Here is a 57671-nt window from a genome sequence, read left to right as displayed (position 1 = left end):
GTTTTGGCGGGTTATAATATTTACCACACCACCTAAGGCTTCGCTGCCGTACAAACTGCTCGAAGCTCCTTTGATGATCTCTATACGTTCGATGTTTGAAATGCTTATGCGCGAGAGATCGAAGTTGCCATTGTTTCTGCCGGCCATGGGCTGACCATCTATCAATACCGTTATATGTTCTGCACTAAAGCCCTGCATTTGTAAACCAACCGCACGGTTACCCGAGCCCAGATCGCTTACGACAGCCAAGCCGGTTTGTTCGCGCAATACTTCATCGAGCCGGCGGCTGCCCATCATAGCTATTTTTTGCCTGCTTACAAGGGTTACCGGCATGGCTATTTGTTTTACATCTATAACATTGTCGGCCTTGGCGCCAGGGCGCTCTTTCACCACCGTAACTTCTGTAAGGTTTTTGTGTTGTATGCTATCGCCTGTTTGGCCTTTCAGGCTATAACATACTGTAACTAACAGCGTGATCTGTATTATTATATTAAAAGACAATGCGTGTTGGCGTTTAATCGGTAAAGATGTGCAAAGGTCTAACGGTACACCAACCATATAGGGAAAAAGAGCTACCCAGCAGGGAATTTATATATAGTATAAGGCGTACCGGTAGCGATATTTCCGCATAACGAAAATCAATTTCCCGTTTGCAAAAAGGAGTTAGTGTTTTTGTCATAAACTTGTAAACTTATTGTTTTGTCAAACAAATGGATAAAAAGATCAATACTTCAACTGCGCCCTTATTTTGTTCTTTTGATATTTACAAGGCCAAAGAGGGGTTGAAAGAGAGCAGAAGGGAAATTCGCAAACAGGGGCATGAAGGTATACTACATGAAATGTTGACGCGCGATGGCATCAGCCTCGGGTATTATAATATTGCGTCCAGCGAAGAGGGGCAGGTGGTTATCAATAACCAAAAGTCGTTTATTCAATGCAGTTTTACCATTAGCGGCAACAAACGATATAGTGTTGATGGCGGTAAAAAGCAGGTGGCTTCTTTTGCACATCATGAATACAACTATCTTTTCTTCAACAAACAGGAAATCTATTTAAACTGGCAGCCCGGCGAAAGACTGGAGACCTTTGAATTGGGATTGAGTCCTGAACTTTTCCTGAACTACCTGCCGGCAACACATCCTTATTACAGTGCGTTTGAGAAAAGCGTTAGCAATGATATGGCCACACCTATGAGCAAGGTGAATATGCCGGTAACAGATTCTTTCAGCAATATTCTATATACAATCCTTCGCTGCCCGTTAGACGATAGATATAAGGAGTTATATGTGAAAAGTAAAACACTCGAACTGTTGGCATTTCAGTTGGAGCAGTACGATCAAATAACCGGAGCATCGGCGATGGCAGAACCGCCAAAGGGTTTAAAGAAAGCAGATGTTGACAAAATGCATCATGCACATAGCATCATCATGGAAAACCTCGATAGTCCCTGTTCGCTGATTGACCTGGCGCACCAGGTTGGCACCAATGAAGCTTACCTGAAAAAGCATTTTAAAGAAGTGTATGGTAACACCGTGTTTGGTTATTTGCAACAGGTGAAAATGGATAAAGCCCGCGAAATGCTGGCCGATGGTAAAACCGTAGCGGAAGTGGCTGCCTATGTTGGATATAAATATCCGGTACACTTTGCGCGCGCGTTCAAGAAGTATTTCGGCTATCAACCAAATAAAGTGAAACGCTGAACGGTTATTGTTCAGCGTTTCGCGGCATAATAAAATATCGCAAGCCAAATAAGTCCTTTTATCAAAAAGAAAAGGAACCCGCCAATGCCAATTCGCTTCAGCCATAATAATAGCTTAGACGAAGATGAGGTTTGGTTTCTCATTCGCTGATGATCTCATATGTTTTAAAATCACTCGAAACCGGTGGTTGTTTACCTTCAGCTTTTGCTTTGGCAATGTCGGCAAAACCTCTTTGATGCCCAATACGGAACGCTTCTGATTTTGTCCAGTCTTTAAAGGCATGCTCTGTTTCCCAATAGCTAACGATCAGGTATGAATCGCCATCAGTTGCCGGGCGTAATACGTGCATATTAATAAAGCCAGGCATGGTATCGATGGCATGCGCCCGTGAAGCAAATAATTCTTCAAAGCGGGTGCGGTAAGAAGGCTCACAGGAAATATAGTTGATCGCAACAAACTGTTTGGTCATATTCATGATGTTTATAGGGTAAAACTACAATTGTCACGTAGTTGTCATGCACCTGTGACGGAGAAAAACATACCCCAAACGGAATTTGTCTACGAACGAAATTTCCTTCTTAGGTATTCATTTCTCCTTATATGGTCGATGCTTGTTATGACCTTTGCTCTGCCAAATAACAAGGCGCTATAAACGCAAAATGAATTTCATGTATATAGTAAAAAGGAACATTACTTGTCTGGTGCTCACAGGTTTGTTGACGGTGTATGCATCGGCTTGTAAAAAGGATGCCGCCGCCGGAGAAGAAGGGCCGGATATAGATACCACTACTACTTCAACCGATACTGTTTTTTATAAGCTTATACGGGTGCAGAATTTTGCAGCCACTGCCATTGATGATGCCACCAATGCGCCGGCCACTTTGTATTATAGCCTGGAAAGTAAAAAAGAGATCTCCGGCACGTATGCCAAAACGCGTCAGTGGGATATTGCATTTGGCGGACTGTACAATAGTTTTCTTTCTGGCAATAATGGCGCAAATGGCGCTAATTACGGTTCGGGCGGTTCGGGTACAGGTGGGGTGCTTGTGTTGGAACAGGCATTTGATGCGGTAACAACCGTGCCCGGTGATGCCCAGTTCAAAACAGCGGCCAATGTAATAGGTACCGATGATGCCGGCGATTTCGGCGAGGGCATAGGCTGGTATCTATATGATTTTGGCGGCGTACGTGTACGCAACAATGAATATGAGAACCAGCACGTGGCATATGCCCTTAATGATACACTTCGCCTGGCCAATGGCTCCAAAATTAATCCAAGAACGGTAGTGGTAAAAACAGCCAAAGGCAATTATGCCAAAATAAAAATGATCAGTTGTTATAAAGACCTTTATAAACAATCGGAATGGCATCGTTCTGCCCCGCATATGTATTTCACCTTTGAATATGTAATAGTACCGGCCGGCAGCACCCGGTTCGAGATAAAAAAATAAGGTATAACCATGAAGAACATTGGAATTACAATAGCAGGTTTTATAGTTTTAGTATTAAGTACCAGCTCCTGTAAGAAAACGGTGGAGAATTGGAAAGATGTAAAGGCCGAGGCCGTAAAGGATACGGTGATCGCCAGGGAGAACAACCGCATAATATCCTATAAGGTACAATCGCCAACCGCAGAGGGTATTTATGCTGCAGTAAACGATAGCGACAATACCATCAACGTATACCTGCCATATTTCTATGCATTGAATTTTCTGGAGGTGGCTTCTATAGGGTTGCCAGCCGGAGCGGCTATTTCACCTTCAGTTGATGAGCTAGTGCCTGTTTTTTCCAATTCACCATTTACCTATACGGTAACAGCAGCCGATAAAACAACCCGTAAGTATTCAGTGAAGGTGATCGTGTTGCAGGAAAAGCTGCTGATCAATGAGCTGTCAACCGCCAGTGTTACCAGAACTTATGCGTTAAATTTTGGCGCCAACCCGGTGGTGGATGTATATTTTTCAATAACGGGAAGTAATATAGTGCCTTCGGCAGACTATACTACACTTCACCTGATGGATGCAGCCAGTGGTGGCAAGGAGGTTCTTACCTGCATCCTGAGCCCTTCGGAGGCGCCATTAACAACATTCATGTATTATTATTACCGGTACGATAAAAATGATGCAAGCACCTGGCGCATTAAGGCCAATACCGATTACTGGTTCGAGGTGCGTAGTTATAACCGGATCTATCGCATGACCTATCCGGTACGGTTCAGCGGCATCTAGTTTTTTTAAAAGATCACATAGTATACAATTACGCCTGTACTTTCTGCTCCTGGCAGTAAAGCAAGCCATTCTATATCCCAACAGATCATTAATTATTAAATCTTATTAATATTATGAGAAAGACGAAATCAAACATCTGGTTACAAATAGCATTCTGTTCATTGATATTCGCAAGCTGTCAAAAGTCGGTAGATACCACATCTGCTAATGGGAATGGACAAGCGCAATCAAATACCTTATCCAGCGCACGTGTTGCTATTGCTGATTGTTTGGCTACAGCCGATACTGTTAATGGCACCGGCAACGGCTATACTTACACAAACTGGACGCCCACTACAAAAGTGCTGGCAGGCGGGCCAACCCTTCAGTTTGAAGGACATTATGCTTCGTTTATTCGTCCTGCCACTGCCAGTTGGTATGTAGGTACTATCAGTAAAGATTCTACATGTGCCGATTGGGATGAGCTGATTGACGTAATAAGTGTTAAAAATGCTCCAGGTAATGTAACTACAACACCTGCTAACCCATACAACGTGATCGGTTATAGAAGCTCAACCTATGGATTAGGTTATTATGTATACGCCAGCACAGTACCTTCTGTTGACCGTTCAGTGGTTATTTGGAAGGATGCAAACAGCACTTCTGATTCTTATGTAAGTGACCCTGTCAATGCTACAGAAGCATATGTGCTGCAGGTACAAAGCATTGTTCCGGGTGGCGTTTTTCCGGCACTTACATCACAGGTTATTTATAAGTACCACAGAGTACTTTAATGCAATTATTTATTTTTAATTCAAACCGCACTTGATATAAAGGATATAAACTGTTTGTTTTTTGAAAGGGGTAGGGAGTAAGGCGTATTTGTAAAATTATTAGAAATGAACAATAGAAATTGTATAGCAACCATGAGCAGGATCATTATAGCAAGTATCATCTGGCTTGCGGTTGGTTTAGTTTCCTGTAAAAAAGAGTATGTTGATAAGGTAAACACCATTCCCGGTGATACCACGCATATCTCAGGAATGAATTACATAGAAACATTTGAAATAAAGGAGTACAGTGCCGACACCGTTATAAAAGCGAGTATTACCGCCGACAGTATTATTGTATACTGGCCGTCTTATTCGCGGGCATTGCCAGATAGCATTGCACCGGTGATCGCGCTGCCCGATTCGGCCACCGTTTCACCAGCCTCTGGAAAGAAGGTAGCCTTTAAAACCGGTGCTCTCTATACGGTTACTTCTGCAGCAGGCACTGTTAAGAAATATGTTCTAAAAGTAAGCCAGCTATCGGCTGTGCCCTGGTTCTCTTTTGGTTCGCCCAGCCTTACATTAGGTGCCTATTTTTCATTGTCCGGAGATCAGTTCTGGCAGGATACCAGTCAGACAAAAGTATACTTCGTGTCTGCAAAAACCGGCACTCCCTATCAGGCCGAATTGTTCCAGGTTGGCATTAGTGGTCCGCGTTTTATTATTCCATTAAGTATTCCGCCTAATGAGCTGTATGATATTAAAGTAGTGAATGGCCCTTTTACCATATACAATGCCATGGAATCAAGAAGGAATGCGGTTAACCTGATTTACCCAACGGCAGCAACGCTTAATGCAGCCGGCCTGCCATCGAAATTGGCCCGCGGTACCGAATTTACAGTAAGAGGCGCATTGTTGCAAAATGCTGCGTCGGCTTCCTTATATGCAGGTGGGGTGTATACGCCAATAGAGCTGGTAAGCAGTGCTATTGATAGGGTTGTGCTGAGAATTCCCCCCGGCATGGCAACAGGCGCTTATACCAGGGTGCGGGTAATTACTGCAGACGGCCTCTCGAAATTTATAACCGGCATATCAATAACCATTACAGAGTAGCTTTCTTTGGCGCATTTCTGTAAGGCGCATAACCAAAACGTTTTCTGAATGCACGGCTAAAACTTTGTGGTTCGCTATAACCAAGCATGTCGGCCACCTGCTTGCTTGAATAATTTTTATCATTTACAAATCGTAATGCTTTACGCATTCTTTCTTCATACCTATGATGTAAAACCGGATAGCCAAAGATCTCTTTAAAACCTTTCTCCAGTTTGTAAGCGCTTAACCCAAAGATGTCGGCCAGCTGTTTGAGTGTAATGGTTTGGGTGTATGTTTCCATGAACCCGGCTACCTGGTATATTTTGCCAATATCATATGGGTTCAGTTTCATGGTTCGGTTTGTTTTACAGTTTGCCAATCCGGCCAATGCCGACTTTATCAATTGATGGGTGGTGTTTGCTGTGGTGGCCCGATGCAGTTCATCGAGCCAGCGCAGCATTTCTATTGATGCAATGCCATTTCTGTTGCTATACAGTGCGGGTAAACGCCGTTCTATTTTGTCTATAAAATCTGTTAACTGCGGAAATTCGGTTTGCATGGAATGAAGATAGCTTTCGTCTAAGAGTATATCAATAAAGCTTACCGATGCCTGTGGGCCTAATGTAAACTCTGCCGAGTAATTGGGAATCTGTAACAGGTTATAATCGCGTTTATGGAATATTTGATTTCCCAGGTAAGGTAAATGAAAAATGTTTGATTCTTCCCAGCCTATGCGCAGGCATACCATTGCATCGCTCACCCATGTATATGTTTCCCTGTTCTTTGAGCTGAAATGATAAAACCGTATGGTATGGTATTCATTTTTTAGTTCCTGAAAGATAAAATTGTAATCGCGGTTGCTGTTGGTGGCTACCTGCCATGTTGCGCCGGGTTGTAGCAATAACGTATCCGATGGATGCAGATCTCCATTAAGGACAAGCTCTCCCCACCTGGGGGAGAATAGTTTATTATACATGACATTCAGGCTTTAATGAATGGATAAGGAGAACCAACACGCTTATCGGGCCTTAGCCTTGAATGTTTATTTATTTACAGTCTCACTCCTTCAGCACATTATTTTCCTGGTCTTTTTTCCACTGCACCGGGGTGAGCCCAAATTCATTTTTAAATGATTTTATTAAGGCGCTTTTGTCGCGAAAGCCGGTATCCTGGGCGATTGACTTCAAGGGCCTGTCTTCAAGCAACAGACCTTTTACTTTACTCCAAAGGTGGTGACACCGAAACCTGAATGCACCTTTATCGAAAAGTTGCTTAAATCCTGCTTTTAACTTTTTTTCTGGAACATCAACCAACTCGGCAAGTTCCGGGATCGTATAATGATGCTCTATTCTGTCGATAATGATCTGTGCAGCATCGCGGACCTTTTGAAGATCCTTCATGGATAGGTGAATCTGATACATGGAAAAGGTTTAATTGGTCTAAACTAATTTGCAGGGCTGGGGTTATAACAAGGAAATAGCTTGTATTCCCTTCGAATGGAATTTACAGTATCTGACAAACTTGACGTTATGAAATCGGAATTATTTTTAGTACCCAATCAGTGACAAATATTCGAAGTTTGGACAAAATATGATGCGCTTAGTGCAGGATTCCTATTGATTATTAATGAAATGGCTTATTAATTTGAATGCTATTTTCATTGTTTTCTATAGGCAAAGTATGTACCTTTATCGAGCTTCAAAATTTATTTTTACTGTTAGATTTCCTCTTTAATCTTTTCTGTTCCCTGATGATCCATTTGGTATTATGATTAGTTGACTGCTATAAAAATGCAAATGATGGTCAGTGTTACACGTTCTGATAGCCATGTGAAAGATGATATTACATTCCGTGCTGTTGTAATTCCCGATGATATAAAATGGCTGCAACAATTGACCGGCTTAGATGCCGGTTGCCTTATTTCTTTTTATGAAAGTATACAGGCTTCAAGTTTTATACAGTCTATGATGGCCTGGGATAATGACCAACCGATATTGCAGGTTGATATTTGCGAAGCACTGTTCGATGATTTGGGCGTCAGTGACATAATCAGCGATAGCGATTATACGCTTCGGTTTCAATTTGCACCCCATGCTCCCATTGCGGTTATACAGCAGGCGTTATATAGTTGTGTGGAGTATGTATTCTACGAGATGAAGGCCAAACGTATATTGATGCAGGTGCGTAAGGACAATAAGTTATTGCTTGATTGGGTGAAGGCGGCCCCATTTACTAATCTTGCTGTTGTAGCGACAAAACTTCCGTATGCCATTTACATGCTTACGAAATAGATGCCGGCCCGGCACTGGTACTTTTTGTTAAACTCATATAAAAAAAGGTTAGTAAGAAAATATATTCGCCAATGGTGTGCTCCATTTTTATCAGATACGTATTGGTGATGTTTAGCAGCAGGCCCAATAGAATGAAGGCATATACCCATTTATTCTTTGGCTTGTAAACCGAGGCCGCAACCAGTAAAGGAAATAGCCATTGTACAGTATAATACTGATGTCGCCAGACGGGCGAAAACAGATCACTTAACATATACAAAGAAAATGCAAATATGGCTACATTCGGTAATTCCAACATGCCATGCTTCTTAGAGGTAAAATAAAATAGCAGAACAAGCAGGATGATCGAACTGCCGCATATCAGGTTCAATACCGGCACCGGCATATTTGTATGAAAGAGATTCTTATATATGACGAACGCATTGCCATGCTCTGAGTACTGCTTATAAACAGCTAAATTTTGGATCTTTTTTATTTCAAAAACATTCCAGCCTTCATACGATTTTAAAACATTTTTTTTCGGAGTAACTACCAGCTTAGGTGATGCGAGTCCCTGGTGATATTCAATGGATGCTTCTATTGCCGAAAAATAGTCTTTCCAGAATAGCCTGTTTTTTTCGGGTGTAAAATAGATGATGGAAAGTAACACTATCGGAATAGCAAAGACGGTGAGATATTTACGCGAATAGCTTTTTATTATAAACAGGAAAGGTATAAAGAATATGGCCACATTGGGACGAATCAGTACCAGTACAATGGCCGTTAATCCTGCAATAAAAGCGGCTGGCAGGCTTTCACGTTTCGAAAGGCAATAATAAATCATCATTGCAGAAAAGGGGATCAGAATATAGGTTTGCCCTTGTGCGATGTGCACTTTCCATCCTTCAATGCATAAGAAAAACATCATAGCCAGGCTTACAGCTATTTTTTCACCATTGGTTTTCGATAAACGGTAAGCCAACAGGCATGTTATAAGCAGGGTTATATATTGAACGAAAAACCATATACGGGAAATGGGCCTTTGAGGATATTCGGCAAACAAATAAAATAGCGTATGCTGAAATGGAGATGAGGTTATATCCGAAACACCATTTACCGCATGAGTTATGCCATAGTAGCGCATGGGGATGTCGTTGGACCTATAGAAATAAGGGAGAATGCCATCTTTTTGCAAACGGGCGCCTACAACCCGGTTTCTGAGATCGTTGGTGCCCCCTTGTTCCAAAATCTGGTCCCTGCAGAAAACCGAAATTAATGTAATGAGCAAAAGAATACCTGCGATCAATGTTCCTTTATTAGATGAAATCATAGCAGCAGTGAAAAGTTTTTAGAATGGCCATTTGATCATCTTACAGCGACCACTTCCTACAGCACAAGAGGTTAATTATAGAAATTGTGATTGAAATGAATGCTGGATTTTATTGGTATGCGAGACCGGCACCGGTACTTTCAAATTTATTTTGCAAGTTTTATCGGATAACTTATTTCGCAGGGTTATATTTACCGGTCATATTTGGCGATCGTAATTTATTCGCCAAATATAGAGTTTTTAGGGCTTACTCTACAAGTCCATTCTCGATAGCCTTTTTTACCAAACCAGCCGTGTTTTTGGCATCGAGCTTTTGTAACAGACTGCTACGGTGATTGTCTACCGTATGCAGACTGATAAACAGTTTATCGGCGATCTCCTGGTTGGTAAACTCCTGGGTGATCAATTGCAGTACTTCTTTTTCGCGGCGGGTGAGCAGCGTGTTTTGCTTCTGGTTCTTACTCTTGAACATATCGTTCACCAGTTGCTGCTGTATAATAGGGCTCAGGAATTGTCCGCCATTGTATACCGTTTCAATGGCTTGTACAATGGTTTTATCATCGGAGTCTTTTAGTAAATAGCCCTGGCAGCCGATCTGCAGCATTTTCTTCACCTGTACAGTAACGTCGGAGCTGGTAAGTACAATGATCTTTATGGAAGGAAGTTTCTTCAGTAGTTGACGGGCAAGATCGGGCCCTTCCAGGTCGGGAAGGTTCATATCGAGCAGCATCACATCGGGTAAAGAAGTGCCTATCTGTTTTAGCATATCATTACCGGTGGCATACACGGCTACCACATTGATGCTTTCAAAATCATCCAGTATTTTTTTCAGTCCATTGGCAACAATCGGATGATCATCTGTAATAGCTACTTTTATCGTCATTGTTCAAAGCTGTTTTGTTTGGCTCCGGCCAGGTCCAGTTCAATATAAACGCTTGTTCCCTGTCCCGGTGTACTCACTGTATCAATTTGCCCGTTTAATAATTTTACGCGTTCGCGAATGGTCCTAAGGCCAATGCCTTCTTTAGGGCTTCCATCTTCTGGCATTCCGCGTCCATTGTCTTCAACCGTAATGCACAACTGCGTATCATGAAAGACGATTTGCACCAGCGCCTGCGTTGCGCGGGCATGTTTTAGAATGTTGTGCATCAGTTCCTGTATAATGCGGTAAGCGGTCAGTTCCACGTCGCCGGGCAGCCGCCGTACCTTGCCCCAAATCTCCGTATTTATTTGCAAACTATGGCCTTTGCGCACCCTTTCGCAAAACAGGGTCGATGCACGGGCCAGTCCTTCCTGTAACAAAATTTCCGGCATCAGGTTATGCGCTGTTTTTCGCAGGTCGGCTGAAGCTTCTTCCAACATTTGCGTAAGCTCGTTGAAATCATCGCTCGTTTGCACCGTTTTATATTTACGCACCATGGCGCTTACCCGCAGGCGTATAGCTGCCAGTGTTCCGCCAATACCGTCGTGCAACTCCCGGGCAATACGGCTTCGTTCTTTTTCTTCTCCGTTCACCATGGCCTGCAGGCTGGCAATCTGAAGATCCTGCCGCAGATTGCGGATCTTTTCGGCCTGTAAGGTTTGCTTGTGGTAATTGTTCCGGTAAATAAGTATACTGATGGCCAAAATTAAGACGAAACCGGCTGAGATGGCAATGATCCAGAAGTTTTTCGACCGAATGCGGCTTTCGTTCCGTTCAATGGCCAGTTCTTTTTGCGCAAGCTGTTTGTCTTTATCCGAGATACGGTATTTCACTTCCATATCATACATCATCTCCAGCTTTTGCGAAATTTGCAGGCTGTCGCGCAGCAGCGAATAATCCTTTCGATGCTCATTCGCTTTTTTATAAAGTCCTAAACCTTCATAAGCATCGGCCAGGGTTTTATGCGCATGGTCAATAAGGTGAATGATCTTAAGGCTGTTGGCCTTTTCAAGTGCCGGTTCAGTTACTGCAATGGCTTTTTTCCAGTTGTGTTGCATGCTGTATGCTTCGCCCTGAAAAATGCGTGCGAATATAAAGTACCGGTATTCGCTTCTTCTTTCCTCTGGTATTTCGTCAATGGCCTTTTGATAGTATTCCAATGCCCGCTCGGGTAACTTATCGTCCATATAAGTTAACCCAATATTGAGCAGGGTGGCGATGGTCATGGACGGAGAAGCTTTCAATGCTTTACCCAGTTCAAGATGGCGTTCGCAATAATACCGGGCCGAATCGTTCTGCCCAATATTATTATAATAACCGCCTTTGTGAAAATAGATCTTCATCAACAGGCTGCTATCGTTGTTGGCAAGGGCAGCACGTTCAATATTATTGATGCGGTGTACTATTTCCCGTATGTACAGGTCGTTGTGAATGTCTTCATGCACATTGAGCCAGAACTGAAGAATGCTGCATAACACGCCCAGCTGCATACGTGCACTAAGCAGTTTATTGTTCTCCAGTTCGCGCAGGGCTGCATAGCGATACCACGAACAGGAGTCGAGGCGGTTTTGATAATAATAAGTTTCTGATAGTGCGAGGTAAGTAGAAGCTATTAGTTCATGGCCGCGGATGTCGTCGGGGCACCAGGCCAGGGTTTGGCGGGCATAGCTCAGCGATTTTTGCTGGTGTTCTTTATTATTATAGCAACGGCTTAAACCAAAATAGGCTTTGGCCACACCCCAGTTATACTCAAGCGACAAACTTGCACGTGTTGCCTGGTTATATAAATATATAGCGCTGTCTATTGCCTGTTCGCGCAGGGCGTCGGCTCTTTTAATAAGTTTGTTAACTGCATTGGTATCGGGCAGGGGAGTGCCGGTAACCATTGATTGTAGTTTGTTTTCCTGGGCCGTAGCAATTCCCAAAAACAGCACATTCATACAGCAAGGCAGTAAGGTCAAGCACAAAAAACGAAGGCCGATGCTATACTTCCGCCGCATACATATTCAATTTTTAAAAAGGTGATATTTTCGGCTGGCAGGCAATGTATTTCAATGGGATAAGCCAGGCAATGTAAGCGTAAAGTGATTAGATAACGGAAAGTTAATACCATTTAGCGGGTTAAAGAAATAAAATAGTGCTTTCCCACTATTTTTCTTTTCGGTGTTTTGGTGTGGTGAGTTTACAATGATGTAAGAATAAATTCGTAGGCAAAAGCTAACTGATTTGAGAGTCATTTTGACATTTATTCTGGCATTCACCTGCCTTTTGTCACAAGGGCAGAACTTTACCAACAAGGGAAGGGAATTTTGGGTAGGCTATGGCCACAGCGATCTGTTTCAGGCAGGTAATATTCAGGATATGGTAGTGTACCTGAGTGCTGAGCAGCCGGCCAATGTTACAGTAAGCATACCTGGTACCAGTTGGACGAAGACCTACGCCATTCCTGCCAATACAGTATATGTTTCTGATATCATTCCAAAATCAGGGGCAGAAGATTGCCGGTTAAACGGTGAAGGGTTATATAAAAAAGCCGTTCACATTGAAAGCAATATTCCCATAGTGGCCTATGCGCATATGTATGGCAACAAAAGTTCCGGCGCCGCCATGTTATTGCCTGTTGAAACATATGGGTATACCTATAGTTCAATAAATGCGAGTCAGGAATATTCCGATGGTTGCTATTCGTGGTTTTATGTAATTGCCAGCGAAGACAATACACGTATACGTATTACGCCTACAGTAAAAACTATGGGTGGCCGTGCACAAAGGGTACCGTTTGATGTGAATTTGAAGAAGGGCGAAATTTACAATGTATTGGGCTATACCGCAACCGGTGGTACTGTAGGAAGTGACGTGTCGGGCAGTAAAGCCATCTCCATACCGGGTGCGGATGGAAAGTGTCATCCTATTACCATGTTTTCTGGAAGCAGCCGAACTTTTATTTGTCCTGAGATATGGGGAACCAGCGGTGGCGATGTGTTGATGCAGCAGGTGTTTCCGGTTACGGCATGGGGTGCACGCTATTTAGCTGCGCCTACGGTTGCTCAAAACGATCCCTCCAAATATAATGAGAACCGTTGGCGCGTGTATGTAAGCGACCCCACTACACAGGTATACGCCAATGGCAACCCTGTTTCGGGTTATTATAATGGCTATTATGATTACAGTTCCAAGGTTCCCCAATACATTACGGCCGACAAACCTATAATGGTGGCCCAACTGGTACCCTCACAGGGAGCCTGTAATAATGAAGGGTTAGGCGACCCCGAGATCATTTTCCTAAGCCCAATGGAACAGGCTATTAAAAACGTAGCTTTTTACAGTACCAATAAAGAGAATATCAATAACAATTTTGTATCGCTTACCATTCATGAAAACGGCATATCCTCACTAAAGATCGATGGTAGCAGTCCCGCAGTAAATCCGGTTGATCATCCTGGTTTGCCCGGTTATAAAGTTGTGGTACAGGAATTGGCAAACGCACCTGCACAACATACCATCACAAGCGATTCGGGTTTTAATGCCATTGCTTATGGACTTGGTTCCAATGAAAGTTATGGTTATAATGCCGGTTGTTATATAAACAACCTTACTTACCTGGCCGAGTTGCGTAATGAGTTGAGCGACCATCCGAATACATATACCTGTCTCAACACGCCATTTTACATTAACGTAAAAACCATGTACCCGCTTACAGGTATAGCCTGGCATTTTGGTGAAGTGCCGGGCATTACGCCGGGCAACAATGTAATATACACAAGCCCGGTGCTTGATGGAACGGAGATCGTTAATGGTAAAACGTACAACGTATATAAACAACCTATTCCGGCATCAGCTGCTGCTATTGGTACTTATTATATTCCTGTAACCATTCAGTCGCCCAATATTGATAATTGCAGCAATACCGAAAAGTTCATAGTTGAACTGGTGGTAAAAGCAGGCCCTACCGCCGATTTTACCACATTGCCCGTTTGCGCTACCGATACCACCTTCTTTAAGGGTGTTACTGCCGATGCAACGGTTGACAAATGGGTTTGGGATTTTGGTGATGAAACCGGCGGCACCGGAAAAGATACGCAACGAATTTACCTGGCCGGCGGTAATTACGAAGTTACCTTATTGGCCGGCAGAAGCGATGACGGTTGCGCTATTCCTGTAACAAAGAAATTTATCATACCAGGTATGCCTGCCGCCGCATTTGATATACCCGCAGTGGTTTGTATGCCTGGCGGTGAATCGAAGTTTGTGAACAAAACAACCATGCCCGGCACCAACCCTGCTCCCATGCAATATGCCTGGACGTTTGGCGATGGCAACTCATCAACCAGTGAAAGCCCGACTAATTTTTATGCCAGCAGCGGTACATACCCGGTAACGCTTATTGCATCAACAACTGCTGGTTGTAATGATACAACCAGTATTACGGTATCAACTTTTGCCAACCGGCCCAAAGCGGCTTTTGATGTAAGTGAAACTTCGGTATGCGTTGGAAAGCCATTTGTATTTACCGATAGAAGTACATTAACCGGCAATGCTGCTGCCGCCACCTTTAAATGGACGTTTGGCGATGGTACTGCCGGTTCTGGAGCTACTCCTTCCAAATTATATAAAAAAGACGGTTCCTATCCTGTGTCGATGTACGTTATCAGCAGCGAAGGCTGTAATTCCGATACCGTTACAAGCCAGGTTACGGTATATCCTATGCCTGTTGTAAATGCAGGACCCGATGTGATCACCGAGCCTAACAGGCCCATTCAATTAAAAGCTACGGTATCGCCGGTTACTGCAAACGTGTTGTGGACGCCGCCAACGGGTTTAAGTGACCCGCGCCAGCTACAACCCATGGCCACATTGCTCGAAAACCAGTGGTATGTAATTACAGCTACCGGTGATTTCGGTTGTACTGCTTCCGACACCATGTTGGTAAAAGTGTTCAAGGAGTTGAAGATACCCAATGCGTTTACTCCAAATGGTGACGGCAAGAACGATACCTGGCGTATTCCGGGGCTTGAAGAATACCGTAATGCCACTGTGCAGGTGTTCAACCGCTGGGGACAGGTAGTGTTCAAATCTGTTGGTTACGGCATTCCCTGGAATGGAGTAATGAATGGCAATCAACTACCAACCGGCGCTTACTATTATGTTATTAAACCGGGTGATAATGGTTATGGCGTGTTGAGTGGAATGGTGATGATAGTGAGGTAGTGCTTTACCACTGTTTTTTCATTCGGTTGTTAATATTGGGTTAACCTTTCTTTTGCTGTAATAATTTTAAACGGATTATAAAAGACCCGAAACGTGCCTTAAACGTTCGGCATTCTAAAACCAATTCTTCTGCTATGCGCATTTTGAAACGCCTGCAATCGTATTGTAGTTTATTTGTAATAAGGGCCTTGCTCATTTGTTGTGTGTGTGCACCTGCTATGGTACGGGCCCAGCTCGCCGGTGGAGTATATACCATCGATAACCGCCAACCAACTTCTGGTAAAAATTATAACTCATTTAATGCCGCCAATATTGCTATGTTGAATGGCATAACCGGTTCTGTTACGTTCAATGTAGCAGCTGGCAGCGGCCCTTACAATGAACAGGTAACTATAACCGATCAAATAGGAAGTTCGGCTACAAAGCTGGTTACATTCAATTGTAACGGTGTTACACTCAGGTTCCTGTCTACCAACGATCAGTCCCGTGCGGGTATTAAGTTAGAGGGTGCTGATTATGTAATAATCGACAACCTGAAAATTGAGGCGCTTGCCACCACCAGTACGGAGTTTGGATACGGCGTACAAATTAGTAACGATGCCGATCACAATATTATTCGTAACTGTACAATTAATGTCAATCTTAACACCGATGTGCCTCAGAATAACGAGGGTATAGTAATAAACGGTTCTAATGTTGTGGCCAGCACGCAAAGCAACAGTTATTGCGATAGCAATCAGATCATTAATAATTCGATCTCGGGTGGCAATACCGGGGTTACCATGTCAAGCAATCCTGTTAGTCCGCAAACCCCTGTAAATATGAAAGGTAACCAGGTGTTGAACAATAAGATCACCAACTACTGGTACGCCGGCATTTATTTATTATACAACGACGGTACCCTGTTACAGGGAAATGATATCAGCCGCCCGGCAATAGTAGCTCCGATCCAATACAGTTTTACAGGTATTTTGCTGCATGAAGGCAGTATCAATACGCATATCATTGGTAACCGTATACATAACCTTGTTATAGACGATCCCGCTGCCTCGGGAAGCTTCATACATGGAATTTCGGTTGCAACTTCTTTTGCTTCACCAGCTACCACCAACATAATAGCCAATAACCTCATTTATGACTTTGAAAGTACAGGTCAGCAAATAGGTATTAATTTAGATGGCGGCTCTTACATGAATGTTTATCACAATACAATTTCATTGGAGAATAAGGTGCATATGGGCAGCGGTGGAACATACGGTGTTTACACCAATACCTGGGCCGGCCTGAATGTGATGAATAACATTTTTACAATTAGCAGAACCACTACCGCAAGTAACTATGGCTTTTATTATAATAAGACCGTACCTTCTTTTAACAACTGTGATCGCAACCTTTATTACATCGCCGGCAGTACAGGTACTAATGCGGTAGGGCGTGTGGGAAGCAATAGCCAGATCACCCTTGCCAACTGGCGAACCGCAACAGGCAAAGACCTGTTATCTGTAAGTTCTGATCCTTTATACAGCGACCCGAATAATTTTGTGCTGATACCTACTGATAAAACCATCGACAACCTGGGACAATATGCAGGTATTCAAAATGATTTTGCTGGCGCCATTCGTAATAATGATCACCCCGATATTGGCGCATATGAGTTCTTAACGCCAACATGTACCGGCGCTGCTGTGGGTGGAACCACCACTATGTTGCCCGGTTCGCCCATTTGCGAGGGTACGCCTATGGCCATGAACCTTACGGGTAACTCTTTTGGGGTTGGACAAACCTATCAATGGCAAAGTTCATCAACCATAAATGGTACATATACCAATGTAGGAACAGTGCTGGCGCACCCGGCCACTAATATAACTGCGGCTGGTTCCCTGTATTATCGGGTGGCTGTTACCTGTGGCCCACAGGTTGACTATTCTGTTCCTGTGCAGGTAATTGTATCACCATCTTTGCCTGCTGCTACTTATACCATCAACAGTGCGCAGGCTACAGGCGGCACCAACTTCCAAACATTTAATGACGCCTTAAATGCCATTCGCTGTGGTATTCGTGGCCCTGTAGTGTTCAATGTGGTTGATAATGGAACGCCTTACCGCGAACAATTGAACATTACCAATATTAATGGGACCTCAGCAACCAATACCGTTACCTTCAAAGGTAATGGCGCTGCGCTGGCCCTGGCAGCAGGTACCACCACTGAGCGTGCCGTGATTAAGTTCAACGGCGCCGCGTATTTTATCTTTGATGGCCTTAAGGTAAATCCTGAAGCTACTGCCAGCGGTTATGGTATCGGTTTTCAATTTATAAATGGTGCGCATAATAATACCATTAAGAACTGTACTATTAATATGAGCACCACTTCGGGGCTTACCGATTTGGTTGGTATTTGTATGAGCCCTTCTGCAACCGCTTATACAAATACCAGTACCGGAAGCTTTTGCGATAGCAATATAGTTACTGGTAATACAATTATTGGGGGGCAATATGCTATAACCTGTACCTCTTCTGATAATTACCCCTCAGATGGCAACGTTATTACGAATAATGTCATAAAGGATATTCGCCAGTATGGTATATATATAGCGGGTGTACGTAACTGCCTGGTGGAAGGAAACGAGATCAGTCGCCCCACACGTACAACTAACATTCCCAGTGGTTCACAGTTCAATATGATATATATAGCCGGTAAAAGCAGGAACCTGCGTATTTCCAAAAACAAACTGCATGATCCTTTTGGTGCAGCTAAAACAAACACCAATCAGGTGAACGGTATTTTTATGAGCGCCTCTGCTACCAACCTTTTCGAACCGGTGATTGTGAGCAATAATTTAATGTATAATTTTCAAAGCAGCGGTCACCAGTATGGCATACTTCATTCAAGTGGTGATAGCGTGCTATATTATCACAACACCATTTCGCTGGAAGATGCTGCAGGTACTTCAACTGCATCAATCAACACCCGGGCTTTTAATGGCAGCAGCCCCGCCAATGGCCTTGTATTAAAGAATAATATTTTCGCTATTAAAAGAGGGGGTACTGGTATCAAACATGTTATTTACATGAATGCGTCCTCAACATTCACTTCCGATTATAACACGCTCGTTAATGCTTCTACTGCAGGTACCAAAAATTACCTGGGCCAGGTAAGTGGAATTGATATAAGTACAAAGAACGACTGGTTAGCCAATGCTTTGTGCGATTCTAATTCAATTTACGTACATCCAAACTGGGCAAATGCCGCTACCGGCGACTTTACGCCTACCGAGGTAACCATGGATAATCAGGGAACACCCGTAGGCATCACCACCGACATCTATAATAAAACCCGTCGCGTAACAAAACCCGATATTGGCGCTATAGAATTTAAAGTGTGCCTGCCGCTGGGCCCTGGTCCTAATGCCCGGGTTGATAATGAAACAAACACTGCGGTAACCTTTGCCTGGGATGCAGTTACCAACGCTACTGGTTATGTAGTATCAACCGATGGCGTGAATTATGTACAGCCTTCTTCAGGAACCACTGGCCTTACGCATACTGTTACCGGCCTGGTACCTGGCTCTGATGTTAAACTGTACATAGCTGCCATGGGTACTGCCGATGATTGTGATTCGGCTAAAGCAAATGTTACCGGCCATGCATTATGTGCTATACTCGGCGCTGCTCCTGTAGTTAAAGTTGATACCGCCACAGTAGCCATGGTACAATGGTCATGGACAGCCACACCCAATGCCGGTGGTTACAAAGTATCAACCGATGGAATCAATTTTGTAACGCCTTCAAGCGGTGCTGCCGGCCTTACCCATACTATAACCACGGGTCTGGTACCAAATAGTGATATTACCTTAACTGTACAGGCGCAGAACCTTTCTGAACTGTGTCCAAAACAAACCTCAACCCAGGTTAAAGCACACATCCCAGGCATTAAGTACTTTGTTCCAAACACTTTTACTCCTAATAGAAATGGAAGGAACGATTACTTCACTGTTCAGAGCTACGCCATCGGCACTATGCACCTGATGATCTTTAACCAATGGGGTGAGAAGATCTTCGAAACGAGCCAGCAGCAACCCGGATGGGATGGAATGTATAAAGGCAAACCGGCACCTGTTGGCGTGTATGTATATGTGCTTAACATGACGATGCAGGATGGTACAACCGTAAACAAAAAAGGAACCATTAATTTGATCCGCTAATCGTTGCTCATGGCAGCGAAACGCTAAACCATAAAACTGACTATTATGAGAAACCTTGCAATATTGGCTTTGGGACTGATGAGTGTGCTGAGTGGGATTGCCACGAAGGCTCAAACAGACCCGCACTACTCGCAGTATTACATATATCCGTTGTGGCTGAATCCAGGCTTAACGGGTGTTATGGATGGCGACTACCGCGTTACGGCTATCTATCGCCGTCAATGGGCGGATATTACCAGTCCGTACGTTACTCCCGGCGTATCGGCCGATTTTACCACCAGCAAGAATGTGAACCTGGGTGTGAACGTTATGAACCAGCAGGTGGGTGAAGGCGGATACAATTACCTCACGGCTAATTTGTCGATGGCATATTCGGGGGTACGCTTCGGGGTAGATGGTAACCAACGTATTTCTATGGGTATGTCATTGGGAATTATCAACCGCCGTTTCGACCAGTCGAAGTTTACCACCAGCAATCAGTTCGATCCTTCAACCGGTGAGTTCAACCCAAACATTCAGCCCGATGAAGTAATGAGCAAAACTTCGGGTACTTCGTTCGATGCAGGCGCCGGTATTATGTATTACGATGCAACGCCCGGTAAAAAGATGAACCTGTTTGCGGGCCTGAGCGCTTTTCATCTTACGCGCCCCGAAGACCCATTCATCACCGATGGCGTACCCGAACGTATGCCGGTACGGTATACCGCACATGGTGGCGCTATGTTCACTATTTCTGAAGTGTTAAGTATTACCCCCAACTTATTATACATGCGCCAGGGCAAAGCCAGCGAGAAAATGGTAGGTGCTTATGTGCAAAGCAAGATAAACGATGATGCCGATTTCTTACTGGGTGCTAACTACCGCTTTAAAGATGCGCTGGTGCCTTACGCCGGTGTATATTATAAGAATTTTGTTTTGGGCGTAAGCTATGATGTAGGTACTTCCGATCTTTCAAAGATCAGTGGCAAGTCGAATAGTTTTGAATTATCATTATCTATAATCGGCAGCAAAGCGGTTAAGGCTAAGCGAGTACCGTTTGTTTGTCCTGCTATGTAATAAGAAAAGCTGCAAGCTGTAAGCTATAAGCTGCAAGCCAAAGGCAGAAAGCGGAAAGTCGCAATTTGTTTTGAGTTTTGAAATTGGAATTTCACGTTTCACGTTTGCCGTTTCACGGTCTCAAATTGTAAAGTATGATCAAACACATCATTATCATATCAGGACTAGCAGTATCATTAACTGCTACCCAGGCGCAATATGTAAAGAATTACAAAAAGGCTGCCGATAAATTCTATAAACAGGGTGATTATAATTCCGCTGCGCAGTATTATGAAAAATCACTGGCCGGAAATAAAGAGGTACAAAACGGGTATGCACCTTATCAGGTAGAGAAAATAGCTGCTGGTTCAACCGCCAGGGCTGTAAACCCTAAAGTGGAATTGTTGCACAACCTGGCCGATTGTTATTTCAAACTGCAGGATTACAGTCATGCCGAAACGTACTATAAAGAAGTGATCGACCTCGATGCCACTGCTTACCCCAACGCGTTGTATGAATATGCTATTTGTTTGCGGGCAAACGGTAAATACAACCTGGCGGAGCAACAACTGGAGAAGTACCTGAAAACAAAACCTGCGGCCGACTATAAAGCCAAAGCAACCCAGGAGCTGGCCAATTGCAACTTCATTCAACAACAACTGCAACAGGGTACAGGCAATGTGAAAGTAGAAAAATTGAATACCCAGGTAAATAAAGAAGGCGCCAGCTATGCTGCCGCGTGGATGAATACAAGCACCCTGGTTTTTACAGCTACCCGTGGCGCTGTTGATGAGCACAGCAAAATGACCGAGTACAACAACGCATTATATACAACGGCGCAAAGCGGTGGTAGTTTTGCCGAAGCGCAAAAACTACCGGTTACTGGAAACATCGGCACCCACCAGGGCGTAGCCAGTTTTACACCCGATGGTAAGAAGATGTTCTTTACCGGTTGGAACACGGCAAAAGATGGTACAAAAACATTCGCCATTTATAGCACCGAACAAACCGCCAATGGCTGGTTGCCCGCGGTGTTGGTAGATGGTACTATAAATACAGAAGGCGCCGATGCGCGTCAGCCGCATGTAACGGCCGATGGAAAATATTTGTTATTCTCAAGCAACCGCAATGGCGGACAAGGCGGTTACGATATCTGGTATGCACCGTTAAAGGACGGCAAACCCGGTAAAGCCATGAATATGGGCGCGAGCGTTAACTCGAAAGAAGACGATGGCGCGCCCTTTTATTATGCCGCCGGCAATACATTGGTATTCGCTTCAAAAGGCCGTGTGGGCATGGGTGGTTTCGATCTGTTTGGTGCAAAGGGTACACCAGGTAGCAAATTTGAAGAAGCTGTGAACCTGGGTTACCCCGTAAATTCCGTAAAAAACGACAACTACTTTGTGAACCGGGGTAAGAACCTGCTGGAAGATGCTATCATAAGTACCGACCGCGGTTCATTATGCTGCCTTGAGTTATTTGCAGTTCATAAAAATTACAACCAATACTTTGCCGGACAGATCATCGATTGCGAAAGCAAAACGCCTGTGGCCGGTGTAACCATTACTGCTACCAATACGAACGGACAACCGGTTGCCAGGCAAACCACCAATGCCGAAGGTTATTATGTGCTGGAAACAGAGGCTGGTAAAGAAGTGAAACTGTTTGCAGGAAAAGAAGCATATAAGAACGAAGCGCTTGCCTCTGTGGCAGCCAGTTCAGATACCATCAATGTAGGTCAAAGTTGTTTAACAAAGATCCCCGATCCGTTCAAAGGACAGGAAACCCTGGTTACACACGATATCAGGTTTGGTTATAACGAAAAAGAAGTGGCGCCCGATTCATATGGATATATGAACGATATGGTGGCCTATCTGAAAGCCAATCCAAATGTGCGTTTAGAAATTTCGGCCCACACCGATGGTATTGGTTCTTCCAAATACAACCAGGAATTATCACAGGCGCGTGCCGATGCCTGCGTAGCATACCTGGTGAATGCCAGTATAGATGCCAACAGATTAATGGCAAAAGGCTACGGCGCTACCAAACCGTTGGAGAAAGAGAAGGATAAACGTGGTAAGGATATTCCTGCTGCGCGTGAGAAGAACAGACGTGTAGAATTTAAGATAGTTAAATAGTTAACGAGTTAGTTGATAATGTTGATATAGTTGATAACGTACCCCTAATTTGAAATAATGCCGCTCCGCTTTGACGGAGTGGCATTTTTGTCAGGAAAAAGTGAACATGACTATTAAAGAAAAGATAAAACAATTGGAGGCAGCACTGGTGGCATGCAGTGCTTCGGTTTTGCATTATTTAAATCCCGGGTTACCAACAGCGCAAATACTTGAAGTGCTTTCGGCAAATAATATCAATCCCTATCCGGGGTTAATAGCATTGTATGAGTGGCATAACGGTACGCCTTATTTCAGACAGGGTATAAGTAGTGTTTTTTTAAATGTTTTGCCATATTGCTTCTTTTATAGCCTGCAGGATATGGTGCGACTAAAAAGGGAGTTTTTAAGTTGGAAATATCTGGCTGCTAATTTGGGAGATATGAACGATTACTGGCCTTTATTGGGTTCACTTGAAGATGATATGTACCTGCTGAAAAATTCAACGGGTGAGATCTACTATATTTCACCGGCCGTTCAAATTTATGGCAACCTTGAATTTACTTCCATTGATAAAATGCTTGACTTTGCCATTGAATGTTATCAACAGAATATTTTTGTCATTGATCCAAAACGTGGATTAAGGACCGATTTTGATAAATATGAAGTGTTACGGTCAAAATACCTCAATAATTCAGTCAGGCAATAACTGTATAGCTTCTGCAATATGAACTGCATTTTGTAAAGATACTAAGTCGTAACATATGAGTAAGGCTTAAGTATCTTCTGATTTAATTTTCCAATCTTTTCAATCAGGGCTGCAATTTGGAAAATGGCTTTATGATTATAGTCGGCCATTTGTTCTTTGTATTCGGGATTGTTCACAATTTCAGTGACGGCGGCGGCAATGCCTTCGGGTGTTTTGGCTACAATACCGGTGCCGGTTTGTGTAAGCCATTCTTCATTGCCTTTTTGAAGCGGGCTCATGCCCTTGCTTTTTTGTGCTATCAGCGGTGTATTGGTGATCAGTGATTCGGTAATGGTCATAGCGCCGGGTTTACCAATAGCAAAATCGCTTAGGTGCAGGAACAGCATAGGCGTTTGTGGTAAATAACTGTAAATGGCGGTTGGAAATGGCAGCTTAAGGGCAGTGATCTGCCTGTACAATTTCTTGTTCTTACCGCACATAACGATCAGGTTAAGATTGGTGTGCTTTTTAGCCAGCGCGCGGGTAATGTCAAGCACATTTCCACTTCCCTGACCGCCAAATGATAGAAAACCAACAGGCCAGTCGGGGTTCAAGCCAATGGTGCGTAATTGTGCATCACGATCGGGCGGCGGCAGTTCATAAGCACTTTCTTCAACCGGCATACCGGCGATGCGAAAACGGTAGTGTTCTGAAATACCTGCTTTGGCAGCTTGTTTCTGTAAGGTATCGGTAGCATTGAGATAATACTGTTCTACTTTTGGGGTGAACCAATAGCGGCTGCGCACTTCTTCAAAATCAACCGGAATGGTAATACATTTCACACCGGGATTTACCTGCATGGCGCTGCCATACAACACGGGGTTGTACATGGGTGTAACGGAAATCACAATATCGGGTGGAAATGAATTCCAGTAACCGGCAATCTTTTGAATGCCTTTGGGCCCAACAAGGTCGTGGCACTTGATCGACAGGTTGATAAGTGCACGCAGGTTAATCACACGGTCGCGTTTCAGTTGCCGGTTAAAATACTTTATACCGGCGCGAACAACTTTACCAAACACACGATGATGGCCGAAGATGTCGGTGATATTGATCATTCGAACCTGACATAGGGGATTGCGGTTCTGCAATACTTTTTTTAAAGCAGCAGCGGCAGAGCGATTGCCTGAGGCTGCATCAAAATAAACGATGGCGATTCTACTACGGTTTTTCATACTATCTGCTTGCATAGAACTGTAGAATTTTTCATGTAAGGGCATCTACCGGCGGGGTAACCGGTAGAGGGGTATTGGGTTTGCAGTAAAAATAACAATTATACGTACGTATGCAACTTTTTACGATGAATTCTTCTAATTCGTGGATGAGTGAAATGCAACGGCAGGCAATAATTTTTATTACAGGTACCTGAAACTTTTCAGGAAATCATCTTTGTAATTTCTGCCAATAGGGATCTGGTGCGGGCCAATGACGATCTCTTCTTCGTTAAAGCTGTCGATATTCTTAATGTTAACAATAAAACCACGGTGTACACGCACCAGTGCCGGGTGTTTGAATTTATCTGCCAGGTATTGCAGGGATACCCGCAGCGCTATCTTTTTTGTGGTGGTCACCAGCTTAATGTAGTTGTTGTCGCTTTCGGCATACAACAGCTCGTCGATAGAGAATTTATTAAAGCGGTAATTGTGTTTAACAAAGAAATAATTGTTGAAGAAAAGCAAGGATTCCTTGCCGGAGTCTTCTTTTATTTCGCTGGCAGGTGCAGGATCGGTAGGTTTACCCAGCACGGCAAAATTGTGAATGGCTATTTGAATGCTGGTATGTAAACTGTCGTTATTGAATGGTTTTACCAGGTAAGCCGAAGGGTTTACCGCTTTGGCGCGGTTAATATATTCGCTTTGTGAAAATGCGGTAAGAAAGATCAACGGTACTTCCTGAATCTTTTTAAGGGCTGCAGCTGTTTCAATACCGTCTTTTTTACCCTTGATATTAATATCCATTAACACCAGGTCGGGCTTATGTTCAGTAAAAAGTGCCAGGGCATCGTCGCTGCTGGCGGCAATACCTACCACCTCATAGCCTTCTTTTTGCAAACGCATAGAAAGGTCCAGCGCTACAATGGTCTCATCTTCCACGATCATAATTTTTACTTGGTCGTTCATGCGTGTAACGGTTTTACAGGGAATGCAAAAATAAAAACTGAACCCGAATCGCAATTCAATTGCATTGAGCCTTCCAGTTGCATAGTGAGCGACTGTATTAACAGACGGCCAAAGGAAGCAGATTGTTTCCAGGCCTTCTCCGTAAGTTCAAGGCCATTATCGGCAATTGTTAGCTGCAGTTTTTGCGCTGTTTCCTTCAGGGTTATATATAAAGCGGGGTCGTTTATGTTTTTAAAAGCGTATTTAAACGCATTGGTCACTACCTCATTTAGTATAAGGCCTACAGGGATGGCTGTATCAGCTTCCAGTTCTTTAACATCTATCTGTAGTTGCAGGTTAAAGTTATGGGCTTTGTATCCATAGGCATGCATCAGATTTTCGGCCAGCTCGGTAATAAATTCCTGAATGTTCACCCGGCTGGTTGTTTTTGTTTGATATAGTTTCTGATGTATGAGGCTCATTGCTTCAATGCGATGCTGGCCTTCCATCAACGCTTTTTGCGCCATGGGATCGTCTATTTTGGCGCTTTGCAGGTTGAGTAAACTGCTTACGATCTGCAGGTTGTTCTTAACCCGGTGATGCAATTCTTTCATAAGGTAATTCAAATGCCCTTCCTGTTTTTTGATCTTTTTGTTCTGTTGCCAAACCCAAAACAAAAGAGCAAGGAAGATGCCCGATGCCGTAAGTGAAATGATCAGCAACTTTTTTCTAAGGCGGTTTTCTTCGGCAAGGTCTTTTATCTGTGCATCTTTTTTACCGGTTTCATAGCGGGCATCCAATTCCTGAACATGACCGCTGATTATCTCATCGTCGCGTACCTTTTTCAATTCATCGTACCGTTCCAGAGCAGCCGAGGCTGAGTCGAAATGTTGAACACTGAATTCAAGCAGTGCGCGGCTTAGGTAATAATCAATGAGGTTGTCTTTCCCCGGCGATGTGATGGTCATCAGCTTTTTCATACTATCGAGGTAGCGGCTGGCCAGTTGGTGCTGTGGTGTACCATGCCGCATATCGAGTTTTGCAATTACCGTATAAGCCAATCCTTTGGTAATTGGGGTTACGTCTACATTGCTTAAGTAAGGTTGCATATCGGCCACGGCCTCAAATGCTTTGGAATATTGTTTCAGCCCATTATAAGAATTGATGATCTGTATATAAGTGCGGGTAATGATATCTTTAAAATTACCGGCGTGTGCGGCCTCCAGGGTTTTTGCATGGTAAACCAGCGCACTGTCGTACTGTTTATTTGCATTGAAGATGTTCCCTATGTTCGAAGAGGTGGTGGCCATATCGTACAGGTTGTTCGACAATCGGGAATAAACCAGCGCTTTTTTATATACCTCAATGGCCTGCTGGTTTTTGTTGGTATTACGATATACATAACCCAGTTTTCGGTATAAAGCTGCCAGTACATCGGGTGGTAATTGCGTGCGTTCGCTGATCTTCAAACCCTTTAACGCATACTCCAGCGTTTGTTCATTGTTATCCCTTATAAGGTATACGGCGCTTTTGCCTGCATACACCATGGCCAGCGCGGTATCGTTGCCACTGTTTTCTGCAATGCTTTCAGCCTCATTGTATAACAGCATAGCTGTATCGGGGCTTTGCAGCAAAAAAACAAAAGCGGCCTCGGTAAGCGGTTTTACTTTTTGGGTGGGCGTAACAGCCTGTTTATATGCACGCAGCAGGCTATCGGTTTGAATACGCCATTTTTGTGCAAGGCAGCAGGGGGAAATGAATAAAATTAACAGAAACAGAACCAGGCTATTACTACGGCGGATCATTAAATAAAAATAGTAAGAGATTTTGAGATTATCAGATGATATTTTGTTTTTATATCATAGGTGTAGCATACTTTAAAACGGTGACACACCTATGATTAAAAATTGTTAGATTTACAATTCACAGGTAAGTAGCCGTAACGATTGTAACCAAAACGCTTATGAATATCTATTGCAGATATATACTATTTGCTATACTTCAACTATTCTTTTCCTGTAAAGGCTGGGCGTATAATGGCGCCGTAATTTCTCATTTAGGTATTCAACAGGGGTTATCGAACAACTCAGTACAATGTATTTACCAGGATCATAATGGCCTTATGTGGTTTGGCACCTACGACGGGTTGAACAGCTATGATGGCTATGGGTTTAGGGTATTCCGCAATAAGATCAACGATACTGGTTCCATTCCGCATAACTATATTTATACTATTCACGAAGACCGGAATAACAATATATGGGTTGGCACGGGGCAGGGCGTAGCCGTGTACAATCGCATCTTCGATCGATTTTCGCCGGTATACTTTCATCCTAACTATGCCCGCACCCAACGCGAAAAGATCACCTGTAGCATCAATACCATTAAATCAGACGCTACCGCAAATGTATATATGGGTACCAATGGTTGGGGATTGTTTTTAAAAGAGCACGATAAAGACGCTGCGGTGCAACTGCCAGTGCGCATAACAGGAAAAGAAACCTATTGGTATAATGTACAGGCCGTTTACGTAGACAAACCCGGAAAAGTATGGCTGTTTATTGAGAACCTGGGCTTGTGTTTTTATAGCGAGAGCCGGAAGGCTATTCAACCGGTCAATGATTCATTACGCTCTATAATTACCATGGAAGTGGATGATGCAGGCAGTATTTGGCTGGGCACCGACGAAGGATTGTACCAATATAATATTGCTGCCAACCAAATAGTTAAACATTATAAAGAAGCGGCCGGTGAGCTTAGTACAAACAAAGCCGTGAGCCTTTGCAGCGATACTCATAATAATTTATGGATAGGAACACAGGGTGGGGGCGTAAACGTGCTGAATAAACTTACCGGCAATTTTAATTATTTGTTGCCGGGTGAAAGCAAGGACCAGCTATCGAGTGAATCGGTATATAGTGTATTGGTTGATAAAGAAAGCCGGGTATGGATGGGAACGCTTAAAGGCGGAATTGATGTGCTTGACGCGCACAAAAGCCGTTTTCTGACAATTACGCATAATCCGTTCGACAGGAACAGTCTTATTAACAACTTTGTGTCTTCGTTTTATGAAGACAAAAACGGCGATCTGTGGATTGGTACCGATGGCGGGGGGCTAAGCATTTGGAACAGACAGGATAACCGGTTCACCAACTATTGCCACCAGGTAAACAATGCGCGCTCGTTAAGTAGTAACTCAGTCAGCAGTATAAGGCAGGACCATCTTGGTAATATCTGGATCGCAAGTTTTGGCGCCGGTATCAATCGCTTCAATAGTGTTACCGGTTCGTTTGATCATTATAAATGCACCAACGAAAAAGGCGAGGAAAATAAAAATGTTTGCCTGTTATACGAAGACCGCGATAAGAACTTTTGGGCAACCACATTTGGTAACGGAAAATTATACCGCCTAAACCGTTCGCAAAACCGCTTTGAACAATTTGATTCAAAACTGAACGATCTCATTGCAATTACAGAAGACCATACCGGCGCATTATGGGTAGGCAACTCCCACCAGTTGATACAGCTCGACAAGCAAAAGAAGCAACATATTTATTATGAAACAGGCAAACCGGTGCGGGCCATCTTTGAAGACAGCCATCATAACCTGTGGGTAGGTACCGAGGGCGGCGGTCTGTTGCTGTTCGATCGTAAAAAAGGGAATGTAGCTATCAGGTACTCAACTGCCGATGGCCTCACCAATAATTCGGTGCTGAATATACTTGAAGACAGCGATGGACACTTATGGATAAGCACATTTAACGGGGTATCCAGGTTCAACCCGGTGAAAAAGCAGTTCCGGAATTTTTATCAAAGCGATGGATTACAAAGCAATCAGTTCAGTTATAACGCTGCATTGCGACTGCAATCGGGTGAATTGGTATTCGGCGGCATCAATGGCATTAACGTGTTCAACCCACAACAGGTGATAACGCGGAGCTTTATGCCAGCGCTATTATTCTCTGCTATTTGGGTGAACAACAAACCGCTGGCAGAAGTGCCCCGTTTTGTATGGGCCGGCAGCAACTACATCAATCAATTACGGATACCTTATAATGAAGCCATCCTTTCTTTTCATTTTACTGCATTGGAATATTCTTCACCCGAAAAAGTGAATTACGCGTATTTTTTGCAGGGGTGGGATAAAGATTGGAACTATCCCGGTAACGTGCGCACGATCAATTATAATAATATCAGCGAAGGCACTTACTGGTTACGGGTAAAGTCAACCAATGCAGAAGGTATTTGGAATACGCAGGAAGCTACTTTAAAAATAATTGTGCTGCCACCCTGGTATCGTACCTGGTGGGCTTATGCATTATATTTTATAATAGCATCGTCGCTCATTTATGTTTACTACCAATATAAAGCCAGGCAAAGAAATCTGGAGTATGAGATAAAACTGGCGCACCTGAATGCCGAAAAGGAAAAAGAGATCAATGATAAACGCCATTCTTTTTTTACCAATATTTCGCATGAGTTTCGCACGCCGTTAACGCTTATCATAAACCCCATTAAGGACCTGATGCGCAAACAGGAGAGCACTAACACCGAAAAAGACCTGGGTATCGTTTACCGGAATGCGCGGCGCCTGCTAAGCCTGGTTGATCAGTTACTGATCTTTAGAAAAGCCGATGTGGAAGCCGATAAAATGACCTTTGCCAAACATAACTTTTATAATCTGTGTAATGAAGTGTATTTATGTTTTGTGCAACAGGCGCGCTTGAACCACCTGAATTATGTTTTCAATTGCGACAATGCCAACATTGAGTTGTATGTTGACCGGGAGAAGATGGAGATCGTGCTGTATAATCTAATTTCAAACGCTATAAAGTTTACCCCACCGGGCGGCACTATAAATTTTACCGTTAAGGAACTTGACAATACCGTTGAATTGCAGGTGCAGGATACGGGTTGCGGCATTCCTGAAGAGGCAACGGCCCGCCTGTTTGAAAAGTTCTACCAGGCCCCTTCTTCCCGCGCCCCATTGAAACCGGGTTTTGGCATTGGGTTATACCTGGTGCGTCATTTTATAGAGGCACATAAAGGCTTCGTTAGTTTTCAAACTACAGAAGGCGCTGGCACCACTTTCAGTATTATTTTGCAAAAAGGAAAAGTGCACCTCGCCAATGAAACTATTTTAGACGAAGCGCAAAAAGAACCGGTGATACTGGAAGAATTGCTGGCGGAACCAGCCGAGGAGCTACAAACCAATGACATTACAGAAAACAAACCCGAAGTATCGGTTACCGACCGGGCCAGTGTGCTGATCGCTGATGATGACAAAGCCATAAGACAATATCTACAGCAGATGCTGAAAGACAAATATGATGTTATGGAGGCGGAGAACGGGCAGGAAGCATTGACCATGGTTCAAACGAAATTCCCCGACCTGGTAATTAGCGATATTCGTATGGACGGTATGGATGGCATAGAACTGTGCCGGAAAATAAAGAAGGACGCTGCTCTGAACCATATTCCCGTGGTGCTGCTTACTGCCTCTCGCGGCCCGGAGACTGAATTGCAAAGTATAGAAGAAGGCGCCGACCTGTATATTACCAAACCGTTCGATAAAGACCTGCTGCTGGCCAAAGTGGAGAATATTTTCAAAACGCGTAGTGAGTTGCGGAATTATTTCTTTAATGAGATCACCTTAAAGCAAAACAGTTTAAAGGTGAGTGCCGAGTACCGGGAGTTCCTCCAAAATTGTATCGCCATTGTTGAGCGGCATCTTACCGACGAAAAGTTCACCATAAAAGTGCTGGTAAAGGAAATGGGTATGAGCCATTCGAACCTGTATAAAAAGATCAGGCTGCTCAGTGGCCAGTCGATCACGAATTTTATTCGTTTTATAAGGCTGCGGAAAGCGGCGGAGTTGATGTTAAAAGGGGAATGCAATGTGAACCAGGCCGCCTTTGAAGTGGGCATCAGCGATATCAAATACTTCAGGACCCAATTCAATAAACTTTTTGGCATGAATCCTTCGGAGTACATCAAGAAGTACCGGAATTCATTTAACAATCAATTTCATGTAAAAAGGGAGGGTTGATAAGTTGACGAGGAGTTGAAAAGTTGACACGTTAACAGGTTGACAAGGAAATACAGACAGGCCTTTCGGCATACCGGAAGGCCTTTTTATTGGTGAAACTTTTGCGCAACGAAGCCTTGGCAACTTGAGACTCGAGACTCCAAACTGAATAACTCAATAACAGCGAATGCCAAAAAAAGAACGCCAGGTAGCCCTCACCTGTGAACTATGAACTATGAACATTGAACTTTTTACCAATTACACCCCCATTTATTACAATTTCCCCCCTACATAACATGGTAGAATGCAGATATTTTAGTGCCTGTAATCCAACGTATTAACCAAAACGAAAGCCTAATTAAAAACTGCTATATGAGAATGAATGCACATTCCCGGTTCAGGCGCTTAATTACTTTTCTGCTAGCAGGCTTCCTGAGTTGTTCAGGTGTTTGCCTGGCGCAGGACCCTATTAAAGTGCAGGGGACCATTACCGGTAAAAATGGTGAGGCGTTGCCCAAAGCCACCATATCGATCTTAAATTCAAACCAATCGACGGTAAGCGACAACCTGGGGCGCTTTACAATAACCGTTCCTTCGGGTGCTACTTTACAATTCACTTATGTTGGCTATTTCAACAAGTTGCAAAAAGTAAGCTCGGCAACTTTGTTGAATATTCAACTGGATGAAAATCCCAATTACCAGCAAATGGGCGATGTGGTGATTGTGGGTTATGGTAAACAAAAATCGCCAACCGTTACCGGCGCCGTTGGGGTTATTTCGGGCAAGGACCTTATTCAAACGCCGGTAGCGAATATCTCAAATATGCTTATTGGCCGCACGGCCGGCATCAGCGGCGTGCAGGCTACCGGTGAGCCGGGTTTGAACAACACCACCATTCGCATCAGGGGTATTGCCACACTAAATGGTCAGGACCCGCTGATTGTAATAGATGGTATTCAACAACCGGCCGAGCAGCCGTTCCTGATACTGAACGCTATGGATGCCAATGAAATTGAAAGCATAAGTGTATTAAAAGATGCATCGGCTACAGCGGTATATGGTATTCGTGGCGCAAATGGCGTAATTATCGTTACCACAAAAAGAGGGCGTACCAATAAACCCCAGTTCAGTTTTTCGGCCAACCAGGGTTTTACCAAAGCCGCTGCTTTATTTCAAACCCTGAACTCGTACCAGTTTGCCTTGCTGCGTAACGAAGCCATTCGCAATGCACAGGCCGCCGGTGACCGCAGTTACGATAATATTCTTTTCTCCGATGATGAAATATGGAAGTTCCAAAACAACCGCGACTATACGCCGGCAGAAGTAGATGCTATGGGCACTCTTTCTGCCGACCAAAAGGAAGCCCTGAAGAATAGTCCGGCCTTATATTATACCAGTCATAATTATTATAAAGAACAGTTTGGTGGCGTAGGCCGGCAACAACAATACAATCTCAATGTATCAGGCGGTACCGACAGGGTGAAATACTTTACCTCGTTGGGCTATTTTCAACAGGATGGTATTTTATCAAACACCGATTATGGCGGCGCTAACAACAATCCCCGTTACAAGCGTTATAATTTCCGCTCCAACTTCGATATAGATGTTGCAAAGAATTTTCAGTTAAGTGTTAACCTGGGTGGCCAGTCGAGTATAGGTAAGGCGCCGGGTGCAGGCACCACAACGAGCGATTTTGCCAACAGGTACCAGGCAATTATTCAAAACATTTTAGAGAATAGTCCTTTTACCGGCCCGGGTATTGTAGATGGCAAACTGGTAACCGGTTTTATTGGTTTAGGCGGCGACCCTACCAACCCGTTAGGCTTGAAAGGTGGAACGGGTTATACGCCACTGGCGCAACTGTTAACCTCTGGTATGCGCACCATGTATACCACTACGCTCAACAGTGTAGTAACCTTGCGGCATACCATGGGTTATTTAACGCATGGGTTAGAATCGCATGTGACCGTGGCCTATGACGACAGCTATACAAAAGGCTATTCACAAACAAACCCTATACCGCAATACAGCGCCATGCGCGATCCAAAGAATCCCGGTAATATAATATTCATCGGCGGGCAGGTGACGCCTTCAAGCACTTCAGATAACGTGGGTAATAGTTCATGGCGTAAGTTGTATATAGAAGCGGCCATTAATTATAACCGCAGCTTTGGCGGCCATAATGTATCGGCCCTCGTACTGGGTAATGCACAACGGTATACAGCTGCTAATGGCGCCGGTAATGCACAGGCGTATAATACCCCCTCGGGTTTAATGGGTTTGGTGGGGCGTGCCACCTATAATTATAATGAGCGGTATCTGGTTGAATTTAATATGGGTATTAATGGTACCGAGAACTTCGCCCCCGAACAACGCTTTGGTTATTTCCCTGCGGTGTCGGCCGGCTGGATCTTATCGAACGAAAAATTCTTTCCAAACAATAAATGGCTTACCTGGGTAAAGTTCAGGGGCTCGTATGGTGAGGTAGGGAATGACCAAATAGGCAGCAGGCGTTATTTGTATTTGCCCAATACCTGGTCAACGAATTCAGGTGGTTACTGGTTTGGCAACAGCAATGGATCAACAAGTAATCCATTTTTTGCCGGTGCAGAAGAATCTACATTGGGTAACCCAGATGTTACCTGGGAGCGGGCGCGGAAAACAAACCTTTCGGCCGAGCTGAAATTTATCAATAATAAACTCTCGGTAACAGGGTCGTTGTTCCAGGAAAAACGGAATAACATTTTGGTAACTTCAGGCGTAGTGCCTGCGAATTTTGGTGTTATACGCGACAAAACTCCGCCATTGAACCTGGGCCGCGTAAGCAATAAAGGTTTTGAAATAGAAGCCGGCTGGAACGATGAAATTGGCAAGGTGACCTATTTCATAAAAGGAAATTATTCATTTGCCCGTAATAAAATTGAGTACCAGGCAGAAGCGCCATTCCCTTATCCCTGGATGAACGTAACCGGTTTTTCAATTGGGCAGTATAAAGGTTTAATAGCCGACGGATTTTATAATACCCAGCGCGAATTGAACAACCGGCCATTTAATAAATATAGCGCCAATGCCCGCCTCGGCGATCTTAAATACCGCGATGTAACCGGTGATGGCATCATCGATGAAAAAGACCTCGTGCCTATTGGTTACAGCAACCTGCCACAGGTAGCTTATAACCTAAGCGTAGGCTTCTCTTATAAAGGGTTCGATATTTCAGCCCTGTTCATTGGAACAGCAAAAGGTTCTTTTCCACAATCTGGTTATATTCTTAGCTCACCATTTGCCAAGAACGTAGGCGAGGTGTTGCAATATGCATACGATGGCCGCTGGACGGCCGAGAAATTTGCCAATGGTGAGAAGATCAGTTACCCCGCCATTTCATTCAGCGGCGGCCAGGCAAACAATAACCCGTTAAGTACATTCTGGTTAAAGAACAATGACTTTAAACGCTTAAAGAACCTGGAGCTGGGTTACACTTTTCAACAGCAATCGTCCTTGTTGAAACGCACCAATATAAAGGGAATCCGCTTATATATGAACGGGAATAATTTACTTACCTGGGATGATGAAGTGCTTGATGGAATAGATCCCGAACAGGCCGATGTAGGTAAGAACAATATGGGTTACCTGTATCCACTCATACGCACTTTCAACGTGGGACTGAACATTCAATTCTAACAAACCAAACGAACTGCCATGCGATATAGATCGATACTACTAACAATACCGCTGATAGCAATGGCCATAGGCGCCTGTAAAAAAGAGTTCTTACAAATGCCGGTATCAAGCGCTACTACTGTTGATTCCGTTTTTACAACTACAGTAAAAGCACAAGGCGCCATTGCCAATGCATACCGTAACATACTGGGACAGGGTTTGCCATGGAAGAACTGGTGGAACGCCATGTTACAGGAAAACCTGTCGGGCGGTATGAACTACGGTTTTTCGTGGACGATGGCAAAAGACATTGTACTGAATGGTATGAGCGCCGCCGCCACAAATGAAGATATGGATGGGTATGCAAACAATTTTCCGCCCATTCGCCAGGCATACCTGGTAAAGGAGAACATCGATAAAGTAACAGATATGCCGGAAGGTGACAAGGCTGTTGTAAAGGCCGAAATGATGGCGTTGATAGCATACCGCTATGAACAAATGTTTATCATGTACGGGGGCGTGCCCATTGTGAACAGCAGTTTAAAAGCCTCTGACTCGTTGGCTATACCACGCAGTCCATTACAACAGGTACTGGATTCCATTGTATCATGGTGCGATGCGGCTGCGGCCGTATTACCATCTAAATGGCCCGATAACTGGACTGGTAGAATGACAAAAGCGGCTGCATTGGCAATACGTTCAAAAGCATTGTTACATGCGGCCCGTCCGCTCTTTAATACAGCAACCCCATACCTCGATATGGGTGAAACAAATAACCTGATATGTTTAGGCAGTGCAAATGCTAACCGGTGGACAACAGCCGCAAATGCTGCGGAAGCTGTTATTACAGAAGCCGAAGCAGGTGGCGGTGCATACATCATCAATACCGGGAACCCACTCGATGATTATTCAACCGCCACCTCTGTACCCTCCAACGCCGAAGTGTTGCTGGCCTTTAAGTTCAAGAACGATGTGTTGTTCGACGGCGGTAACTGGAACAATTTACCAATGAACGCTTTTTATAATTGCCGGGTATGGGAAGCGCAGGGGAATGTGCTTACTACCAACCAGCTTGAGAACTATTATAAAACAGACGGTACCAACCAAACCTGGCCGGGTGTAAGTACCACAGCAACGTTTAGCGATTATACAACAAGAATGAACCAAATGGAAGCGCGGTTCCGTTCAACTTTTCAACCCTGGGAAATGGATGCCTGGAACAATCCGGGTGATGCCAACTGGAAAAATGCCAGCACATTTGGCAATGGCCCCGGTTTTGGTTGTGCGCGTGTAGTTAAATTTTATGCCAAGGCCGGCGGCCGTGCCTGGTTTGAGTTTCCCATTTTTCGCCTGGCCGCAGCTTACCTAAGCGCTGCTGAGGCCTGGAACGAAACCGGGCAAACGACAAAAGCGCTCGACCGCCTTAATAAAATACACCAACGTGCTGGGCTGCCTGCGGTAACTGAAACAGATCAAACTAAACTACGCGCCATTATACAACGTGAATGGGCAATTGAGTTCTTTGATGAGAATTACCGGTTACACGATATAAAACACTGGAAGCTGTCCAACATTGGTAGCGGTATAATTGGCGGCCCCATTCGCTCAATGGCCTTTAACAACGGTGGTGGTGTAAAGCTCACCGGTAATACCAATTACACCGATAAAGTGATCTATACAGCGGTATGGTCGCCTAAACAATACCTGAACCCCTTTCCACAAACGGAGATCAATAAGGGCTATTTAATTCAGAACCCCGGGTATTAAAATGAGAAAGGCAATAATGAATATTGAATGTTCAATGTCGAATGTTGAAGTGGAAAACATCGATTAAACTTACTAATATGAAAAAAGTAATCCTATATATAATAACAGTCTGTCTATGGCGCCCGCTTAATGCACAGGAAGCAGCAGCGGCAAAAACAGATACTTCCGTAGTTGATCTTTCATTGACACAATACGAACCAGGGCCTTTTTTACAATTAAAAAAAGAAAGATCGGTAACGGCTACTTCCTCAGTAAGTGGTAATGTGTTATATAGAACACCGGTGCCCAATATTACCAATACCCTGTATGGCATGTTGCCCGGGCTAACTGTAATGCAGGGTTCAGGTGAACCGGGGTATGATGAAGCTACATTGTACATCAGGGGCCGGGCTTCTTTTGATAATTCGGCGCTGATTATATACATCGATGGATTTCAAACAACCGCTGCTTACTTCAATTACATTCCGCCTTCTGAAATAGAAAGCATCTCCATCTTAAAAGATCCGGTTGCGCTGGCCACCTTTGGCATGAAAGGCGCCAACGGCGTTTTGTGGGTGGTTACCAAAAGAGGGTATGCCGGCAAACCTAAAGTACAGGTGCAGTTATTAAGCGGTTTGCAACAACCCGTTCACATTTCAAAACCTTATGGCGCTTATGATTATGCCCGCTTATACAACCAGGCCATAAGTAACGACAATTATGCCCTGAATGGTTACCAGTTTAAGTACACGCCCTTTTATACCAACGACCAACTGGAAAGCTATCGCAATGGAACGGGTACCAATATTGACTGGTATGATGAGGCTTTGAAAAAGAATGGCCGTTATTCAGATGCAAACGTGTTGTTTACTGGTGGCGGCGCCGATACAAAATACGCCTTGCTGCTCGATTATATGCAACAGCGCGGCCTGTACGATGTGCCAACCAATGCAACTACTTCCAATGCGCAGATCCAACGCTTTAATGTGCGCACCAATCTCGATTTCAATTTCTTTAAAATATTTGAAGCAAAAGTTGATCTGGGTGGAAGAATAGAAGATAGGCGTAACCCAAACTTTTACGGGCCTGCATTATGGTCAATGATGGCCTATTATCCGGCAAATGTATACCCGATAAAAGACCCCGCAACGGGTAACTGGTCGGGCACCGCAAATTATCCCTGGAACCCGGTAGCCTCGTTAAATGCGGTAGGCTGGGCATCAACCCACGATCGTACGCTGCAGGCCAATTTCAACTTAAAACAAAAACTTGATTTTATAACCCCAGGTTTGTATTTGAACGAGGCGGTGTCGTTACTTACCTGGACGCGAACTTCGGCCAGTAAAACGGCCACCTATGCCCGTTTTTATAATGGCGTACAAACTACTACCGATAAAGCAACCGATATTACCGCCAATGGCGCTTTACCGGTTGGCCAGTACGATTGGAAACAGATAAATATTACCGCCGGCTATAACCGCACATTTGGGCGGCATGCCTTTACGGGCGCCATCAATTTTTTACAAAGCAATTATATAACCGATGCGGGCGCCAATAACCGGGGTTCTAATACAAACACTAACATCTTTTATCATTTTCAAACCGTTAGCGGCCGTTTGCATTATACCCTCAACGAACGGTACCTGGCAGAGCTGTCATTTGGCAGTACCGGTTCAGACAATTTTGCTCCATCCAATCGTTGGGGATTTTATCCTGCTGCAGGACTTGGCTGGATACTTTCAAAAGAGGCTTTCCTGGCTAACAATAAGCTGGTTACTTATTTGAAGCTGCGTGCAGGTGCGGGGCTTTCGGCTAATGATTACAGTACCCGTGGCCGTTACCTGTACCAGCAATACTTTACGCCCAATGGAACTTATTATACCGGAAACAGCAGCCTGACGTCCAATTCGGGCATCAGTCAGGCTTATACTGCCAATCCCAACATTTTTGCCGAAAAAAGTATGAAGTATAATGTTGGAATAGATGCTTCTTTGTTAAACAAACTTTCTGTTACAGTAGATGTGTTCCGTGATAGCCGAAGCGATATTGTAATACAGGATAATACCCTCATGGCGGTTTATGGTGGGGCATTGCCTTTTATAAATGCAGGTAAGGTTATAAATAAAGGAATTGAAGCAAGCGCTTCTTTTAATAGCAAACTGGGCGCCGTTACATATACGGCCGGCGCTATGGTATCCTATGCTAAGAACAAGATCACTTACAATGGCGAAATACCACCGGTAAATGATTTTAATAAAACAACCGGCCGTCCCATTGGCTCTTATATGGGGTTGACCGCAGACGGCTTTTACGATATTACCGATTTTAATGCCGATGGTACATTGAAGACCGGCATACCCATACCTTCATTCGGCGCTGTACAACCCGGTGACATTAAATACAAAGACCTCGATAATAACGGCCGTGTTGATCAGGCCGATTATACAAAGATCAGCAATTCTGAATTACCCAGTCTTACCTATGCCTTTAACCTGGGCGTTAATTACAAAGGGTTCGATCTTACCGCCTTGTTCCAGGGCGCATCGGGTAATAGTTTTAGTATGTTTAACGCCTTTTATCAAACGGTGGCATTTGTTAATAATACAAATGTATATCCTATGGCTGGTAATGCCTGGGCCTATTACCCCGATCAGGGCATAGATACAAGGGCGAGTGCCAATTATCCGCGCCTTACCACCCGGGCCAATGATAATAACTACAGGACCTCAACTTTCTGGATGAAAAAAGGTGCATTCCTAAGGTTAAGAAATGCCGAGTTGGGCTATAACCTGCCTGCATCGGTATTAAAGACCTTACACCTCGATAAACTGCGATTATACCTAAGCGCGGTAAATGCCTTTACCTGGTCGTATGTAGGTAAGCATTACGACATTGACCCCGAAACACCAGCCGGTTATCCTGCAATGAAATCATTTAATGCCGGTATTACACTCACCTTTTAAAACAATACACATGAACTTACTACGAATACATACGATCATAAAGACGGTTATCGTTGCAATTGTTTTAACAGGTTGCGAAAAGAATTTCCTCGATACGAAAGTTGATACACTCATTACGCAGGAAATGCTGGATGCGAATTATCTTTCCCTGGGTAACCTGGCCAATGCACCTTACGTTTATTTGCGTAACGAGTTTACACTGCTCGATAGCAACCTGTTTGCACCGGCAGCTGATGAAGCGGTACAAACAGCAGCATGGGGCGGTGTGCGGCTTTTCAATAATGGCAGCTGGAGCGCTTATAATAACCCCGATTCGTATTACAGCAATTATTATGCAGGTATACGGGCGGCTAATTACTTTCTTGAGCGTTCTGTAGATTACCGCTCATTTCTTGCCCTTAATCGCGATACCGTTTCTGCTTCGGGAAAGATAAACTATACCAACGATACACTGAATATGGGGTGGTATGTTGCAGAATCGCATATTCTGCGCGCCTGGTATTATTTTGAATTATCGAAACGCTATGGCGGTGTACCATTGGTTACCAAAACACTTTCAACAACCGATGATACCAATATTCCAAGGGCATCCTATGACGAGATCATCAATTTTATAGTAAGCGAAGTAGATGTATATAAAAACAGCCTGCAGGCTAATTGGAAAACTTCTGCCTTTACCAGTAACGATGGCCGTATTTCCAGGGGCGCGGCGCTGGCCTTAAAAGCAAGAGCATTGTTGTTTGCGGCCAGTCCGCTCCACAACCCCAACAATGATGTAACTAAATGGCAAAGGGCTGCCGCTGCATTAAATGATGTTATTGTTTTTGGACAGGGCGCCGGTGCTTTTGGCCTTCATACCGATTATCGCAATTATTTTTTGCAGAACAATACGGTTACCAGCAATGAAACCATTTGGGCCTTTAGATATACCGCAGGTAACTGGCTCGAAAGAAGTAATTACCCTATTGGTACTGCCGGCGGACAAAGTGGTATAACACCCACCCACAACCTGGTGCAGGAATATGAATATAAAGGAACGCCTGACCCCGCCAATCCCTATGCCAACCGCGACCCGCGGCTTGGGTTCACCATTGTTACCAATAACAGTACATGGAATTCAAGGACCATCGATGAAAGCCCGGGCGCAACCGATGATATGAAGAAAACAAATACCAGTCGTACGGGATATTACCTGAAGAAATTTCTGAACGATAATTTGAACCTGGTACAGGGCGGCACCCAGGTGCATCACTGGCCCATATTCCGTTATGGTGAAGTATTGCTTGAATATGCCGAAGCCATGAATGAAGCCTATGGCCCTGATAATAGCAATAGCTATGCTTATACTGCCCGCCAGGCATTGAATATGATAAGGAACAGGACCGGCGTGGCCATGCCGGCCGTAACGGTTGCCGATGTGCCGGGGTTCAGGCAGGCGGTAAAGCATGAACGAAGAGTTGAACTGGCATTTGAAAATTATCGCTACTGGGACCTCCTGCGTTGGAAAGATGCAGCTACCGTGTTGAATCAGCCTGTTACCGGGGTAACGGTCTCAAAGAATGGTACAGGTCAATTTTTGTACACACAGTTTAATGTAGAGAACCGGGTATTCGATGCTTCTAAAATGTATTACTATCCCTTTCCTCAGTCGGAAGTAATAAAATCAAAAGGCGTGTTGGAACAAAATGCCGGTTGGTAAACAATTAAAAAATCATCTATGCGCAAACTCATCATATATACATTGCTTGCCATTATAACAACAGCAACAATAATAAGCTCTTGTGAAAAAGCGGCCTCCGAAAAAGATTATGGCTTTTCAAAGATCTTTATGCCGCAGGCCATCTTTAAATCGGGTGGTACTTCTATTAATTACCCCGTGCCATCGGGTACCGATTCTTCAACCTACAATTACGAGATAGATGCCAAAGAAAAGAAATTGAATGTTATACTGGGTGCTACACTAAGCGGCGTAAACAATGAAGGGTTTTCGGTTGATATAAAAGTAGACAATGATACCATACAACAATTATTGACTACAAATGTGCTCGACCCTGCATTGTATAAAATATTACCTGCATCCATGTATTCACTTCCTGCAAGTTTGGAAGTTGCAAAAGGAGCGTTGTCTGGTACTTTTAATTTGTCGGTAGATATTCCACAACTAAAGCTCGATCAGTATATAGGTAAATTTTTGGTACTGGCTGTAAAGCTGGCCAACCCCAGCAAGTATGAGTTAAATGGTGCGCTTAGTACCACCATTGTAGTTATTGATGTAAATGCATTGGTGATAGGTCCGGCAGTAAATATAACCAATACATATATCCTTAATCCGGGTGGGCCGTTCATTGCATCGGCTATGAATGGCAGCCGCTGGGGCACCTTAAAAGATTGGAAGGCGAATGCTACAGCCCTTAGCCATGGCGGAGTTGGCGGGTTTTCATCTGATGGCGATGGTGCTACTATGGACCTGGAGTCGGGCTGGGGATCACCGTTGATTGCCAATGGAAAGATCTATCAAACAATTAACCTGCCCGCAGGTACCTATGCCTTCGATCCCTCGGGCGGTGCTTGGAAATGGCAGGGAACCAAAGATGCTGCTTATGTGGTAGTAGCCCCGGCCCTCGATACATTGCCCGATTACAATATGATCGTAGGCAGCGCAACGGTTATGTATAAACAAATAGCACAACCGCAACCACTGGTGTATTTTGAACTGGGTGCGCCGGGTAAGGTTACGCTGGGTATTGTAGTTAATTATGTGCAGGACCAACAGGGCATTAAATCAACCAAGGTGGCGCTGTATAATTATCCGAAACATTTATAGTGAAAACAAAACAACAATGCATAAGAAAGGATTTCAGATGAGGACCGTGTTTTATTTATTAATACTGTTAATACCTGGAATTAGTTGTAGGGCCCAAACGCAGGTGAATAAACCGGTAAATGATCATTACACATCGTTCAACCCGGGCCAGCCCTGGTACGATAGCAGGGGAGAAGTGATCAATGCGCATGGCGGCGGATTATTATATAGCGGTAATACATATTATTGGTTTGGTGAGCGCCGTGGAAAGCAGGGCACCAGCGGTGTGAATGTTTATTCGTCGCAAGACCTGTATAACTGGAAGTATGAAGCCCTGGCATTATCAACCGATAGCGCCAATGCCGGCAGCGATATTGCGCCTGGTTGCGTTATGGAACGGCCCAAGGTGATCTACAATGCCCGTACCCGCAAGTATGTAATGTGGTTTCACCTTGAGTTAAAAGGAAAAGGGTACAGCGCCGCCCGCGCCGGTGTAGCAGTAAGCGATAAAGTAACCGGCCCATATAAGTTTATAAACAGCTTTCGCCCCAATGGTAACATGTCGCGCGATATGACCCTGTTTGTTGACGACGACGGCTCGGCCTGGCATATGTATTCTTCTCAGGAAAATTATGATCTGCGCATTGCCCGGTTAACCAATGATTATTTGCAGCCAACTACCGAAGATAAATTGCTGTTCAGTGCGCACCGCGAAGCGCCGGCATTATTCAAATATGATGGCAAATACTATTTAATAACCAGCGGCTGCACCGGCTGGGCGCCGAACAAGGCAACTGTTCATACCGCCAATTCACTAACCGGGCCCTGGACGTTAATGAATCAAAACCCCATGCTTGGCCCGGGTGCCGATACAACATTCGGTGCACAATCAACATACATACAACCAATAGCAGGTAAAAAAAATGCATTTCTATTCATGGCCGATAAATGGAACCCGCACGACCTGCGCGACAGCCGCTATTTATGGCTGCCGCTGCATATTCATAATGGGCAGCCGTTAGTTGAATGGATGCATAACTGGGACCTGAACCTTTTTGGAAAAACCAACACCCATGAAACGGAGGGCTATCAATTAGTGTGGGCCGATGAATTTAATAAAGACGGCCGGCCCGATTCAACACGCTGGGGGTATGAATATGGATTGGTGCGCAATGAAGAATTTCAATGGTATCAGTCAGAAAATGCAGTTTGCAAAAACGGGCAGCTGGTAATTGAAGTGCGTCGTGAAGAAAAAGTAAATCCCAATTACACTGCTAATCATAAAGACTGGCGAAAGAACCGGCCCAAGGCTAATTATACTTCCTCGTGTTTGTTAACGGCGGGTAAGGCATCGTGGTTATATGGCCGCTTCGAATTGCGGGCCCGTATTGATATTCGCAACGGCATTTGGCCGGCCTGGTGGACGTTAGGTGTTGATAAACCCTGGCCCGGCAATGGCGAAATAGATATCATGGAATATTACCGGGGCAGGCTATTGGCTAACATTGCCTGTTTAGGTAATAACAAAAGACCCGAATGGTTTAGTAAAACATTTCCTGTTGATTCATTAGGCGGTTCAACCTGGGCAAACCAGTTTCATGTATGGCGAATGGACTGGACCGAAGAATACATAGCATTGTATGTTGATGGCTATTTATTAAACAAGGTTTCAATGGATGTATTGGCCAATAAAGATGGCAGTGGGTTCAACCCATTTAAACAACCACACTATATGTTATTGAATGTGGCCATTGGCGGGCAAAACGGCGGCGACCCCACTGCTACCACCTTCCCTTCATTATTTGAAATTGATTATGTGCGGGTATACCAAAAGAAATAACCCGTACTTTTTCATGCTCATGCTGTACTTTAAAAGTACGGTATTAGCATGGAAAAGTATACCATATAACTTTCTTGGTACGCTTTGTACTTAATTGCTTTAGTTTGAAACAATATTATTTTCTTTGATAACATGATCAAAGATAATCGCTATAATATTGCCCGTATTTTTATTGAGAAAGGAGAAATTAAAACGATTGCCCAGATCTTCGATTATATACCAAAGTCAGTAGTAAGGGATGAATTAAGAACGAACAACACCCGTTTTACCCGGCTCATAAACGAACCGCTTGAATTTAAATTAATAGAGCTGTCGAAGATTGCCCGCGCCATTGGTATTGAAACAAAGGTGCTGGTGAATATGGCCTTGCAGGATGAGAACCGCCGCAACCGCGGTGGTAAAAGAGCAGGGCGGTAACAATTATGTTCACTGGGTTTACTAAGCCGTTTGAAATAAAAAAAATACAAAATGAACTTTTATCTGTTCCTATTAAACAAATAAAAGACGAAATGGTGGATTTTGAGATTTAATCACTATTTCTTTTTTTCTTTGAATAATGAGTATGGATAAACGATATGAAAGTATCAAGTTCATGATCGAAACCGGACACATAACCGAATTTAAACAGATCTTTAATTACATTCCCAAAAGTTTGTTAGGCAAGCATCTTCATACCAATAATCCACGAATGACCCGCCTGGTTACCGAAGTTGATGATCTTACAGTTGAGGAGATAGTTAGTATCAGTATGCTTTTTGATGTTGATTATGAAAAACTGACACGTATTGTATTTGCGCAATACCTGAAAGATAAAAAGATAAAGTGACCGTGACACGGTATAAGTTTTCTGCTTCATCCCATGGGTTTTCCGGGAAGAGGGAATATTTCTGTCACTGGCCAGGGCCTAACAGAATACCTGCGCCTCATGCCAGGAAGAACCCGGAGGGGAGTGAGCCATCCTGTTTATTCAGCGGTGGCTCTTCTTATTTCTTAATATTTCGTTAAATACATTGAAGTATTTCTATGTATCTATGTATATTTGTCCCGGCAAAACAATAAGCCGGTATGGATAGTAAAAAATTTGAGAAGGTTTCCCGTGCGTTGAGTGATCCCAGCAGGATCGTGATCTTAGAAAAGTTCAAAAAGAAAAAAGACTGTTTATACTGCGCAGAAATACATGATATGCTCGATCTGGCACAGCCGTCGATATCGCACCACCTTAAACAGCTGGTTGATGCCGATCTGTTATTGCCCGAAAAGGAAGGCCGCAACCTTAAATATACCCTAAATGAATCGGTGCTTAACGATTACATTGCCTTTCTCAGCGCCTTAAAAAGCTAAAAAAACAGCTGCAAGTCCGAACAAATAAAAACTTATAACACGCACAAACTGTGCGCCCGGTAATTTTTTGTCCAATATATCGAAACATTTCAATATTTAGATTTATGAAGAGGTCTATCTACATTATGGCATTGGGGGCATTTGGCATTATAACAACCGAGTTTGGAATTATTGGTATAATGCCCGCTATTGCCAAACATTTCAATGTATCAATTGATACTGCAGGCTGGTTATTGAGCGGCTTTGCGTTAACCATTGCCCTAACGGGGCCTTTTTCTGTACTGCTAACATCTAAAGTAAACCGCAAATTAATGATGTGCCTGGTGCTGCTCACCTTTGTGGCATCGAATATACTTTCGGCAGTGTCGCCCAACTTTACAGTATTGATGATAGCCCGCATATTGCCGGCTTTTTTACATCCGGTGTTTTGGGCGGTAGCTACGGTAGCGGCTTCCAAACAGGTTGAACCAAAAGATGCACCTAAGGCTGTATCGGTTGTATTGGGTGGTTTAAGCGTGGCTACGGTATTGGGTGTGCCCATTACTACCTACATTTCTGAGTTAGTAAACTGGCAGGCTTCATTTTATGTATCGGGTGTTATTAACCTCATTGCATTTGCTGCATTGCTGGCATTTGTACCATCGATGCCCGTTACCGAAAACCAGAGCGTAAAAAGCCAACTGGTTATTTTAAAGAAAGGGCAAATGTGGGTTAACCTGGTAGCCACCATGATCATGATCGCCGGCATTTTTGCCACCTATAGCTTCCTGGCCGAATACCTGGGTAAGATCAGTAGTATGAATGGCACTGAAATCAGCCTTATGCTTTTGTTATTTGGCGCCACAGGTATTGCTGGTAACTGGGTTACTGGTATTGCCCTTAGCAAAAATGTAATGCTTACCACCAGGTTCTTTTTACTGTCGTTAATTGGCGTTCACGTGCTGGCGTATATATTTGGCGGTTTGTTCATCCCTATGGCTGCTATTGTAGGTATCTGGGGTTTTATTCATACCGGTGGGTTTTTAATAGGGCAAACCCGTTCAACATCCGAAGCGCCGGAAGCGCCTGAACTGGCAGCCAGTTTAATGGTTTCGTTTGGTAATGCCGGGGTAACGCTGGGCACTTTCCTGGGCGGCGTTGTTATTACCCATTTTGGCATTCACCAGGTGATTTGGATAAGCATTCTGTTGCTGGTTGTAGCGCTGGGGCTCACATATGTGTTTGTAGGCAGAAGGGCAGCAGTTACAGAAAATAAACGGGTAGATGTAGAGGAGCAGGAAATGCTGATGGCCGAAGAAGCGCTGGAGGTTTAGAAAAATTACGATAATAAACGGGCCGGTTCCAGGTAACGGGGCCGCCCGTTTTGCATATAAGTGTGTATTTCAAACTTATAGTCTATAATTCTTGTATTTTATTAATTTAATGCCGATAATTGTGTTTTGTAAAAAACAGTTATCTGAATGCAAAAGATTTATCTCAGTGATTCCGGCCCAAAAGTATCTCCGGCCATTTATGGTTTTTACAGATGGAATGAAGTATCGGGTAATGCCGCCCAAACCATGGAAAAGATCGTTAACCTGTGTCTTGAACTGGGCATTAATACCTTTGACCACGCTGATATTTACGGAGACTACCAGTGCGAAGAATTGTTTGGAAAACTGTTCAGCAGCAAGGCGTTCAAACGGGAAGATATTGTGTTGTTCTCAAAATGCGGTTTGGTAACACCACATGCCAGCCTGCCAAACGTGCGGGTAAAACATTACAATACCAGCAAAGATCATATTATAAAGAGTGTAGAAAATTCACTGCGGAAACTGAAGACCGATTATATTGACATTTTCCTGCTTAATAATCTCGATCCTTTATCGAATGTAGAAGAAACGGCACTTGCACTGCAACGCCTGAAAGACTCAGGTAAAGTGAAGAATGTAGGGGTGGTGAATTTCACCGTGTTTCAACACCAGCTGTTGGCGTCATTGTTAAAAACGCCTATTGTTACCAATCATATTGAGCTGAACCTGTTGAACACATCGGCGCTCGACAATGGTCAGGTTGATTATATTAAACAACGGTATATGCGCCCGCTGGCTTCTGCACCGCTGGCTGCCGGCCGTATTGCCAATGGCACCGATGCCCAGGCGGTAAAAGTAAGAGCGAAGCTTGAAGAAATTGGAAAGAGATACAATGCCGATATAGAATCACTTGCAGTTGCCTGGCTGGTGAAATTAGGGGCCCTTCCGCTGATAGGCACCATCAATGAGCAACGAATTCGCAACATCGCCAATGCATTCAGCATTGAACTCGATCACCAGGATTGGTACGAATTGTATGCAGCATCGCGCGGCGAGTTGAAAGACGGAGAGTGATCATCAATAGGCAAAACGCTAAACATATTTATGAAACGCTTAATGCAGACAGCATTAAGCGTTTTTCTTTACACATATAATGCTGTGACTAACAAATACCTGATGTTAAGTGTTTTATATTTTTTTCTCCCCCTTTAGTGGGCTGGGGGGCCTTATTTAAGTTATCTTTGTGACGAATGAGAACGTTTGATGATACTTACCGGCATAAAGGTTTACGGAAACAACTGGTTGACTTATTAAAACAGAAAGGCATTACAGATGAGCGGGTACTGACCGCCATTTTACAGGTTCCCCGGCATTGGTTTCTTGATTCAGCTTTAGACAGGGTCGCGTATGAGGACCGGGCTTTTCCCATTGCAGAAGGACAAACCATTTCACAACCGTATACCGTTGCTTACCAAAGCCAGCTTCTTGAGGTAAAACCTTACGAGAAGGTGTTGGAAATTGGTACGGGTAGCGGTTACCAGGCTATTATCCTGGGCGAAATGAGTGCACAGGTCTATACTATTGAACGGCAAAAAAAGCTGTTTGAAGAGCATCGCAAATTTGTTTTGCGGGGTAAGTATCCAAATATTAAATATTTTTATGGCGATGGCTACGAAGGTTTACCTACGTATGGCCCATTCGATAAAGTGATTGTTACGGCTGCAGCGCCGTATATACCGCCCAAACTAATTGAGCAGTTAAAAGTTGGTGGTAAAATGGTAATACCGGTAGGAGAAGGAAATGTGCAGCGTATGTTGCGCCTTACCAAACGTGCCGATGGCAGTGTTACAGAAGAATTGTTCGATAACTTTTCTTTTGTACCAATGCTCGAAGGAAAGAATAGTTAATTAATAATACCTTACAGATTGCGTGTAGTTATAATTGGAACGGGAAATGTTGCCACTATTTTGGGAAAAAGGTTTTTAGCCGCTGACCATGAAATAGTACAGGTTTGTGGAAGGAACCAATTGTATGCAGATGACCTGGCCGATACGCTTTCGGCCTCTTCAACAACCGATCTTAAAAGCATTGATCAATCAGCTGATATTTATGTTATGGCAGTAAGCGATACAGCCGTTGCGGCGGTAGCGGCTGAACTGCAATTGAATAATAAACTCATTGTTCATACTGCCGGCGCTGTATCGAAAGATGTGTTGAGCGTATGCAGTAAGAACTACGGCATACTGTATCCCTTGCAAAGCCTGCGTAGCGAGTTGAACGAACTGCCCGAGCTTCCCTTTCTGGTTGATGGTAATACCGACGACGATCTGGCGCTGATCACCGAATTTGCCAATACCGTTTCGCACCAGGTACAACAGGCAGGTGATGAGCAGCGGTTAAAACTGCATGTGGCGGCTGTTATGGTAAGCAATTTTACCAACCATTTATATGCACTGGCCAAAGCCTATTGTCAGCAGGAAAAACTTGATTTTACCATGTTGCTTCCATTGATAACTTCGGTGGCTGAAAGACTCCACGATTACGAACCGGCGGCCGTACAAACGGGCCCGGCTGTTCGTAACGACGAAGCTACCATTCAAAAACACCTCGCCCTTTTGCACGACCATCCTTCATTGAAAGTACTGTACATGATGTTCACCGAAAGCATAAAAAAGATGTACGCGCGCGAAGCGCGGGTTGATAAGTTAACAGGTTAACAAGTTGACAAGGGAATCCTGTAATTCTGTATTCCCTTTCTAATTCCTCATTTTTAATTTCTCATTTTTCATTTCTTCGCCTTTTTCTTCTTCTTCCTGATCACGGCCACATTCTCCTTCACTTTCTCTTTACCCGTAGTTTGCTCACCCAAATACCTTTCACGAATGATTCGCATGTGATGGGCTACATGGCCTGCGGTTACGAAGGCCAGTCCGGCCACGCTGATTGAATTGTTATTGGCAGAACCTGTTTGCATCAGCTGGTCATCGTCGAGCGAATTCAGGAATATTTCATTGGCGGTACGCAGGGCTTTGAACTCATCTACAAGTTCATTCCATTTACGTTTGGGTGCTTTGGCAGTTATGGCCCAATTGTTCTCGTCGAAACCGGGTAATGGCGCCGGGTCCCTTCGGGCAAAAGTGAGCGCCCGGTAAATGAATACCCGTTCGGAGTCGATGATGTGTTGTAGCAGTTCCTTAATGGTCCACTTGCCTTCCGCATAGGCATAGTTGATCTTTTTGTGTGGAATTTGTTTCAGCAGTTTTCTGAAGCGGCGGGTGTTGTTGGCGAGGGCCTCCTGCAAATTATCTTCCTGCAGGGCGTTGATATAGGTTTTGAAAAAATCAGGTACGGTAATTTCGTTCTTACTAACCATACTTTTTATTTAAAAGTAAATAAAATGTTCGATGCCTGGTAACTGGCAACTGTATTAAAAGGAACAGGGTACAAATTACCGGTATTACCCTGTAACCTGTACCCTGCAACCTGTAACCTGTATTTATCCTTTCTTATTCTTCAATGTGGGTTTGGGCGACGATTTCTTCGGCGCTTTTTTACCAGAAGGGTCAAGCGTAGCGGCTATTTTAGCAGCTTCCAATGCGTTAATGATACCACCACTTTCGCTCAGATCGCTCAATGCAACCATATCTTCGGTGCCTGGTTTTCTAACCTTGCCTTCCGGAGCCTGGGTCGATTTCATTAAGCAAAACTTTAATTGCTGTGGTGTAAGGTAAGGGAAGTACTCCAGCAAAAAGGCTGCGGTTCCGGCTACAACCGGGCAGGCCATACTGGTACCCTGTGCATTTCCGTAGGTATTGCCACCGGGAATGCTTGAATAGATCTTAACACCGGGTGCAAATACATCAACCTGTTGTTTTCCGTAGTTAGAGAAAGAAGCGGTTAAACCACCGGCTTTAGGATCGCCACTGGCGCCTACTGTGATCCAGTTAGAGGCTTTTTTATGGCTGTCCTTCATAATAGCATTGGGAAAGTTATCAGCTGTATCGATGTTTTTGGCATCGTTACCTGCTGCATGCACTAACAATACTCCTTTGCTTTCTGCATATTTAACGGCTTCATCAACCCATTTTTTCTGGGGCGAGAAGTCTTTACCAAAGCTCATGTTAACCACTTTAGCTCCATTGTCGGCTGCATAGCGAATGGCCAGGGCAATATCTTTATCGTGCTCATCGCCATCGGGCACGGCACGGATCATCATGATACGAACGTTATCGGCAACACCGTCCATACCTTTATTGTTACCACGAACGGCGCCAATGATACCCGATACGTGTGTACCGTGGAATGGGGTAGAGGCCATAACATCGGGGTTACCGTAGCTGCGGTCGTTAATATCGGCTTCGTTGTCTTTGGTAATATCGCCGCGGTAGTTTTGCGGGGCTTTGTCTTTGGCTTCGGCCTTTCTTTCTTCACCGCCTACAAACTCTTCAAAACCATCGAGGAACTCCTTATTGGTAGTTTCCATCATTTGGTTGGCTTTGAACAGGTACAGCAGGCTCGCGCGGGCGCCTTTTTCCTGGGGCGAAACGGCATTGAATGTATCTACGTCGTTACCGGTATAAGTTTCTTTGTTCAGGAACTTACGCATTGAGCTGTCGCTTTTTTGAGCGCTGATGAGGGCTCTTTTCAACATCACCAAGTCAACACCTTCTTCCGCACCCTCGCCTTCAATCTTCTTTTTCGACTTCAGCCACATTTTGTAATCATCTTTTTCGTCGGCACTCAGCTTGGTGGTATCTATGTTCTTATCGCCGAATTTGCCTTTGTACATGTGATAAACACGGGCGCCTTCGTATGAGTCCTGTTTTACGTTCTTTCCGTCTTTGCCACCAATAAAGTTCCAGCCATGAATATCGTCGATATAGCCGTTGCCATCGTCGTCGATGCCGTTACCGGGAATCTCTTTGGGGTTTACCCACAGAATATCTTTGAGGTCTTCATGGAGGGTGTCGATACCTGAATCAATTACCGCTACCAATACTGTTTTTCCTTTTAAGTTTTTGGTACGGATGAATTCATATGCTTTGTCGATACTAATTCCATAATACCCGTCCTTGGTTTTGTCGAGCAGGTGCCATCCCTTCGGCACATCGCCTGATTTAGTACTTTTCTCCTGTTGCGCAAAGGAGCTGTTCTCTGCAATCACAAAGGCAGTTACAAGTCCTGCTACTTTTACCAGTTTGTTCATTTACAAGTGTTTTTTGCTTTACTGAGTTGTAACGTAATATTATTAATGGTAAATAGGGGCCAAATATCTGGTTTTTTACTAATTCTTAACAAATGATGGAGCCCCAATACCATAAAACCGGAAATACTTGTTTGTCATCAAGTTCTGTGCTTTCGCATTTTACAAACGTTCATTATCTCCCGGCACAAAATATAAAATTAAAAGCCACACATGTAGGTTATTACATGAGTGGCTGATAATTTGTTCAAAACCTTTAGTAAAGAAAAGGTCTTTTAAGTATTTTATTCAAACTATTGTTGTCTAAGTTTTAGTTCAACACGTCGGTTGGCAGCCCGGCCTTCAGTTGTGGTGTTGTCGGCAACGGCGTTTTCCTGTCCATATCCCTTAGCCTCTAACCTGTTGGCATCGAGGCCTTTTTGAACCAGGTAGTTTTTCACAGCATCGGCACGTTTTTGCGATAAGGTCAAATTAGATGCCGGTTTACCAACATTATCGGTGTAACCTTCAATGATCAGTTTCAGGGTAGTATCGGTGCGAAGAATAGCTACCACATTGTTCAGCGCGCTGTTTGATGTTGATAGAATTTTATCGCTTCCTACCGCAAAGAAGATCTTTTTAGCGGCATAGTTCACTCTTTCAACAATTTCCTTCTTTATCTCAGGGCAACCATGATTTGCTATGGTACCAGCCGTTGTAGGACATTTATCTTCTTTATCATTTACACCATCGCCGTCGGTGTCGGGTATTGGGCAACCATTGAATTCTGCGGGGCCGGCTTTATCGATACACATATCAACTTCATCATTTATGCCATCGCCGTCGGTATCGGGCACAGGGCAACCTTTGTATTTGGCAAGGCCTGCCACATCGGGACATTTATCTTCTTCATCAATAATTCCATCGTGGTCGGTGTCGGGCAGGGGGCATCCTCTTAACCTGGCCTCTCCTGGCACATCGGGACATTTATCAACGGCATCGGCTACACCATCATTGTCTTTATCAGGACAGCCACCAGCTTTTTTTGAACCTGGCACATCGGGACAGCCGTCTGCTTTGTCAATTACGCCATCATTATCCTTGTCGTTGGTAAGCACCACCTTTTTGTTCAGCCAAAAACCAATGGAGGCGCCAACAACACGGTGTTTGAATGTTGCGTCGTAACTAACATCATAAAAGTTGGTCATTCCCTGGCTAAAGAAACCGGTAAGCAATACATTACCAAATTCAAAGCCAACTCGGGCATTTACACCTGCATCGAAGGTGGTAACGTTGTTCTGGTTCTTACCCACCTGTATATTCGATTCGGTTTGCTTGTAGACAACTGAATTATTGACAACCGTTCTTGTTTCGTTTGTTTCTTTTCCGCTATAGAAAAACGCGAAGTAAGGGCCGGCGCTTAACAGGAAACTGCTTTTTTTGCTCATGCGCAGTTTCAACGTGACGTTTAGCGGTACTTCAATATAGTTTGTGTAGAATGTGCTGTTCCGAAATATGGTATCGGTTTTAACCAGGTTGGTATCTACCGTGCGGGTATATTTTCTACCCTTGGCCATGTATAGAACGCTGGGGGTAAAAAAGCATTTATTCGAATAGCCAAGCGGAATTTCGCCTGTAATACCCAGGTGAATGCCACTCCTTTTGGCATAAAAGGGCTCGGTGGAAGTTTCCCAGCCCGGTATATAATTTTTTTCAATTATTGACGAAGAATGCGGACCACCCATAATTCCCAACCGCATTTGGGAATTGGCTGTATGCATAAGGGTAGTAAATAACAGAAGCGTGTATATTTTCTTCATACCGGTTTTTCAGTCTGTCGATCGGTTAAAACGTAGTGGGTTCCAATAATATTGTTTAAAACTGGAAGTCAGCTGATTCGGGGAAGGTCTGATGTAGGAAGTAGGATGTAAGAAGTAGGAAATACAGGTTTTTCTTACCTCATACTTCCTACTTCTGATACTTAAAAGTACTAATTATACTTTTAATATGACACACGCTTATACGTGAAATTTGATGCCTTGAGCTAAGGGTAACTGTGTAGAATAATTGATCGTATTGGTCTGGCGTCGCATATACGCTTTCCAGGCATCGCTACCGCTTTCGCGACCGCCGCCGGTTTCTTTTTCGCCGCCAAAGGCGCCGCCTATTTCAGCTCCTGAGGTACCAATATTTACATTGGCAATACCACAATCGCTGCCGGTGGCCGATAAAAATTGTTCTGCTTCGCGCAGGTTCAGCGTCATAATACTTGATGAAAGCCCTTGCGGAACACCGTTTTGAATGGCGATTGCATCATCGAGCGTATTATATTTCATCAAATACAAAATAGGCGCAAAGGTTTCCTGTTCTACAATTTTGTAATGCGGTTCAACCTCGGCTATACATGGTTTTACATAGCAGCCGCTTTCGTAACCATCACCATCAAGTACACCGCCTTCAACAATAAATTTGCCGCCTTCTTTTTTACAGGCTTCCAGGGCTTTATTATAAAGCGAAACAGCGTCTTTATCAATCAGCGGGCCTACATGATTATTTTCATCGAGCGGGTTGCCGATACGCAATTGCTGATAGGCTGCTGTGAGTTTATTTTTGATGCTATCGTACACCTCTTCGTGGATGATCAACCGGCGGGTGGTGGTACATCTTTGTCCGGCGGTACCTACTGCACCAAACACGGCGCCGCGGATAGCGATATCGAGGTCGGCATGTTTTGAAATAATGATGGCATTATTGCCACCCAGTTCAAGCAGTGCGCGGCCAAGGCGGGCGCCAACCGTTGCGCCAACGGCTTTGCCCATACGGGTTGAACCGGTTGCCGATACCAATGGAATACGGTTATCGGCCGATAACCATTCACCTACTTCACGGCCACCAATTACCAGGCCGTTTATGCCATCGGGCACGTTATTACGTTTTAATACTTCAGCTATAATATGGTGACATGCTACTGCGCACAAAGGAGTTTTTTCGGAAGGTTTCCATATACATACATTGCCACAGATCCAGGCAAGCATAGAGTTCCAGCTCCAAACGGCTACGGGGAAATTAAAGGCCGAAATAATGCCCACAATACCTAACGGATGCCATTGTTCGTACATGCGGTGTGAAGGGCGTTCGCTGTGCATGGATAATCCATACAACTGACGCGATAAGCCAACTGCAAAATCACAGATATCGATCATTTCCTGCACCTCACCATAACCTTCCTGCAGGCTTTTTCCCATTTCATACGACACCAGTTTTCCCAGCGGCTCTTTGTGGGCGCGCAATGCTTCGCCTATTTGCCGAACAATTTCACCACGTTTTGGGGCCGGCCAGGTACGCCATTCCTGAAATGCAGCCTGGGCCTTGGCAATAACGGTTTCATAATCGTTTTTATCGGCAGCCTGTATGGCGGCAATGAGTTTACCATCTACGGGTGAATGAGACTCAATGCGTTCGCCATGAGCGGGCAAATAGCTATTCCCAGTAGATACGCCTGAATTAAGTTCCTCAATTTTTAATGGGGCCAGAAAATCCATATGCAAGTATTTGGAAACAAATGTAATCAAATTGGGTATTCGTCAACAATGGTACTATTTAACGCAATGACGGGCCGTGGTAGCAAGATGTTACAATAAGTTACTTACAATAATTATCTCATAGGTAAGATCATTGTTTACCTTATATAAGCCCATGTTATCCCGTCTATAATAAGAGTGCTGATATCTAGGAGATATATACGGGATATATAGGGGATATCTACGGGATATCTCTCTTCTATCCATTGATAAAGAAGCCATTGAAGTACAACCAAACCTGGTGTAACGGCAGCATAAAAGCGCAACGGGGGTATGTTTCAGTTTAGGAATGAGTAAACTGAACGCAATTGCTCGCGAGCTATAAAATTGAACGGGAACTAAAAACTAAGAACTAAAAACTAAGAACTATGAACTGAATGAGCCAGCTGTTTTCTGCAGTAATCATTAAACTCATCTTCATCGGCATCATCATCATCATCATCTTCCACTTCGCGCTGTAAAATGCGGTTATTGGTAAAGTCGAGGGTGAGTAATCCATCTCTCAGCACAATATTGCTGAAGTCTTTCCAGGCATATCTTTTTTTGAACAGGGAGTTAATAACGATCTCATTATCGGTGAACCCGATCTCGATTGAATATTTTGCCTGGTATTCGAGTAAGGCAAGAATGATAAATAAAAACACCAGCCATTGAAAATAGGGCATTTTCATCCAAACCAGCGCGGCTATAAGCAGGGCGCGGCTGTAATACACTTTTCGCTTTTTTGCCTGCTGGGCAAGGTTCCATATAACGATGACCGGTATTGCTATAACGCCAATGAGATAAGCCAGGCTTACGCTTTTGCTGCCCACCAATTGCATGGTGAAACAGGCTACGGAAAAAATACTAAGAATTAAGCCCAGCATATCAATATACCGGTAGCTTTGATTTTTCAGGGTAACAACGTATTGGTATACCATGGTAGTTGACAAGTTAACGAGTTGACAGGTTGACAAGGGTTTCCTATGTGCAGCAGCCTGACAATTAGTTGAAATGTTGATATAGGTGATAAGGTTGATAGATGCGCTTTGTGCGGCATACCAATTAATGGCTTATATGTTGGTCAGCGAGGCCATGAACTTCGGAGACCATTGCCGATTGCCGATTCACGATTGCCGTTATTGGTTGCTGGCTACCAGCATATTTGCTAATCTCCATAAAATGTGTGCACCTACGTTAGCATCCCATTCGTTGTTATCACCAACGCCTATTTCCACCAGATCGAAACCTATAAGCTGCCGGCCGCTTTGCACAACCTTTTTCAGCAGGTAAAAAATTTGTTCGGTTTCAAATCCACCTTGTACGGGGGTACCTGTATTGGGGCACAATTTAGGATCGAGGCCATCAACATCAAAACTTACCAGCACTTTTTGTGGCAATTTACTTACTATCTCGTCTACGATCTGTTTCCAGGTTTCGCCTTCGAACTGACGTTCTTTTATATCCTTATCGAAATAGGTGGTAACCCTGTTCTTATTGTTGTGAATATATTCCCATTCCTCCTGGCAATAATCGCGGGCGCCCAGTTGTACCAGGTGGGT

Annotated in this window: 41 protein-coding genes (2 of these 41 running past the window's edge); 25 read left to right on the top strand and 16 right to left on the bottom strand. The window is 44.0% G+C overall.

Annotated elements, in window-relative coordinates:
• Nucleotides 1-501: the 5' end (the start) of a TonB-dependent receptor plug domain-containing protein gene (locus GGD38_RS14360; protein ID WP_375300139.1), read on the bottom strand. Its footprint begins 1629 nt before the window's first position; only the first 501 of its 2130 coding nucleotides appear in the window; its start codon is at nucleotides 499-501; the stop codon falls past the left edge of the window.
• A 209-nt stretch (nucleotides 502-710) separates the two neighbouring features.
• Between GGD38_RS14360 and GGD38_RS14355 the strand changes: the two genes are divergently transcribed.
• Nucleotides 711-1700 carry a helix-turn-helix domain-containing protein gene (locus GGD38_RS14355; protein WP_375300140.1) on the top strand — a complete coding sequence of 330 codons (990 nt, stop codon included), beginning with the start codon at nucleotides 711-713 and terminating at the stop codon, nucleotides 1698-1700.
• A 139-nt stretch (nucleotides 1701-1839) separates the two neighbouring features.
• Here the strand turns inward: GGD38_RS14355 and GGD38_RS14350 are convergent, their stop codons facing one another.
• The gene (locus GGD38_RS14350) at nucleotides 1840-2169 is read right to left on the bottom strand and encodes an antibiotic biosynthesis monooxygenase family protein (protein WP_375300141.1); all 330 of its coding nucleotides are present in this window, start codon (nucleotides 2167-2169) and stop codon (nucleotides 1840-1842) included.
• A gap of 199 nt (nucleotides 2170-2368) precedes the next feature.
• Here GGD38_RS14350 and GGD38_RS14345 point away from each other — a divergent pair, with 199 nt between their 5' ends.
• From GGD38_RS14345 to GGD38_RS14330, 4 genes are all read left to right on the top strand, one after another.
• The gene (locus GGD38_RS14345; protein WP_375300142.1) at nucleotides 2369-3151 is read left to right on the top strand and encodes an HmuY family protein; all 783 of its coding nucleotides are present in this window, start codon (nucleotides 2369-2371) and stop codon (nucleotides 3149-3151) included.
• A 9-nt stretch (nucleotides 3152-3160) separates the two neighbouring features.
• Nucleotides 3161-3928: a hypothetical protein gene (locus tag GGD38_RS14340; protein ID WP_375300143.1), complete on the top strand. Its 768-nt coding sequence runs from the start codon at nucleotides 3161-3163 to the stop codon at nucleotides 3926-3928.
• 113 nt (nucleotides 3929-4041) lie between these two features.
• On the top strand, nucleotides 4042-4701 hold the full coding sequence (locus tag GGD38_RS14335; RefSeq protein WP_375300144.1) for a hypothetical protein: 660 nt from the start codon (nucleotides 4042-4044) through the stop codon (nucleotides 4699-4701).
• Nucleotides 4702-4806: 105 nt separating this feature from the next.
• Nucleotides 4807-5790 (top strand): hypothetical protein, encoded by a 984-nt coding sequence (locus tag GGD38_RS14330; RefSeq protein ID WP_375300145.1) that lies wholly within the window; start codon nucleotides 4807-4809, stop codon nucleotides 5788-5790.
• On the opposite strand, the gene GGD38_RS14325 is transcribed toward GGD38_RS14330, so the two are convergent.
• Both GGD38_RS14325 and GGD38_RS14320 read right to left on the bottom strand, forming a co-directional pair.
• Entirely contained in the window at nucleotides 5780-6745 is a 966-nt protein-coding gene (locus tag GGD38_RS14325) for a helix-turn-helix transcriptional regulator (protein ID WP_375300146.1), read from the bottom strand. The two genes, GGD38_RS14330 and GGD38_RS14325, sit on opposite strands and share 11 nt — an antisense overlap.
• An 82-nt stretch (nucleotides 6746-6827) precedes the next feature.
• The gene (locus GGD38_RS14320; RefSeq protein WP_375300147.1) at nucleotides 6828-7190 is read right to left on the bottom strand and encodes a helix-turn-helix domain-containing protein; all 363 of its coding nucleotides are present in this window, start codon (nucleotides 7188-7190) and stop codon (nucleotides 6828-6830) included.
• A 375-nt stretch (nucleotides 7191-7565) separates the two neighbouring features.
• Between GGD38_RS14320 and GGD38_RS14315 the strand changes: the two genes are divergently transcribed.
• Nucleotides 7566-8060, top strand: coding sequence for a hypothetical protein (locus tag GGD38_RS14315; protein WP_375300148.1), 495 nt, complete (start codon nucleotides 7566-7568; stop codon nucleotides 8058-8060).
• Here GGD38_RS14315 and GGD38_RS14310 read toward each other — a convergent pair.
• The 3 genes from GGD38_RS14310 to GGD38_RS14300 all read right to left on the bottom strand — a co-directional run bounded on the left by GGD38_RS14310 (nucleotide 8050) and on the right by GGD38_RS14300 (nucleotide 12231).
• Nucleotides 8050-9369: a glycosyltransferase 87 family protein gene (locus GGD38_RS14310; RefSeq protein ID WP_375300149.1), complete on the bottom strand. Its 1320-nt coding sequence runs from the start codon at nucleotides 9367-9369 to the stop codon at nucleotides 8050-8052. The two genes, GGD38_RS14315 and GGD38_RS14310, sit on opposite strands and share 11 nt — an antisense overlap.
• A gap of 247 nt (nucleotides 9370-9616) precedes the next feature.
• Nucleotides 9617-10252 carry a response regulator gene (locus GGD38_RS14305; protein WP_375300150.1) on the bottom strand — a complete coding sequence of 212 codons (636 nt, stop codon included), beginning with the start codon at nucleotides 10250-10252 and terminating at the stop codon, nucleotides 9617-9619.
• The gene (locus tag GGD38_RS14300) at nucleotides 10249-12231 is read right to left on the bottom strand and encodes an ATP-binding protein (RefSeq protein ID WP_375300151.1); all 1983 of its coding nucleotides are present in this window, start codon (nucleotides 12229-12231) and stop codon (nucleotides 10249-10251) included. The genes GGD38_RS14305 and GGD38_RS14300 overlap by 4 nt, the downstream gene beginning before the upstream one ends.
• A gap of 286 nt (nucleotides 12232-12517) precedes the next feature.
• Between GGD38_RS14300 and GGD38_RS14295 the strand changes: the two genes are divergently transcribed.
• The 5 genes from GGD38_RS14295 (at nucleotide 12518) to GGD38_RS14275 (ending at nucleotide 23559) form a co-directional block, all read left to right on the top strand.
• Nucleotides 12518-15499, top strand: coding sequence for a PKD domain-containing protein (locus tag GGD38_RS14295; protein ID WP_375303838.1), 2982 nt, complete (start codon nucleotides 12518-12520; stop codon nucleotides 15497-15499).
• 134 nt (nucleotides 15500-15633) lie between these two features.
• Nucleotides 15634-19701, top strand: coding sequence for a gliding motility-associated C-terminal domain-containing protein (locus GGD38_RS14290; RefSeq protein ID WP_375300154.1), 4068 nt, complete (start codon nucleotides 15634-15636; stop codon nucleotides 19699-19701).
• Between the two features lie 45 nt (nucleotides 19702-19746).
• Nucleotides 19747-20757 (top strand): PorP/SprF family type IX secretion system membrane protein, encoded by a 1011-nt coding sequence (locus GGD38_RS14285; RefSeq protein WP_375300155.1) that lies wholly within the window; start codon nucleotides 19747-19749, stop codon nucleotides 20755-20757.
• Between the two features lie 134 nt (nucleotides 20758-20891).
• Nucleotides 20892-22874, top strand: a complete 1983-nt coding sequence (locus GGD38_RS14280; RefSeq protein WP_375300156.1) for an OmpA family protein — start codon at nucleotides 20892-20894, stop codon at nucleotides 22872-22874.
• Between the two features lie 106 nt (nucleotides 22875-22980).
• Nucleotides 22981-23559: a hypothetical protein gene (locus GGD38_RS14275; protein ID WP_375300157.1), complete on the top strand. Its 579-nt coding sequence runs from the start codon at nucleotides 22981-22983 to the stop codon at nucleotides 23557-23559.
• A gap of 41 nt (nucleotides 23560-23600) precedes the next feature.
• Here the strand turns inward: GGD38_RS14275 and GGD38_RS14270 are convergent, their stop codons facing one another.
• The 3 genes from GGD38_RS14270 to GGD38_RS14260 form a co-directional block, all read right to left on the bottom strand.
• A complete protein-coding gene (locus GGD38_RS14270) occupies nucleotides 23601-24773 on the bottom strand; it encodes a glycosyltransferase (protein ID WP_375300158.1) in 1173 nt (390 codons plus the stop codon).
• A gap of 180 nt (nucleotides 24774-24953) precedes the next feature.
• Nucleotides 24954-25718: a response regulator gene (locus tag GGD38_RS14265; RefSeq protein WP_375300159.1), complete on the bottom strand. Its 765-nt coding sequence runs from the start codon at nucleotides 25716-25718 to the stop codon at nucleotides 24954-24956.
• On the bottom strand, nucleotides 25715-27502 hold the full coding sequence (locus tag GGD38_RS14260; protein WP_375300160.1) for a histidine kinase dimerization/phosphoacceptor domain -containing protein: 1788 nt from the start codon (nucleotides 27500-27502) through the stop codon (nucleotides 25715-25717). The genes GGD38_RS14265 and GGD38_RS14260 overlap by 4 nt, the downstream gene beginning before the upstream one ends.
• A 158-nt stretch (nucleotides 27503-27660) precedes the next feature.
• On the opposite strand from GGD38_RS14260, the gene GGD38_RS14255 reads away from it, so the two are divergent.
• The 14 genes from GGD38_RS14255 to GGD38_RS14190 all read left to right on the top strand — a co-directional run bounded on the left by GGD38_RS14255 (nucleotide 27661) and on the right by GGD38_RS14190 (nucleotide 50084).
• The gene (locus GGD38_RS14255) at nucleotides 27661-31746 is read left to right on the top strand and encodes a two-component regulator propeller domain-containing protein (RefSeq protein WP_375300161.1); all 4086 of its coding nucleotides are present in this window, start codon (nucleotides 27661-27663) and stop codon (nucleotides 31744-31746) included.
• Nucleotides 31747-32097: 351 nt separating this feature from the next.
• On the top strand, nucleotides 32098-35403 hold the full coding sequence (locus tag GGD38_RS14250; RefSeq protein ID WP_375300162.1) for a SusC/RagA family TonB-linked outer membrane protein: 3306 nt from the start codon (nucleotides 32098-32100) through the stop codon (nucleotides 35401-35403).
• Between the two features lie 18 nt (nucleotides 35404-35421).
• Nucleotides 35422-37149, top strand: coding sequence for a RagB/SusD family nutrient uptake outer membrane protein (locus GGD38_RS14245; protein ID WP_375300163.1), 1728 nt, complete (start codon nucleotides 35422-35424; stop codon nucleotides 37147-37149).
• A 77-nt stretch (nucleotides 37150-37226) separates the two neighbouring features.
• Nucleotides 37227-40091 carry a SusC/RagA family TonB-linked outer membrane protein gene (locus GGD38_RS14240; protein WP_375300164.1) on the top strand — a complete coding sequence of 955 codons (2865 nt, stop codon included), beginning with the start codon at nucleotides 37227-37229 and terminating at the stop codon, nucleotides 40089-40091.
• A 10-nt stretch (nucleotides 40092-40101) separates the two neighbouring features.
• The gene (locus GGD38_RS14235; protein ID WP_375300165.1) at nucleotides 40102-41790 is read left to right on the top strand and encodes a RagB/SusD family nutrient uptake outer membrane protein; all 1689 of its coding nucleotides are present in this window, start codon (nucleotides 40102-40104) and stop codon (nucleotides 41788-41790) included.
• 18 nt (nucleotides 41791-41808) lie between these two features.
• Complete coding sequence (locus GGD38_RS14230; RefSeq protein WP_375300166.1) at nucleotides 41809-42915, top strand: DUF5013 domain-containing protein; 1107 nt, start codon at nucleotides 41809-41811, stop codon at nucleotides 42913-42915.
• A gap of 16 nt (nucleotides 42916-42931) precedes the next feature.
• A complete protein-coding gene (locus GGD38_RS14225) occupies nucleotides 42932-44734 on the top strand; it encodes a family 43 glycosylhydrolase (RefSeq protein WP_375300167.1) in 1803 nt (600 codons plus the stop codon).
• A gap of 132 nt (nucleotides 44735-44866) precedes the next feature.
• The gene (locus GGD38_RS14220) at nucleotides 44867-45151 is read left to right on the top strand and encodes a hypothetical protein (protein WP_375303837.1); all 285 of its coding nucleotides are present in this window, start codon (nucleotides 44867-44869) and stop codon (nucleotides 45149-45151) included.
• 145 nt (nucleotides 45152-45296) lie between these two features.
• Nucleotides 45297-45560 (top strand): hypothetical protein, encoded by a 264-nt coding sequence (locus GGD38_RS14215; protein WP_375303836.1) that lies wholly within the window; start codon nucleotides 45297-45299, stop codon nucleotides 45558-45560.
• Nucleotides 45561-45799: 239 nt separating this feature from the next.
• Nucleotides 45800-46075, top strand: coding sequence for a metalloregulator ArsR/SmtB family transcription factor (locus tag GGD38_RS14210; RefSeq protein ID WP_375300169.1), 276 nt, complete (start codon nucleotides 45800-45802; stop codon nucleotides 46073-46075).
• A gap of 104 nt (nucleotides 46076-46179) precedes the next feature.
• Nucleotides 46180-47388 carry an MFS transporter gene (locus GGD38_RS14205; protein WP_375300170.1) on the top strand — a complete coding sequence of 403 codons (1209 nt, stop codon included), beginning with the start codon at nucleotides 46180-46182 and terminating at the stop codon, nucleotides 47386-47388.
• 147 nt (nucleotides 47389-47535) lie between these two features.
• A complete protein-coding gene (locus GGD38_RS14200; RefSeq protein WP_375300171.1) occupies nucleotides 47536-48441 on the top strand; it encodes an aldo/keto reductase family oxidoreductase in 906 nt (301 codons plus the stop codon).
• Nucleotides 48442-48617: 176 nt separating this feature from the next.
• Nucleotides 48618-49274, top strand: coding sequence for a protein-L-isoaspartate(D-aspartate) O-methyltransferase (locus tag GGD38_RS14195; RefSeq protein WP_375300172.1), 657 nt, complete (start codon nucleotides 48618-48620; stop codon nucleotides 49272-49274).
• Between the two features lie 18 nt (nucleotides 49275-49292).
• Nucleotides 49293-50084 (top strand): Rossmann-like and DUF2520 domain-containing protein, encoded by a 792-nt coding sequence (locus GGD38_RS14190; RefSeq protein WP_375300173.1) that lies wholly within the window; start codon nucleotides 49293-49295, stop codon nucleotides 50082-50084.
• A 68-nt stretch (nucleotides 50085-50152) separates the two neighbouring features.
• Here GGD38_RS14190 and GGD38_RS14185 read toward each other — a convergent pair whose 3' ends face one another.
• From GGD38_RS14185 to GGD38_RS14160, 6 genes are all read right to left on the bottom strand, one after another.
• Complete coding sequence (locus tag GGD38_RS14185) at nucleotides 50153-50740, bottom strand: DinB family protein (RefSeq protein ID WP_375300174.1); 588 nt, start codon at nucleotides 50738-50740, stop codon at nucleotides 50153-50155.
• Between the two features lie 123 nt (nucleotides 50741-50863).
• Nucleotides 50864-52573, bottom strand: a complete 1710-nt coding sequence (locus GGD38_RS14180; protein ID WP_375300175.1) for a S8 family peptidase — start codon at nucleotides 52571-52573, stop codon at nucleotides 50864-50866.
• Nucleotides 52574-52863: 290 nt separating this feature from the next.
• Nucleotides 52864-54369 (bottom strand): OmpA family protein, encoded by a 1506-nt coding sequence (locus GGD38_RS14175; protein ID WP_375300176.1) that lies wholly within the window; start codon nucleotides 54367-54369, stop codon nucleotides 52864-52866.
• Nucleotides 54370-54567: 198 nt separating this feature from the next.
• Nucleotides 54568-56091 (bottom strand): aldehyde dehydrogenase family protein, encoded by a 1524-nt coding sequence (locus GGD38_RS14170; RefSeq protein WP_375300177.1) that lies wholly within the window; start codon nucleotides 56089-56091, stop codon nucleotides 54568-54570.
• A gap of 398 nt (nucleotides 56092-56489) precedes the next feature.
• Nucleotides 56490-57062: a hypothetical protein gene (locus tag GGD38_RS14165; RefSeq protein ID WP_375303835.1), complete on the bottom strand. Its 573-nt coding sequence runs from the start codon at nucleotides 57060-57062 to the stop codon at nucleotides 56490-56492.
• Between the two features lie 186 nt (nucleotides 57063-57248).
• Nucleotides 57249-57671: the end of an agmatinase family protein gene (locus tag GGD38_RS14160; RefSeq protein ID WP_375300179.1), read on the bottom strand. It continues 624 nt past the right edge of the window; 423 of the gene's 1047 nt are visible here — the last part of the coding sequence; its start codon lies beyond the right edge, outside the window; the stop codon is at nucleotides 57249-57251.

It is taken from the genome of Niastella sp. OAS944 (genome assembly GCA_024809215.1).
Classification (GTDB): Bacteria; Bacteroidota; Bacteroidia; order Chitinophagales; family Chitinophagaceae; genus Niastella.
Note: the sequence above shows the minus strand (reverse complement) of the source record. Positions and strands in the feature narration are given on the sequence as shown.

What these genes read in the sequence shown, in the direction of transcription:
- GGD38_RS14245 (WP_375300163.1), top strand. Translation starts at nt 35,422, where the DNA reads ATGCGATATAGATCGATACTACTAACAATACCGCTGATAGCAATGGCC.
- GGD38_RS14270 (WP_375300158.1), bottom strand. Translation starts at nt 24,773, where the DNA reads ATGAAAAACCGTAGTAGAATCGCCATCGTTTATTTTGATGCAGCCTCA.
- GGD38_RS14350 (WP_375300141.1), bottom strand. Translation starts at nt 2,169, where the DNA reads ATGACCAAACAGTTTGTTGCGATCAACTATATTTCCTGTGAGCCTTCT.
- GGD38_RS14355 (WP_375300140.1), top strand. Translation starts at nt 711, where the DNA reads ATGGATAAAAAGATCAATACTTCAACTGCGCCCTTATTTTGTTCTTTT.
- GGD38_RS14335 (WP_375300144.1), top strand. Translation starts at nt 4,042, where the DNA reads ATGAGAAAGACGAAATCAAACATCTGGTTACAAATAGCATTCTGTTCA.
- GGD38_RS14235 (WP_375300165.1), top strand. Translation starts at nt 40,102, where the DNA reads ATGAACTTACTACGAATACATACGATCATAAAGACGGTTATCGTTGCA.
- GGD38_RS14275 (WP_375300157.1), top strand. Translation starts at nt 22,981, where the DNA reads ATGACTATTAAAGAAAAGATAAAACAATTGGAGGCAGCACTGGTGGCA.
- GGD38_RS14320 (WP_375300147.1), bottom strand. Translation starts at nt 7,190, where the DNA reads ATGTATCAGATTCACCTATCCATGAAGGATCTTCAAAAGGTCCGCGAT.
- GGD38_RS14315 (WP_375300148.1), top strand. Translation starts at nt 7,566, where the DNA reads ATGATGGTCAGTGTTACACGTTCTGATAGCCATGTGAAAGATGATATT.
- GGD38_RS14345 (WP_375300142.1), top strand. Translation starts at nt 2,369, where the DNA reads ATGTATATAGTAAAAAGGAACATTACTTGTCTGGTGCTCACAGGTTTG.
- GGD38_RS14180 (WP_375300175.1), bottom strand. Translation starts at nt 52,573, where the DNA reads ATGAACAAACTGGTAAAAGTAGCAGGACTTGTAACTGCCTTTGTGATT.
- GGD38_RS14200 (WP_375300171.1), top strand. Translation starts at nt 47,536, where the DNA reads ATGCAAAAGATTTATCTCAGTGATTCCGGCCCAAAAGTATCTCCGGCC.
- GGD38_RS14195 (WP_375300172.1), top strand. Translation starts at nt 48,618, where the DNA reads ATGAGAACGTTTGATGATACTTACCGGCATAAAGGTTTACGGAAACAA.
- GGD38_RS14210 (WP_375300169.1), top strand. Translation starts at nt 45,800, where the DNA reads ATGGATAGTAAAAAATTTGAGAAGGTTTCCCGTGCGTTGAGTGATCCC.
- GGD38_RS14170 (WP_375300177.1), bottom strand. Translation starts at nt 56,091, where the DNA reads ATGGATTTTCTGGCCCCATTAAAAATTGAGGAACTTAATTCAGGCGTA.
- GGD38_RS14205 (WP_375300170.1), top strand. Translation starts at nt 46,180, where the DNA reads ATGAAGAGGTCTATCTACATTATGGCATTGGGGGCATTTGGCATTATA.
- GGD38_RS14260 (WP_375300160.1), bottom strand. Translation starts at nt 27,502, where the DNA reads ATGATCCGCCGTAGTAATAGCCTGGTTCTGTTTCTGTTAATTTTATTC.
- GGD38_RS14280 (WP_375300156.1), top strand. Translation starts at nt 20,892, where the DNA reads ATGATCAAACACATCATTATCATATCAGGACTAGCAGTATCATTAACT.
- GGD38_RS14300 (WP_375300151.1), bottom strand. Translation starts at nt 12,231, where the DNA reads ATGAATGTGCTGTTTTTGGGAATTGCTACGGCCCAGGAAAACAAACTA.
- GGD38_RS14220 (WP_375303837.1), top strand. Translation starts at nt 44,867, where the DNA reads ATGATCAAAGATAATCGCTATAATATTGCCCGTATTTTTATTGAGAAA.
- GGD38_RS14330 (WP_375300145.1), top strand. Translation starts at nt 4,807, where the DNA reads ATGAACAATAGAAATTGTATAGCAACCATGAGCAGGATCATTATAGCA.
- GGD38_RS14265 (WP_375300159.1), bottom strand. Translation starts at nt 25,718, where the DNA reads ATGAACGACCAAGTAAAAATTATGATCGTGGAAGATGAGACCATTGTA.
- GGD38_RS14175 (WP_375300176.1), bottom strand. Translation starts at nt 54,369, where the DNA reads ATGAAGAAAATATACACGCTTCTGTTATTTACTACCCTTATGCATACA.
- GGD38_RS14340 (WP_375300143.1), top strand. Translation starts at nt 3,161, where the DNA reads ATGAAGAACATTGGAATTACAATAGCAGGTTTTATAGTTTTAGTATTA.
- GGD38_RS14250 (WP_375300162.1), top strand. Translation starts at nt 32,098, where the DNA reads ATGAGAATGAATGCACATTCCCGGTTCAGGCGCTTAATTACTTTTCTG.
- GGD38_RS14290 (WP_375300154.1), top strand. Translation starts at nt 15,634, where the DNA reads ATGCGCATTTTGAAACGCCTGCAATCGTATTGTAGTTTATTTGTAATA.
- GGD38_RS14215 (WP_375303836.1), top strand. Translation starts at nt 45,297, where the DNA reads ATGGATAAACGATATGAAAGTATCAAGTTCATGATCGAAACCGGACAC.
- GGD38_RS14240 (WP_375300164.1), top strand. Translation starts at nt 37,227, where the DNA reads ATGAAAAAAGTAATCCTATATATAATAACAGTCTGTCTATGGCGCCCG.
- GGD38_RS14285 (WP_375300155.1), top strand. Translation starts at nt 19,747, where the DNA reads ATGAGAAACCTTGCAATATTGGCTTTGGGACTGATGAGTGTGCTGAGT.
- GGD38_RS14255 (WP_375300161.1), top strand. Translation starts at nt 27,661, where the DNA reads ATGAATATCTATTGCAGATATATACTATTTGCTATACTTCAACTATTC.
- GGD38_RS14325 (WP_375300146.1), bottom strand. Translation starts at nt 6,745, where the DNA reads ATGTATAATAAACTATTCTCCCCCAGGTGGGGAGAGCTTGTCCTTAAT.
- GGD38_RS14230 (WP_375300166.1), top strand. Translation starts at nt 41,809, where the DNA reads ATGCGCAAACTCATCATATATACATTGCTTGCCATTATAACAACAGCA.
- GGD38_RS14225 (WP_375300167.1), top strand. Translation starts at nt 42,932, where the DNA reads ATGCATAAGAAAGGATTTCAGATGAGGACCGTGTTTTATTTATTAATA.
- GGD38_RS14310 (WP_375300149.1), bottom strand. Translation starts at nt 9,369, where the DNA reads ATGATTTCATCTAATAAAGGAACATTGATCGCAGGTATTCTTTTGCTC.
- GGD38_RS14185 (WP_375300174.1), bottom strand. Translation starts at nt 50,740, where the DNA reads ATGGTTAGTAAGAACGAAATTACCGTACCTGATTTTTTCAAAACCTAT.
- GGD38_RS14305 (WP_375300150.1), bottom strand. Translation starts at nt 10,252, where the DNA reads ATGACGATAAAAGTAGCTATTACAGATGATCATCCGATTGTTGCCAAT.